Origin of the sequence: Streptomyces sp. NPDC053560 (assembly GCF_044544605.1) — a bacterium.
In the GTDB taxonomy this organism is placed as follows: Bacteria; Actinomycetota; Actinomycetes; order Streptomycetales; family Streptomycetaceae; genus Streptomyces.
Genome location: NZ_JBITXI010000007.1, coordinates 401,665 through 459,335, shown reverse-complemented (window position 1 = coordinate 459,335; position 57,671 = coordinate 401,665). Strand labels below are relative to the sequence as shown.

The following is a 57,671-nucleotide window of genomic DNA, read 5'->3' as shown; positions in this document are numbered from 1 at the left end:
ACCGGCTCCTGGCGCAGCCGCACGGTCTCCCGGTACGCCGTCGAATAGCGCAGCCGCTCGAAGAAGTGCGCCCCGCTCGCGGGGTAGTGCGCGGTGACCGGATGCGGCACCCGGTCCAGGTTGATCCGCTGGATCACCCCGGCCAGGCCGAGACTGTGGTCACCGTGGAAGTGCGTGACGCACAGCCGGTTCAGGTCGTGCGCGGCGACCCCGGCCCGCAGCATCTGGCGCTGCGTTCCCTCACCGGGGTCGAAGAGCAGCCCGGCACCGTCCCAGCGCAGCAGGTAGCCGTTGTGGTTGCGGTGCCGGGTGGGCACCTGGCTGGCGGTGCCGAGGACAACCAGTTCGCGTACGGACAAGGTGCTGATCCGCTCTCGTGGCCGTTATCCGGGGGGCCAGTTGAGGCCACGGCCGCCGAGTACGTGGGCGTGCGCGTGGAAGACGGTCTGGCCGGCGCCGGAGCCGGTGTTGAAGACGATGCGGAAGCCGGTGCCGTCGATCTTCTCCTCGGCCGCGACCTCACCCGCCTCGCGCAGCACGTCGGCGGCGATCTGCGGCTCGGCGGCGGCCAGCGACGCGGCGTCCGGGTGGTGCACCTTGGGGATCACCAGGATGTGGGTCGGCGCCTGGGGGTTGATGTCGCGGAAGGCGACGGTCGTCTCGGTCTCTCGGACGATCGTCGCGGGCACGTCGCCCGCCACGATCTTGCAGAACAGGCAGTCGGCCTGCGGTTCTCCCGCCACCGGAGCGCTCCTCACGGGTCGTCGGCTCGTACGACCCGCATCGTACCGACCGGGGGCGGGGAGACCGTCACTACCGTGCCACCCACGTGCCGGAACGGTCCTTCGCACCGTCACCCCGGTCGTCCTTGCCGTCCTTGCCCTCGTCCCACTTGCCTTCGTCCGACTTGCCGTCGTCGCCCTGGTCGTCCTCGTCCCACTTGCCGTCGTCGTTGCCGTCCTTGCCGTTCTCCCACTTACCGCCGTCGTCCTTGCCGCCGTCGTCCTTGCCGTCACCGTTCTTGCCGTCGTCCCACTTGCCGTCGTCGTCGCCCTGGTCGTCGTGGTGCCCGTGGTCGTGGTCGCCGTCGGGGCAGTCGTCGTTGCCGTCGCCGTTCCAGCCGTCGCCGTTCCAGCCGTCGTCGTTCTGGCCGCCGCCCCCGCCGTTGTCGTTCCCGTTGCCGTCCCCGTTGTCGCTGCCGCCACCGCCGCTGTTGCCGCCGCTGTCGCCGGGCTCGCTGCCGCTACCACCGCTGTCGCCGGGCTCGCTGCCGCCACCGCCGCCGCTGTTGCCGTCCTCGCCGCCGCCCCCGCTGTTGCCGTCGCGCGCGGGCCGGGAGGTGGAGCCTTCGTTCGGCCGGTCCGTGCTGCCGGAGGCCGGGGCGTTGCAGTTGCCGATGGTGTTCGTACGGAAGATCACCCGGTCGTCGACCCTGGCGACCATGTCACTGCCCTCCACGCACCGGCCGCTGACCTCCCTCGTCACATTGCCGGTGAGGCTGATCCGCTCGCCCCTGACGGTCTGGCCCTGGCAGCTGACCCGGGCGCGGCCCGTCGCCACGGGGGCGGTGCCGGCCGTCCCCCTGGGTGCCGGTTCGCCGCCGTTGGGCGCCGACGCCGTACAGCTCAGCCAGCTCACGTTGACGCTCTCCCACTCCAGCGCCCGCGTCGCCTGGCGGTCCGTCGTCACCGCTATCGCGGATGTGTTGGAGTAACCGGTGGGCTCGCACGCCGCTGTTCCGACGGCCACCGCACTTGCGGCACCCGCCGCTGCCAACGCCCGTAACCAACGGCCCCGCACGCGTCCCTTCATGCCCCGCAGCGTGCCATCGGGGCCGCGCGGCCCGACAGGCCCGCTCCGGCCAACTCCGCGCGGCGCTGCCCCGACCACGCCGATCATCACTAACCTGGGCCGCGAAGAGTCAAGTTCCGCCACCTACGGGAGCGACCCACCATGGCAACGACGCGCACGGCCAAGACCCACTGGGAAGGCAACCTGATGGAGGGCAAGGGCCAGGTGGCCCTGGACTCCTCCAAGGTCGGTACGTACGACGTGAGCTGGCCGGCCCGCGCCGAGGAGCCGGGCGGAAAGACCAGCCCCGAGGAGCTGATCGCCGCGGCCCACTCCTCCTGCTACTCGATGGCCTTCTCGCACGGCCTGGCGGGCAAGGGCTACACCGTCGAATCGGTCGACACCAAGGCCGATGTCACCTTCCAGCCGGGCGAGGGCATCACCGCCATCGCACTGACCGTGCAGGCAAAGGTCCCCGGCCTGTCCGAGGACGACTTCCAGGCGGCCGCCGAGGACGCCAAGAAGAACTGCCCGGTCAGCCAGGCGCTGGCGGGCGTCAAGAACATCACGCTCAACGCCACGCTGATCTGAGGCCGCGGGGCCGTACGGGCCCCGCTGCGCTCAGTCCCAGCGGCCCGTACGGCCCAGCAGCAGCGCCGTGGCGGCCGTGCCGGCGGTGGAGGTGCGCAGCACGCTCGCGCCGAGCCGGTACGGCTTCGCCCCGGCCGCCGCGAACATTTCCAACTCCTCGGGGGACACCCCGCCCTCGGGCCCGACGACGAGCACGATGCCGCCGTCGGCGGGGAGTTCGGCGCGGGCCAGCGGCTCACTGCCTTCCTCGTGGAGCACGGCGGCGAAGGCGGCACCGCTCAGCAGCTCCGCCACGTCCTTCGTCGAGGCCGCCGCCGCGACCTCCGGGAACGTCAGGCGCCTGGCCTGCTTCCCGGCCTCCCGGGCGGTGTTGCGCCACTTCGTCAGCGACTTGGTGCCCCGCTCGCCCTTCCACTGCGTCACACAACGGGACGCCTGCCACGGCACGATCGCGTCCACGCCGGTCTCGGTCATGGTCTCCACGGCCAGTTCGCCGCGGTCGCCCTTGGGCAGCGCCTGCACGACCGTGATGCGGGGCAGCGGCGCCTCCTCGGTCCGTACGTCCGTCACCGCGACGTCGAGACGGTCCTTGCCCTCGACCGCGGCGACCGTCCCGTACGCGCCCCGTCCCGAGCCGTCGGTCAGCACGATCTCCTCGCCGACGCGCAGCCGCCGTACGGACACCGCGTGGCGTCCCTCGGGGCCGTCCAGGGTGAGGGCAGCGCCCGGCGCGGCGCCGGCCAGCGAGTCGACGAGGAAGACCGGGGCGGTCACGAGGCACTCCCAAGAGGTCCGGATCCGGCGGGGCCGGTGGGGTTCGATACGGCGCGCGCCGCGGCCAGTTCGGCCGCGAGCACCTCCATCAGCTCGGCGGCGGGCAGCCGCCGGGCCAGCCGGTGACCCTGGCCCGCCCACAGGCTCATGGCCTGCGGATCGCCGGCCTTGGCCGCGGCCTTGCGTACCGGGGAGGTGAGGAGGTGGACGGCCGGGTAGGCGGCCGGCGCGTACGGGCCGTGTTCGCGCAGGAAACGGTTGGCCAGCCCGCGGGCCGGGCGCCCGGAGAACGCCCGGGTCAGCTCGGTGCGCGTGTACAGCGGGTCGGTCAGCGCCTGCTTGTGCAGCGGGTGGGCGCCGGACTCGGGGCAGGCCAGGAAGGCCGTACCGAGCTGCGCGGACGCCGCGCCGGCCGCCAGTACGGCGGCGATCTGCGCGCCGCGCATCAGACCGCCCGCCGCGATGATGGGCAGCCGCACCGCCTCACGGACCTCGGCGATCAGCGCCAGCAGGCCGACGCCCGCGCCGGCGCCGTCGCTCTGCGGGTCGTCGCGGTGGGTGCCCTGGTGGCCGCCCGCCTCTATGCCCTGCACGCACACGGCGTCGGCGCCGGCCGCCTGCGCGGCGCGCGCCTCGGCGGCCGTGGTGACGGTCACGACGGTGTACGTGCCCACCCTGGCCAGGGACTCCACGGTCTCGGCGGTGGGGCAGCCGAAGGTGAACGAGACGACCGGCACCGGGTCCTCGCGGAGGATGGCGAGCTTGGCCTCGTACCCGTCGTCGGCGGCGCCCCGGGGGTCGCCGAGCGCGGTCCTGTACCAGTCGGCCTCGCCCGCGAGCTGGTCGCGGTAGACGTCGACGGCCGCGTCTTCGGCGAGCTCCGGATGCGGCATGAAGAGGTTCACGCCGAAGGGCCGGCCGGTCATCCCGCGCAGCCGCTCGATCTCCTGGTACATGCCGTCGGCCGTCTTGTAGCCCGCGGCGAGGAAGCCCAGGCCGCCCGCCCCGTTCACAGCCGCGGCCAGCTCGGGGCACGAGGCGCCGCCGGCCATGGGAGCCTGCACGATCGGGTGAGCGCTCAGCTCGGTCAGCGCGGTGGGCATGCCCATATCGTGTCACGCGTCACGGCCGCCCCCGAATCGGGGGCGGCCGTGCCCCGTACACACCAACGGCTGCTACCGGCCGTTGAACGCATCCTTCAGCCGCGAGAACAAGCCCTGCTGCCCGGGCTGGCTGTGCCTGCCCGGGGGACGACCCCCGAACCCCCGGCCCAATGCCTACCGGCCGTTGAACGCATCCTTCAGCCGCGAGAACAAGCCCTGCTGCCCGGGCTGGAACTGCCCGGTCGGGCGCTCCTCGCCGCGGAGCTTGGCGAGCCGGGTCAGCAGCTCCTCCTGCTCGGCGTCGAGCTTGCCCGGGGTCTGCACCTCGACGTGGACGACCAGGTCGCCGCGGCCGCCGCCGCGCAGGTGCGTGATGCCGCAGCCGTGCAGCGGGATGGACTGGCCGGACTGGGTGCCGGGCCGGATGTCGACGTCGCGTACCCCGTCCAGCGTCTCCAGCGGACACTTCGTGCCCAGCGCCGCCGCGGTCATCGGGATCGTGACCGTGCAGTGCAGGTCGTCGCCGCGCCGCTGGAAGACCGGGTGCGCGACCTCGTGGATCTCGACGTAGAGGTCACCGGCCGGGCCGCCGCCGGGGCCGACCTCGCCCTCGCCCGCGAGCTGGATGCGGGTGCCGTTGTCGACACCGGCCGGGATCTTGACCGTGAGCGTGCGGCGGGACCGGATGCGGCCGTCGCCCGCGCACTCGGGGCACGGGGTCGGTACGACCGTGCCGAACCCCTGGCACTGCGGGCAGGGCCGCGAGGTCATGACCTGGCCCAGGAAGGACCGGGTGACCTGCGAGACCTCGCCACGACCGCGGCACATGTCACAGGTCTGCGCGGAGGTGCCGGGCGCGGCGCCCTCGCCGGAGCAGGTCGTACACACGACCGCCGTGTCGACCTGGATGTCCTTGGTCGTGCCGAACGCGGCCTCGTGCAGCTCCACGTCCAGCCGGATCATGGCGTCCTGGCCGCGGCGGGTGCGCGAGCGCGGCCCGCGCTGCGACGCCGTGCCGAAGAACGCGTCCATGATGTCGGAGAAGTTGCCGAAGCCCGCGCCGAAGCCGGCACCGGCGCCGCCGCCCTGGGAGTTCGGGTCCCCGCCGAGGTCGTAGACCTGCTTCTTCTGCGGGTCCGACAGCACCTCGTAAGCGGCGTTGATCTCCTTGAACCGCTCCTGGGTCTTGGGATCCGGGTTCACATCCGGGTGCAGCTCGCGCGCCAGCCGCCGGAAAGCCTTCTTGATCTGGTCCTGCGAGGCGTCGCGACTGACACCGAGGACCGTGTAGTAGTCCGTGGCCACTTACGACTCCGCGAGGATCTGTCCGACGTAACGTGCCACTGCGCGTACCGCTCCCATCGTTCCGGGGTAGTCCATGCGGGTCGGTCCGACCACGCCGAGTTTGGCGACTGCCTCGTCGCCCGAACCGTAGCCGACGGCGACGACCGATGTGGAAGTGAGGCCCTCGTGAGCGTTCTCGTGCCCGATGCGCACGGTCATGCTCGAGTCCTTGGCCTCTCCCAGCAGCTTGAGGAGCACGACCTGCTCCTCCAGCGCCTCCAGCACCGGCCGGATCGTCAGCGGGAAATCATGACCGAAGCGCGTGAGATTGGCGGTACCGCCGATCATCAGCCGCTCCTCGGTCTCCTCCACCAGAGTCTCCAGCAACACCGACAGCACTGTCGAGACCGTGCCCCGGTCCTCCGTCTCGAAGGACTCGGGCAGGTCCTGCACCAGTTGCGGCACGTCCGTGAACCGGCGTCCCACGACACGGCTGTTGAGCCGCGCCCGCAGGTCCGCCAGGGACGTTTCGCCGAACGGCGCGGGGCAGTCGATCATGCGCTGCTCGACCCGCCCGGTATCGGTGATCAGGACGAGCATGAGCCGCGCGGGCGCCAGCGACAGCAGTTCCACGTGCCGGACGGTGGACCGGGTCAGCGAGGGGTACTGCACCACCGCGACCTGCCGGGTCAGCTGCGCGAGCAGCCGGACCGTACGGGCCACGACGTCGTCGAGGTCCACCGCGCTGTCGAGGAAGCTGTGGATCGCCTTGCGCTCGGGACCCGACAGCGGCTTGACGGCCGCCAGCTTGTCGACGAACAGGCGGTAGCCCTTGTCGGTGGGGATTCGGCCGGCGCTCGTGTGAGGCTGGGCGATGAAGCCCTCGTCCTCCAGCGCGGCCATGTCGTTGCGGACGGTGGCGGGAGAGACGCCGAGCTGGTGGCGCTCCGTGAGCGCCTTGGAGCCGACGGGCTCCTCGGTGCCGACGTAGTCCTGGACGATGGCACGCAGTACTTCGAGTCTGCGTTCGCTGAGCATCGCGCACACCTCCAGTCCCGTGCTCTCGCCGGGCCGTTCGCGGCCCGTCCGTCCGAGGCGGCCCGGCCGGCCGCCCCTGGCACTCGACCTGTCCGAGTGCCAAACCCCGTCCAGTGTACGGCCGGGTAGCACGGCCGGGGCAAGGCCGGGCGACACGGCTCGCGGCCCGGCGGGCCACCGTATCGCGCCGAGGCCGGTCCGTGTCCCCGGGATCGGCCCAGGTCAGCCGGGCGGCCGCGCGCGATTTCCCGGTATACGGGCTAGCGTCGCGGTATGCGCACGACTTGGGAAGAGGCTGGGTGGGAGCGGCTCGCGGACGGCGTCGCGCGGCGCCGGCTGCCGACCTGGGACGCCACCGTCGGCATCGTGGCCGGCACCACCGGCGTTCTCCTGATCGACACCGGGTCCGGGCTGCGCGAGGGCGCCGAGCTGCGCCGCCAGGTGCGCGACGTCCTGGGCCGTGAGGTGACGCACATCGTGCTCACCCATCCGCACTTCGATCACGTGCTGGGCACCGCGGCGTTCGCGGGAGTGACGGTTTTCGGGCCGACCGGACTGGGCGAGCTGCTGCGCCGCGAGCCGGAGGCGCTGGCCGGCGACGCGGTACGGAACGGGGCCGACCCGGAGGCGACGGCGGTGGCCGTGGACACCCTCGTCGTCCCCGATCACCCGATCTGCGGGGAGCGGACCCTCGACCTGGGCGACCGCCGCGTGCTGCTGGCGAACGTCGGACCCGGGCACACCGCGCACGATCTGGCGGTCTGCGTGCGGTGCGGGCCGGGTGAGCCGGAGATCGTCTTCTGCGGCGACCTCGTCGAGGAGTCGGGGGAACCACAGGCCGGGCCGGACGCGCTCCCCGCCTGCTGGCCGGCCGCGCTGGACCGGCTGCTCTCCCTCGGCGGCGAGGACGCGCGGTACGTGCCCGGCCACGGAGCCGTCGTGGATGCCCGCTTCGTCCGCGCCCAGCGCGACGAGCTGGCCCGCCGCTTCGGCGTGTCGCCCGGCTAGCCCACCCGGGGGACGCCCGGCCCGCATATCGTCTGTCGAATGCGCAGCAGAGAATACGGCCCCGACCTGACCCCTCCCTGGAAGAAGCAGCGCCCCGCGCCCGAGGTGCCGGCCGAGCCCGACCTCGTCGTGGAGGAGGTCGCCACGGGTTTCTGCGGGGCCGTCATCCGCTGCGAGAAGACCGCCGAGGGTCCGACCGTCACCCTGGAGGACCGCTTCGGCAAGCACCGGGTCTTCCCGATGACGCCCCGCGGCTTTCTGCTGGAGGGCAAGGTCGTCACTCTCGTACGCCCCTCCGCCGCGTCCGCGCGCCCCCGGGGTCCGCAGCGCACCGCCTCCGGTTCCCTCGCCGTCCCCGGTGCCCGCGCCCGCGTCGCCCGCGCCGGCCGCATCTACGTCGAGGGCCGCCACGACGCGGAGCTGGTGGAACGCGTCTGGGGCGACGACCTGCGCATCGAGGGCGTCGTCGTGGAGTACCTGGAAGGCGTCGACGACCTGCCCTCGATCGTCGGCTCCTTCTCCCCCGGCCCGGACGCCCGGCTCGGCGTCCTCGTCGACCACCTCGTGCCCGGCTCCAAGGAGTCCCGGATCGCCGCCTCGGTCACGGACGCGAACGTCCTGATCGTCGGCCACCCCTACATCGACATCTGGGAAGCCGTGAAGCCCGCCTCCGTCGGTATCCCCGCCTGGCCGTCGGTCCCCCGCGGCCAGGACTGGAAGACGGGCGTGTGCCGGGCACTGGGCTGGCCGGAGAACACGGGCGCCGCCTGGCAGCGCATCCTCGCCTCGGTCCACTCTTACAAGGATCTGGAGCCGGCGCTGCTGGGACGGGTCGAGGAACTGATCGACTTCGTCACGGCACCGGCGGACTGACCCCGACCGGGGTCAGTCGACCAGGTCCCGCACCACCGCGTCCGCCAGCAGCCGGCCGCGCAGGGTCAGGACGGCCCGGCCTGCCTCGTAAGGGGCCGGGTCCAGGAGGCCGTCGGCCAGGGCCTTCTCCGCCGCGGCGAGGCCGTCGGGGCGGAGCAGGGACAGCGGGCACCCGGCCGCCAGCCGCAGTTCCAGGAGGATGCGTTCGACGCGGCGGTCCTCGGCCGACAGGACCTCGCGGCCCGCGCCCGGGGTGCGGCCCTCGGAGAGTGCCTGGGCGTACGCGCCGGGGTGCTTCACGTTCCACCAGCGGACGCCGCCGACGTGGCTGTGCGCGCCGGGGCCCGCGCCCCACCAGTCCGCGCCGGTCCAGTACAGCTCGTTGTGGCGGCAGCGGGCCGGGGCCGAGGTGGCCCAGTTGGAGACCTCGTACCAGGTGAAGCCCGCCGCGCTCAGGGCCTCCTCGGCGATGAGGTAGCGGTCGGCGTGCTCGTCGTCGTCCGTCATCGGGACCTCGCCGCGGCGGATGCGGCGGGCGAGCTGGGTGCCCTCCTCGACGATGAGCGCGTACGCGGACACGTGGTCGGGGCCTGCGCCGACGGCCGCGTCCAGAGTGGCCCGCCAGTCGTCGTCGGACTCGCCGGGCGTGCCGTAGATCAGGTCGAGGTTGACGTGGTCGAAGCCGGCGGCGCGGGCCTCGGCCACGCAGGCCTCGGGGCGGCCCGGGGTGTGCGTGCGGTCGAGGATCTTCAGGACGTGCTGCTTGGCGCTCTGCATGCCGAAGGAGACCCGGTTGAAGCCGCCGGCGCGGAGCTCCGCGAGGTAGCGCGGGTCGACGGACTCCGGGTTCGCCTCGGTGGTGATCTCCGCGTCCGGCGTGAAGCCGAATTCGTCGCGGATGGCGGCGAGCATGCGGGAGAGATCGGCCGCAGGCAGCAGCGTGGGCGTGCCGCCGCCGACGAAGACCGTCTCGACGCGCCGGGGGTCGGCGCCGAGAACCTTGCGGGCCTGCCGGATCTCCTCGATCAGCGTGTCGGCGTAGTTCTCGCGCGAGGCGAGGGCGCCGCCGGAGCCGCGCAGCTCGTTCGCGGTGTAGGTGTTGAAGTCGCAGTATCCGCAGCGGGTCGCGCAGTACGGCACGTGCAGATAGAACCCGAGGGGCCGCTCGCCCGCTCCGGCCAGGGCGGAGGCGGGCAGCGCCCCGTCCTCGGGCAGGGGCTCGCCGTCGGGGAGTGCAGAAGGCATGCCTCCATTGTCCGGTACCCGGCGAGTGCCCTCTCCCCCGTGCCCCTACGGCCGCAGCGCCTGGAGGACCAGCAGCGCCAGGTCGTCGTCGGGCGGGGTCGGCGCGAAGGCGTGCACCCGGCTCCTGAGGTGCTCGGCGACGCCGTCGGCGCCCAGCCCCGCGCACTCCGCGAAGGCGCGCACGAGGCCGTCCTCGTCGTCGAAGAGCCGCCCGGCCGAGCGGCGCTCGGTCACGCCGTCGGTGACGCACAGCAGCGTCTCCCCGGGCGCGAGCTCGAAGGTCTCGGTCTCGTACGCCGTGTCCTCCAGGACGCCGAGCAGCATCTGCGGCTCGGCGACCGCCCGTACCGTGCCGTCCGTGCCGAGGACCAGCGGCAGCGGGTGGCCGGCGCTGGCGATCGTGCAGCGGGCGCCCCCGGCGCCGCCCTCGTGCGGCACGATCTCGCCGTACAGCAGAGACAGGAAACGGGCCTGCTCGCTCTCCTCGCGGTAGCCGGGCCGCATGTCCGCCTCGGGGCCGGCCTCGACCACCGCGGCGGCCACCGCGGCGACGGAGTCGGCGGCCTCCATCGCGACCGTACGGTTCAGCCGGTCCAGCACCTCGCCGACGCCGTATCCCTCGCGGGCCAGCAGCCGCAGCACCGGGCGGGCCAGGCCGGTGACGGCCGCCGCCTCCGGGCCGCTGCCGCAGACGTCGCCGAGCATGAAGCACCAGCGACCGGGCGCCGACTGGAAGAGGTCCCAGAAGTCGCCGCCGGCCCAGGCGCCCTCGCGCGGCTCGTACACCACGGCCGAGGCCACGCCCGGTACGTCGGCGCGCCGCCCCGGCAGCAGCCTGCGCTGCAGCACCCGGCTGATGCGTTCCTGGCGGGTGTAGGCGTCGGCGGTCGCGATGGACCTGGCCACCCGGCCCGACAGGTCCTCGATGAGCGAGACCACCTCGTCGGGGAAGCGCACGATGCCGGCCCGGCCGATCAGCAGCGTGCCGTACTGGCGCACGCCCGAGACCAGCGGGCAGGCCAGGGCCGCGCCGCCGGGGCCGAAGCCGCTGGGCTCGCCGGGCCACGGCCAGGGCCCGGCGCCCGTGGTCTGGCCGTCGACGCCGCGGCCGGTCAGCACCGGCGGGTCCTTCACCAGCAGCTCGCGCAGGCCTTCGATGCGGCTCTCCGTGGCGTGCCAGACGCGGGCCAGGCGGGGCGCGCCGAAGTCGCCGCCGTCGTCCAGCCAGACCGCGCACCAGTCGGCCATCCGCGGCACGATCAGCTGCGCGACCAGCGCGGCCACCTGATCCGCGTCCAGCTGCCCGCTGAGCAGGTCGGAGGCCTCGGCGAGGAAGGACAGCGCGCCGTGGTTGAGCCGTTCGACCTCGCAGCGGCGGAGCGCGGCCCGCTGCGGCCCGGGCGACATCAGGACGGTGGCCTGTCCGCCCGGCGCCGCGCCGTCCGCGTCGAAGGCCTCCACCGGCGGTTCGTACACCGTCTCCGGCGAGTCCGCGGTCACCCGGAACCACACGGTCTTCAGCGTGCGCCGGTAGGTGATGCCCCAGGCGTCGGCCAGCGCGCCGACCAGCTGCAGTCCGCGGCCTGCGCCCTCGGCGGTCACGGCGTCGTGCCGGCCGCGCACCGGGCGGGCCGGATGGTGGTCGGAGACCTCGACGACCACGGCGGTGTGCGGGCCGTCCTCGTCCAGCCGGCAGAGCAGCTCGACGGCGGTCCCGGCGTGCACGACGGCGTTGGTGACCAGCTCGCTCGCGAGCAGTTCGGCCTCGTCGGCGGTGCGCTCGGTGAGGTGCTGCGCGCCGGGCAGCCCGCGGGCGATCCAGTCGGCCAGCGTCGTACGGACCAACTGCCGGGCGGCGCGCGCCGCGATGGGCGAGCCGGGCAGCCCGACGGTGCGGGAGGTCTCGCCTCCGTATGCGCCCTCGGCGCGTTGTCGACCACCCCCGCCGGTGTCGTCGGCGGCCTCGGTGTGCTCCCGGACGGGCAGGGCGTCGGGCCGCGCCGCGGTCCGCCTGCGCACCACGTCGGTTTCCGACGGAGTTGTCGTCCCCATTGAGCACTCCCGAGCAGTTCCGCAATAGCGCCGATTGCGCCATTGCCAGGGTGACAGACTGAGCCCACCCATTCGCACCGAGTTACTGAAGTGGGTCATTATGTCGGTGGATTCCGCAGTGCCCCGCGTTTCGCGGGAGGCAGGAACCGACTGGGTGCGCGCGGCCGACCTCAAACCGCTGCTCTCCGCACTCCTCTCGATGTCCTCAGGTGATTTCCGCGCCCGGCTCCCCGTGGCGCACGACGGCGTCCTCGGCGACCTGCACGGGGCCTTCAACGACATCGTCATCCGCACGCAGCACCACGCCGACGAGCTGATGCGGCTCCGTTCGGAGCTGATCCGCCAGGGGCGGCTGGACGAGCGGATGACGGCCAGCCCGGGCCAGGGCAGGTGGACCTCCTCCGTGCTCGCGGCCAACGACATCATCGACGCGCTGGTGTTCCCCGCGGCCCAGGCGACGAAAGTGCTGAACGCCGTGGCGGGCGGTGATCTGACGCAGCGCGTCGAGCTGCACGACGGCCATCGCAAGCTGCGCGGCGACCGCTGCCAGCTGGGCCGCGCGGTCAATTCCATGGTCGATCAGCTCTCGCTGTTCACCGGCGAAGTCACGCGAGTGGCCCGGGAGTCGGGCAACGAAGGGCGGCTGGGCGGCCGCGCCAAGGTCGCGGGGCTGTCCGGAAGCTGGCGGGACGTCACGGAGGCGGTCAACACCATGGCCGCCCGGCTGACCGCGCAGGTCCGCGACATCGCGGCGGTGACCACGGCGGTGGCGCGCGGGGACCTGACGCGTCAGGTGACGGTCGAGGCGACGGGCGAGCTGCTGGAGCTGAAGCTCACGGTCAACACCATGGTCGATCAGCTCTCCGCGTTCGCCGACGAGGTCACGCGGGTGGCCCGCGAGGTCGGTACGGAGGGCCGGCTGGGCGGCCGGGCCCAGGTGCCCGGCGTCTCCGGGGTCTGGAAGGACCTCACCGACAACGTCAACTTCATGGCCTCCAACCTCACCTCCCAGGTACGCAACATCGCCCAGGTCACCACCGCGGTGGCCAACGGCGATCTCAGCCAGAAGATCACGGTCGACGCGCGCGGGGAGATCCTGGAGCTGAAGGAGACCGTCAACACGATGGTCGACCAGCTCTCCGCCTTCGCCGACGAGGTGACCCGGGTCGCCCGCGAGGTCGGTACGGACGGGCGGCTCGGCGGCCGGGCGCAGGTGCGCGGGGTGTCGGGGATGTGGAAGGACCTCACCGACAGCGTCAACTTCATGGCGGACAACCTCACCACTCAGGTGCGCAACATCGCCCTTGTAGCGACGGCGGTGAAGGAGGGCGACCTCGGCAAGAAGATCACGGTGGAGGCCAAGGGCGAGATCCTGGAGCTGAAGACGACGATCAACACGATGGTCGACCAGCTCTCCGCCTTCGCCGACGAGGTCACCCGGGTCGCCCGCGAGGTCGGTACGGAGGGCAACCTCGGCGGTCAGGCGCAGGTCCGCGGCGCGTCCGGGGTCTGGAAGGACCTCACCGACAACGTCAACTTCATGGCCTCCAACCTCACCTCCCAGGTACGCAACATCGCCCAGGTCACCACCGCGGTCGCGGACGGTGATCTGTCGAAGAAGATCTCGGTGGACGCGCGCGGCGAGATCCTGGAGGTGAAGGAGACCGTCAACGGCATGGTCGACCAGCTGCGCGCCTTCGCCGACGAGGTCACCCGGGTGGCCTTCGAGGTCGGTACGGAGGGCAACCTCGGCGGCCGGGCGCAGGTCCGCGGCGCGTCCGGGGTCTGGAAGGACCTCACCGACAACGTCAACTTCATGGCCTCCAACCTCACCACTCAGGTACGCAACATCGCGCTTGTCGCGACCGCCGTCGCGCAGGGCGATCTGTCGCAGAAGATCGACGTGGACGCGCGCGGCGAGATCCTGGAGCTGAAGACCACGCTCAACACCATGGTCGACACGCTGTCCTCGTTCGCCTCCGAGGTGACCCGGGTGGCCCGCGAGGTCGGCAGCGAGGGCCAGCTGGGCGGCCAGGCCCGGGTCGAGGGCGTCTACGGCACATGGAAGTCCCTCACCACCAGCGTCAACGAGCTGGCGCTGAACCTCACCACGCAGGTCCGGGCGATCTCCGAGGTGACCAGCGCGGTGGCCTCCGGGGACATGACGCGCAACGTCACGGTCGAGGCCCGCGGCGAGGTCGACGAGCTGAAGAACAACATCAACATGATGGTCTCCAACCTCCGCGAGACCACCCGCGCCAAGGACTGGCTGGACGCCAACCTCGCCCGGCTGGCCGGCCTGATGCAGGGCCACCGCGATCTGGTGGAGGTCGCCGATCTGATCCTGCGCGAGCTGACGCCGCTGGTGAACGCGCAGTACGGCGCGTTCTTCCTGGCCAGTGCGGAGACCGACGAGCTGCGCCTGGACTTCATCGCGGGGTACGGCTCGGCGCACGACGCCAGCATCGACACCCCCGGCTCGCACGGCCACGGCCTGGTGCGCCAGGCGGCCATCGAGAAGAAGCGCATCCTGGTGGAGGAGGTGCCCGCCGACTACATCAAGGTCGACTCCGGGCTCGGCGAGGCGGCCCCGACCACCGTCGCGATCATCCCCGTGCTCTTCGAGGACCAGACCCTCGGCGTGATCGAGCTGGCGTCCTTCTCCCGCTTCTCCGACGTCCACCTCGCCTTCTTCGACCAGTTCGTGAACACCATCGGCGTCGCCATCAACACCATCGTCGCCAACTCCCGTACGGAGTCGCTCCTCAGCGAGTCCCAGCGGCTGGCCCGGCAGCTCCAGGAGCGCACGGGCGAGCTGCAGCGCCGCCAGGCCGAGCTGCAGCGCTCCAACGCCGCGCTGGAGGAGAAGGCAGCGCTGCTGGCCAGCTCCTCGCGGTACAAGACCGAGTTCCTGGCGAACATGTCGCACGAGCTGCGCAACCCGCTGAACTCCCTGCTGATCCTCGCCCAGATGCTCATCGACAACGAGCACGGCCATCTCAACCGGCACGAGGTGGAGAGCGCGGCGATGATCCACCGCTCCGGCTCCGAACTCCTCCAGCTGATCAACGACATCCTCGACCTCTCCAAGATCGAAGCCGGCCGGATGGATGTCTTTCCTGCCCGGGTTCCCTTGATCAAGCTGCTCAACTACGTCCACGACACGTTCCGCCCGCTCACCCTGGACCGCGGGCTGGCCTTCGAGGTCTCGGTGACCGAAGCCGTGCCCAAGGAGCTGTACAGCGACGAGAAGCGGATCAAGCAGGTGCTGCGGAACCTCCTCTCCAACGCCCTGAAATTCACCCCCAAGGGCAAGATCGACCTGCGCGTGGACCTGGCGGCCGAGGAGACCGTCACCTTCACCGTCACCGACACCGGCATCGGCATCGCGCCCGAGAAGCTGCCGGTCATCTTCGAGGCGTTCCAGCAGGCGGACGGCACGACCAACCGGAAGTACGGCGGTACGGGCCTCGGCCTGTCCATCAGCAGGGAGATCGCGGGCCTGCTGGGCGGCGCCCTGACGGCCGCGAGCGAGCCCGGCGCCGGTTCCGTCTTCGTCTTCCGCATCCCCGTCAGGTGCCGGGGCACCGCGGAGGCCGTCGAGCAGCCGGGCGCCCTCGCTCGGGAGGTCACCGGGGAAGCGACCGCCGACGACGCTCCGGAGCTTCCCCAGCCGTTGCTCCCCCGCCCCGCACCCAGCGGGTCCCCGGAGGAGAGCTCCTGGCCCGCCGTGTCCAATGTGGAGCAGTGGGCCAAGGGCGCCACCGGCGAGCTGCTGTCGGGCGCGCAGGCGCTGGTCGTCGACGACGACATCCGGAACGCCTTCGCGCTGACGAACGTCCTCAGCCGGGTCGGCATGCGGGTGGTCTACGCCGAGCACGGCCGGGAGGCCATCGAGATGCTCGGCAAGAACCCCGGCATCGACTTCGTCCTGATGGACATCATGATGCCGGAAATGGACGGCTATGAGACAATTCGCGCCATCCGGCGCACGCCCCGGTACGCCGACCTCCCGGTCGTCGTCCTGACGGCCAAGGCAATGCCGGGCGACCGCGAGAAATCCCTGGAGACAGGCGCCAACGACTATCTCCCCAAGCCCCTCGACGTGGACCGGCTGCTGAACGTCGCCGTCGATCTGCTCTCCAAGTACCGCTCGCCCGCGCCGTCCTCCGACGGCGGGGCACCCGCGGGCCGCGAAGACGGCGCGGCTCCGCCACAAGCGGCCGACGGGGACGACGAACACCAGAGTCCGTAGGAGCACACCAGCCAGAAGGCCAGTCATGACCCACGTCACCAGCATCCGCAGCGACGACCGGGCGGGGATCCTCCTCGTCGACGACATGGAAGAGAACCTCGCCGCCCTCGAAGCCGTACTGCGCTCACTCGGCGAACCGCTCGTTCGCGCACGGTCCGGCGAGGAAGCGATGAAAGCGCTGCTCAGGCAGGAGTTCGCGGTGGTCCTGCTGGACATCTTGATGCCCGGCATGGACGGCTTCGAGACCGCGGCCAACATCAAGCGGCTCGACCAGGCGAAGCACATCCCGATCATCTTCCTGACCGGAACCGACGCCGACTCCGGCTTCGCCTTCCGCGGCTACTCCACGGGAGCGGCCGACTACCTCACCAAGCCCTTCGACCCGTGGGTACTGCGCGCCAAGGTGAAGGTCTTCCTCGAACTGCACCAGAAGAGCCGCCAGCTGCGCAGGCTGCGGCAGCAGGACCGGGACCGCATCGAGGAACTGGCCGACCGCATCGCCGTGATGGAGGAAGCGCTGGCGGCCGGCGACCAGCTCGAAGCGGGCGAACTGCGCGCGCGGATGGCCGCACTGGAGGAGACGGTACGGGCACTGCGCCACGGACGCCCGTGACACCTGCCGTACCCACCGGACGCGCCGGGGCCCGGCCATCACACGTGGCGGGCCCGGCGCGCGGCGCTGCTCAGGACTCGCGGGCTCCCGCGTACATGTCGTCCAGCAGGTCCTTGAAGGTCCGCTCGACGACCGGGCGCTTGACCTTGAGGCTGGGCGTGACCTCGCCGTGCTCGATGTCCAGGTCGCGCGGCAGGATGCGGAACTTACGGATCTGCTGCCAGCGCTGGAGTCCCTCGTTGACCCGCTCGACGTATCCGTCGATCAGCTCGCGGACCTGCTCGGTGGCGACCACCGCGGCGTAGTCCTTGCCCGAAAGGCCGTGCTCCTTGGCCCAGGTGAGGATGGTCGGCTCGTCCAGGGCGATCAGCGCCGTGCAGAAGTTCCGGTTGGCGCCGTGCACGAGGACGTTGGAGACGAACGGACAGACCGCCTTGAACTGGCCCTCGACCTCGGCGGGCGCGATGTACTTGCCGCCGGAGGTCTTGATCAGGTCCTTCTTGCGGTCGGTGATCCGCAGGTAGCCGTCGGCGGACAGCTCACCGATGTCGCCGGTGTGGAACCAGCCGTCGGACTCCAGCACCTCGGCCGTCTTCTCCGGCAGCCCGTGGTAGCCCTGCATGATGCCGGGGCCGCGCAGCAGGATCTCGCCGTCCTCGGCGATCCGGACCTCCGTACCGGGCAGCGGCTTGCCGACCGTGCCGGTGCGATACGCCTCGCCGGGGTTCACGAAGCTGGCGGCGCTGGACTCGGTCAGGCCGTAGCCCTCCAGGATGTGGATGCCGGCGCCGGCGAAGAAGTAACCGATCTCGGGCGCGAGCGCCGCCGAGCCGGAGACCGCGGCGCGCAGCCGCCCGCCGAACGCCTCGCGCAGCTTGGCGTACACCAGCTTGTCGGCGACCTGGTGCTTGGCGCCGAGCGCGAAGGGCACCGAGGCGGTGCCGGTCCGCCGGAAGTTGTCCTGCGAGACCTTGGCGTACTCGCGGGCGACCTCGGCCGCCCACTGGAAGATCTTGTACTTGGCCCCGCCGCCCTCGCGGGCCTTGGCGGCCACGCCGTTGTAGACCTTCTCGAAGATCCGCGGCACGGCGGCCATGTACGTCGGCCGGACGACCGGCAGATTCTCAATGATCTTGTCGACCCGGCCGTCCACCGCGATGACATGACCCTGGGCGATCTGGCCGGCGGTGAGCACCTTGCCGAAGACGTGCGCCAGCGGCAGCCAGAGGTACTGCACGTCCTCCTCGTTGACCAGGCCGGTCGCCTGGATCGCGCGGGCCATGTACGACCAGCAGTCGTGCGGCAGCCGGACACCCTTGGGGCGGCCCGTCGTACCGGAGGTGTAGATCAGCGTGGCCAGCTGGTCGGCGCGGAGCGCTGCGACCCGCTCCTTCACACAGCTGGGGTTCTTCTCCAGGTACGCGGCGCCGCGCTTCTCCAGCTCGGCGAGCGAGAGCACCCAGCCCTCGGGGTCGCCCTCGGCCGATACGGCGGCCGCCTCGTCGATGACGATGACGTGCGCGAGGTCCGGCAGGTCGGCGCGGCACTCACGGGCCTTGGCCAGCTGCGCGGCGTCCTCGGCGATCATGATGCGGCTGCCGGAGTCGGCGAGGATGTACGCCGTCTCGTCCGCGTTGGTGCTGGGGTACACGGTCGTGGTGGCCGCGCCCGAGCAGAGCACCCCGAGGTCGGCCAGTATCCACTCCACCCGCGTGCTGGAGGCCAGCGCGACCCGCTCCTCGGGGGCCACTCCGAGCTCGATGAGGCCGGCCGCGGTGGCGTACACCCGCTGTGCGGCCTGGGCCCAGGTGAGCGACTTCCAGTCGTCCGGGCCCTGGCCCGAGGCCGGGGGCACCGGATAGCGGTAGGCCTCGCCTTCGGGGGTGGCCGCAACCCGCTCCAGGAAGAGCGTCGCCACGGAAGGTGGCCGGTTCTCGATCAACGACTGGCTGTCCGTCACGTGTTCCTCCGGGGCCCGCTTCATTGCTGGTGACTCGCGAGTAACCTTCGAGCAGGATCAGACTAGAGTGCGTGGCGCCCCCATGTAAGGGCCTGCCTCACACTCGTTCACCTTGTGACCGATCGGTGCGCGCCGACCTGCGCCGCACCCCCGCACGACGGTCCCTCAGAGCCGTCTTCCCCCGCCCGGCGGCGCCCGAACCCGCCCGCGGCCACCCGAGGGTGAACGCGCGGACACTCACCGTAGGTGACCGGCCGCATCCTTTTCGACACTTTTCCCGAATCGGACCGGAGAGATCTTCCGGCGGACCGGCGCGCACCGCGTGACCGGCGGCGGGACCGGAAAGCGAAGGGCGCCCGCCCCGACCGGGAACGGACGCCCTGCACCGCTCAGCGGTGTCCCGCCGATGCGCGGCGGTCACCCTGTGGCGTTACTTCTTGCCCTTGGAGTCACCATCGGAGTCCGAGGAGAGCACCGAGATGAAGGCTTCCTGCGGAACCTCCACACTTCCCACCATCTTCATCCGCTTCTTGCCCTCCTTCTGCTTCTCCAGCAGCTTCCGCTTACGGGAGATGTCACCGCCGTAGCACTTGGCGAGGACGTCCTTGCGGATGGCGCGGATGGTCTCGCGGGCGATGACCCGGCTGCCGATGGCGGCCTGCACCGGCACCTCGAAGGCCTGCCGCGGGATCAGTTCGCGCAGCTTGGAGACCAGCCGGACGCCGTACGCGTACGCCTTGTCCTTGTGGCAGATCGCGGAGAAGGCGTCGACCTGGTCGCCCATCAGCAGGATGTCGACCTTGACCAGGTCGGCGACCTGGTCGCCGGTGGGCTCGTAATCCAGCGACGCGTAACCGCGGGTCTTGGACTTCAGCTGGTCGAAGAAGTCGAAGACGACCTCGGCGAGGGGCAGGGTGTAGCGGATCTCGACCCGGTCCTCGGAGAGGTAGTCCATGCCGAGCAGGTTGCCGCGGCGGTTCTGGCACAGCTCCATGACGGCACCGATGAAGTCGCTCGGGGTCAGGATCGTGGCCCGGACGACCGGCTCCTGCACCTCCGCGATCTTGCCGCTGGGGAACTCGCTGGGGTTGGTCACCTCGTGCTCGGTGCCGTCCTCCATGGTCACGCCGTAGACCACGTTCGGCGCGGTCGCGATGAGCTCCAGCCCGAACTCGCGCTCCAGCCGCTCCCGGATGACCTCCAGGTGCAGCAGGCCGAGGAAGCCCACGCGGAAACCGAAGCCCAGCGCGGCCGAGGTCTCCGGCTCGTACACCAGCGCCGCGTCGTTCAGCTGCAGCTTGTCCAGCGCCTCGCGCAGCTCCGGGTAGTCCGAGCCGTCCAGCGGGTACAGCCCGGAGAACACCATCGGCTTCGGGTCCTTGTAGCCCCCGAGCGCCTCCGTCGCACCCTTGTTGAGCTGGGTGATCGTGTCACCCACCTTGGACTGCCGGACGTCCTTCACACCCGTGATCAGGTAACCGACCTCGCCCACCGACAGCCCGTCCGCCGCCGTCATCTCCGGCGAGTTCGTGCCGATCTCCAGCAGCTCGTGCGCGGCGCCGGTGGACATCATCCGGATGCGCTCGCGCTTGCTGAGCGTGCCGTCGACGACCTTTACGTAGGTGACGACACCGCGGTACGCGTCATACACCGAGTCGAAAATCATCGCGCGGGCCGGCGCGTCCTTCACGCCCACCGGCGCGGGCACGTCCCGCACGACCTTGTCCAGCAGCTCGTCCACGCCCACGCCGGTCTTCGCCGAGACCTTCAGGACGTCCTCGGGCTCGCAGCCGACCAGGTTCGCCAGCTCGGCGGCGAACTTCTCCGGCTGCGCCGCCGGCAGGTCGATCTTGTTGAGCACGGGGATGATCTGCAGATCGTGCTCCATCGCCAGATACAGGTTGGCGAGCGTCTGCGCCTCGATCCCCTGAGCGGCGTCGACGAGCAGAATGCACCCCTCGCAGGCCGCGAGCGACCGCGAGACCTCGTACGTGAAGTCGACGTGGCCGGGGGTGTCGATCATGTTGAGGATGTGGGTCTGCCCGTTCTCCTCATCCGTACGAGCCCAGGGCAGCCGGACCGCCTGGGACTTGATCGTGATGCCCCGCTCACGCTCGATGTCCATGCGGTCGAGGTACTGCGCGCGCATCTGCCTCTGCTCCACGACTCCCGTCAGCTGGAGCATCCGGTCGGCAAGCGTCGACTTGCCGTGGTCGATGTGCGCGATGATGCAAAAGTTACGGATGAGAGCCGGGTCGGTACGGCTCGGCTCCGGCACGTTCGTAGGGGTCGCGGGCACGCAGTGGTCCATTCAGAGAACGCGGGTCAGAAAACGCGGTAGGCGGGACTCGGGTATTTCGTCCTCCCTATCGTCCCATGAGCTGCGGCCCCAAACTGATCGGGAGGCGCGGGACCGCCGGGAGGGAGCGGGGCCGGCGCGGCCGCCGCGGGGCCCAGGGTCCGGTTTGGGCGGCCGTTACCCCTGCTGGTAGCCTGGTCCACCGTGTTTCGTGCCCTCTCATGTACGCGACACGCAGAAAGCCCGGAGCCGGACGAGCTGCCGCTCGGCCGCCCGGAATCCAACGAACCTGAAAAGGCTCTTTCGTGGCGAACATCAAGTCCCAGATGAAGCGGATCAAGACCAACGAGAAGGCTCGTCAGCGCAACAAGGCTGTCAAGTCGACTCTGAAGACCGCGATCCGTCGCACCCGTGAGGCCGTGGAGGCCGGTGACCTGCAGAAGGCCACCGCCGCCCAGGCTGAGGCCGGCAAGAAGCTCGACAAGGCCGTCAGCAAGGGTGTCATCCACAAGAACGCCGCCGCCAACAAGAAGTCGGCGCTCGCGAAGAAGGTCGCCTCCATCAAGGCCTGACCTTCCGGTGCTTCAGTGAGGCCTTCCAGGTCTTGCGGCCGCCGACCCGGGTCCTGACCGTACGGTCCTGACCTCCACGGCAGCCACCCTGCTTCACCGCTTTACCGCTTCACCGCCGGTGAGGGCCCAGCGGCCCCTCTCTCCGCTCCTCCCCGGCACCCCGCGCCGCACACGGCCTGCGTTCGCCACGCGGGTGCGGCGCACGAGAACCATCCCGAGAACCCCGTCCGGCCCTTCCCCAGGGCTGGGCGGGGTTTTTGGCGTTGGGGGCGGGAGGTGCAGGAGGGGCGGGAGGTGCAGGAGGGGCGGGAGGTGCAGGAGGGGCGGGAGGTGCAGGAGGCGGGAGGTCAGGGAGGAGTGGGGCGGGGATCTTGGCGTTGCGGGGGGGGGCGGGCAGCCGGAGTGGGGGGTTGGCGTGGCGGGGGGCGGCCAGCCGGAGGGGGGATTTCGGCGTTGCGGGGAGGGGCGGGGCGGCTGGTGTGGGAGCGGGGTTCTCCGGGTTGCGGGGGGGGGCGGCACGGGGGCAGGGGTTTCCGTGTTGCGGAGGTGGCGCGGGGCCGACGACTTCGGGGGGGGGCGGGGTCGCGCCGGGGGAAAGGTCCAGGCCGTGGGCAGGGCAGCGGTGGCCGATTCCTGTCGGCTACCCTGCCGCTCATGTCCAACTCGGGGGAACAGCCCAATCCGTACGCCCAGCAGCCGCCACAGCCTCCCCAGGAGCCGGCGCCTCAGGGACCACCGCCTCCGCCCTCCCACATTCCGCAGCAGCCCCAGGGCCCGCAGTCGCCTCAAGGCCCGCAGTCGCCGCAGTCGACGAACCCCTACGGTCAGCCGCCGCAGCCGAACCCGTACGGCCAGCCGCCGGCCGGCTACGGCTACCCGGCCCCGCACGGCGCCCCGATCATGCCCGGCGGCGTCCCCGCCGGCACGCCCGGGGGCTACGGCAGCGCCCCGGCGGGCGCCCCCACCACCGGCGGCAAGGGAGTACCCGCCTGGCTCTGGGCCATCGGCGGAGCCGTGGTCGCCTCGGCCGTCTGGGCCGGCGTGGTCTTCTCGACCGGCGGCTTCGGCGGAGAGCCCAGCCCCGACCTGCGCGGCTACGCCTACAAGGCGGACCTCTGCGGCTCGACCTCCTGGGCGCCGTTCGAGGACGCGCGCTACAAGATGGAGGACAGCAGCACCTCCACCAGCGCGGGCGAGAACCCCGCGGCCAGCGGCCACCAGGCCCCGGCCCTGGACTCGATGTGGTGCAACGCCGACCTGGTCCCGGAGGACGCGGGCAGCGACGACTACTCCACCAACTTCGTCTACACGAAGGCGTTCCTGCACAAGAAGACCGACCCGGGCCCCGAGTTCGCGGCACAGTACCGGTCGTACGAGCAGCAGGAGTCGTCCACCGACTACAAGGTCACGCCCGTCCAGGGCATCGGCGACGAGGCGTACCTGGTGAGCCGCGCGGAGTCCACCGACAGCAAGAGCACGTACGTCGTGCTCGGCATCCGGGACGGCTGGCTGACGTACGAGACGGCCTGGTCCAGCTACTCCAGCAGCGACAGCGCCGACAGCCCCAGCTCCGACGAGGTCGCCGACATGCTCCGCACCAGCGCCACGGAAACCCTCCAGAAGCTGAAGAGCTGAGGTCCCGCGGCCGGACCGGGCGCGCGGGCGGGGTGCGGCGCACCGGCGCGCGGGCGGGGTGCGGCGCACCGGCGCTCGCCCGGGCGCCCCGTTCGCCGACCAGCGGAGACGGCTGCCCGGCGTGGCCGCCGCCCGAGGGGCAGGGCAGCCCGGTACGGACTGGGTGGCTGCCGGGAACCCCGCCCCCGTCGCTGTCGGCATCCAGGCCCGTCAGGGCCCAGGGTCAGCGGCGGGAGCGGGCCGCTCGGGCAATCGTGACGACCGCCTTCTCCAGCGCGTACTCCGGATCGTCGCCGCCGCCCTTGACTCCCGCGTCGGCCTCGGCGACCGCGCGCAGCGCCACCGCCACGCCGTCCGCCGACCAGCCGCGCATCTGCTGCCGCACTCGGTCGATCTTCCACGGCGGCATGCCCAGCTCCCGCGCGAGATCCCCGGGCCGGGCCCCGCGCGGCGCGGAGGCCAGCTTGCCGATGGCCCGGACGCCCTGCGCCAGCGCGCTGGTGATCATGACGGGCGCGACCCCGGTCGAGACCGCCCAGCGCAACGCCTCCAGCGCCTCGGCCGCGCGCCCCTCGACCGCCCGGTCGGCCACCGTGAAGCTGGAGGCCTCGGCCCGGCCGGTGTAGTACCGCGCGACCACCGCGTCGTCGATCGTGCCCTCGACATCCGCCGCGAGCTGCGCACAGGCCGAGGCCAGTTCCCGCAGGTCACTGCCGATGGCATCCACCAGCGCCTGGCACGCCTCCGGCGTCGCCGACCGCCCCGCCGTACGGAACTCCCCCCGCACGAACGACAGCCGGTCGGCGGGCTTGGTCATCTTCGGACAGGCGACCTCACGCGCCCCGATCTTGCGCGCGGCGTCCAGCAGCCCCTTGCCCTTCGCGCCGCCCGCGTGCAGCAGCACCAGCGTGATCTCCTCGGCCGGCGAACCGAGGTACGCCTTGACGTCCTTGATCGTGTCCGCGGAGAGGTCCTGGGCCTGGCGCACGACCACGACCTTGCGCTCGGCGAAGAGCGACGGGCTGGTCAGCTCGGCCAGCGTGCCCGGCTGCAGCTGGTCGGGGGTGAGGTCGCGCACGTCGGTGTCCGCGTCGGCGGCCCGAGCGGCCGCCACCACCTGCTGCACCGCACGGTCGAGCAGCAGGTCTTCCTGCCCCACGGCGATCGTGACGGGCGCGAGGGGGTCGTCGTTTGCTGTCTTCCTGGCCATCGCCGAACAGCATCCCACGCGCCACCGACACTCCGGCCCGCGACCGCCCCATCACCTCGGCGGTCAGCCTCACCCACCACCTCGACAGTCACGCTCACCCACCACCCCGCCGGGGGCGTTCACCGCTGTCGGACAATGGCGGGGTGAGCGATGTTCGACATGTACTGGTGCTGCCCGACCGGGACGCGGCCGAGGAAGTGGCCGAGGTGCTGACCGAGGAGTACGGCGTGGCCCAGGAGCCGCAGCTCGTACGGGATGCCCTGGCCGGCGAGGACGACGCCGAGGACGCGCAGTGGCTGGTCGTCCTGGAGGACCCCGGCTCCACCTGCGACCCGGCCACCCTGGACACCCTGGCCGCCGAATACGAAGGCTGGCTGGAACCGGAACGCTCCTAGCCGAGCCGTCGCGTCACGGCTGTGGCCGGACCGGGACCGGGGCCGGGACCGACGCCGGACCGGGACCGGGGCCGGGACTGAGGCCGGACTGGGACGGGGGCCGGGACCGAGGCCGGGGCCGGTCTGGCACTGGGACTGAGGCCGGGGCCGGGCCTACCGCGGTATCGGCGGGACCGGTGCGACCGGCGCCCGGTCGAGGGTGATGCCGAAGTGGGTGCGGTAGGCGGCGAGCAGCTCGTCCTCGGGGAGCTCGCGCTCCGTCCGGCTGCCGTCGGGCGCCGTGCTCACGAACGTACGGCCCGAGAGCGTGATCCGCCCGCCGTCGTCGGTGAGCCGCGAGCAGACCAGCGACTGCGTGAAGTGCGACTTCGGCGAGGTGGTCTGCCACCAGCAGCCCGCCTCGAAGTCGCCGAGCGCCCGCGGCCGCAGTTCGAGCCGGTACTGCGGCGCCCCGTCCCTCAGTACGTCAAGATCGCCCGCACCCGGCGCCGCGCACTCGCCCGACGCCACGAACCCGTCCGCCGCCGCAAGCTCGTCCCCCGCCGCGAACGGGTCCACCGCCACGAATCGGAAGACTCCGCCCGGCTCGGCCTGCTCCTCGGCCGTGTCCAGCCGCAGCGGGTAGTGGCTGTGCCGCCCGAACCCGACGTCGGCCAGCATCGGCCCGTCAGCCGTACGGACGCGCACGGCCGCGTGATCGTACGGGATGCCCAGCCGCCCGTCCGGGCCGTACACCCGCCCTGACAGCAGCTCGGCGTCGTACCCCAGCGCGGTCAGCAGCATCGCGAACGCGCCGTTGAGTTCGTAGCAGAAGCCACCCCGGCGGTCCCGAACGATCTTGTCCAGCAACGCTCGCTCGGTGAGCACGACCTCCTCACCGAGATGCACGGAGAGATTCTCGAACGGCACCGTGCGCAGATGCTGGACGTGCAGCCGCCGCAACGCCTCGACATCGGGCACAGCGGGCCGCTCGCCCCCGATCCGCCGCAGATACGCGTCGACGTCCTCAGCACGGAGAGTGCCCCCAGCACGGAGAGTGCCCCCAGCACGGGCGGGGGCGGCCGGAACGGCTCCCGCGTCCGTCTTCGCGTCCATCCTCGCGTCCGTCGCCCCGTTCCTCCCCGCGTTCGCCTCCGTACCCATCAGCTGTCCGTCCTCTCCAGGGCGAACCAGCGGCGGGCCCGGTCGGCCGCCGCGTCCGGGGCCGCGGCGAGGATGTCGGCGAGGGTCTGCGCCGCCAGCTCCCGGCGCCAGGCCAGCTCGGCCCGGCGCATGGCCGTGGCGATGCCGCACGGCTGCCGGAAGTCGCGCCCCGACAGCTCGGCACCCGCCCCCTGCTGCCGGATCTCCGCGCACCGGAACGCCTCGTCCGGCCCCTCGACCGCCGCCACCACATCCATGAGCGTGATCGCCTCCGGCGGCCGGGCGAGCCGGAAGCCGCCCCGCGCGCCCGGCGTCGAGCTGAGGATCCCGGCCCGTACGAGCGACTGGAGGCGCTTGTTCAAGTACGCGGCCGGCAGATCGAAGAAGGCGGCCAGCCTCGCCGTGGACACGGGCCGGTCGTCACCGAGCCAGGCCAGCGTCACGCAGCAGTGCAGCCCCCACTCGACGCCCTCACTCATCCTCATATTCTGGAGTTTACATATCCGGGTTCTCCTCCGGATCCCGCTCCGGGCGCCCCCGGCCCCGCCGGACGGCGGCTGAACCTCTGGTGAAGCCTTGCCGAAGCGTGCGCTCTCGCGACACCGCCTCCCTACAGGAGCCCCGCCCAGGACCCCCGCCGGGGTCCGGGGCGGGTGCTGCACCATTCGGAGTCGGGCGTGGTGTCGTCGTACGACTGCACCGACAAGGACCGGGACGAGCGGGCCCGCGTGACGCGCTGCGAGGTGAACAGCACGACGGGGCTGCTCGACACGGTGGACCGGGTGGCGGGCGCGATCGGTTACGCCGAGACCTACGCGGCGGCCAAGCGGCCGCACCTCATCGCCATCCGGCTGGACGGGCACGAGCCCGACATCGAGTGGGGACAGCAGCATGAATACCCCTTCTGGACCGTGGAGTTCCTCTACACCTACGGGCATCCGGCGGACGGCTCGCTCGCAGCGAAGTTCCTGACCTACCTGAACTCCGACACGGGCAAGAACGTCATGCGGATGTACAAACACGTGCCCTGCGCCGACGGCCGGAGCCTGTCGGCCTCCGTATGCCGTCCCTGACGCCCGTCGGGCCGCGCATCGATCGCGGCGGCACCGGACGTCGGCGTACCGGATACCGGCGTCTGCCGTTGCTGGTCACGCCGGCGAGGCCGGTGGTGGCGCTGCCCGTCACGGCGATCGCGCCGTCGGTGTCCGTACGCAGCACCCTGGCGCCCTGTGAGCGGAGCGCGGCGAGCGTACTGGGGGCGGGATGCCCGTACGTGTTCCCGGCGCCCGCGCTGATCACGGCGAGCCGCGGCGCCAACGCCCCCATGAGCGCGGGGTCCTGGTAGGCGGAACCGTGGTGGGCGACCTTGAGCACGTCGACCGCCCGGAGGCCGGGGTGCGCCGCCAGCAGCGCCTGCTGTGCCGGTGGTTCGAGGTCACCGAGCAGGAGAACGGTCAGCCCGGCAGTACGCACGAGGAGCGTGACGCTGGCGTTGTTGGGCCCCTCGGGCATGAAGCCGGTGGGCGGCGGGGTGGGTGGGCCGTCGGCCTGCTCAGCCGGCGTCGAGGTCGGGTCAGGGACCGGGGACGCCGCATCTGGAGCCGGGAACGCGCCCGGGGTCCAGGTCGGGGGCGGAGGCGGAGGCCAGAGGACTTCCCAGGTCACGGGGCCCGTCCGGCGCCGCTCCCCCGGCACGGCCGGGAGCATCGGTACGCCATGGGCGGCTGCCGCCTTCCGTACGAACGCCGCCTGGTCCGGCAGGTCCTCCCGGGTGGTGGTCTCCAGCGCGCCCACGCTGCGTCCGCGGAGCGCCCCGGTGAGGCCGTCGACATGGTCGGCGTGGAAGTGGGTGAGGACGAGCAGCGGGATCCGGCGTACGTCCAGCTTCTGGAGGCAGCGGTCCATGGCGCGGGGGTCGGGGCCGGTGTCCACGACCAGCGCGCTGCCGGGCCCGGTGGCGAGCACCAGTCCGTCCCCCTGGCCGACGTCGCACACGGCCAGCAGCCAGCCGGGCGGCGGCCAGCCCGTGACGATCCGGCTCAGCGGTGCGGGCCGGACGACGAGGACGACCAGCAGCAGGGCGCAGGCGACGCACAGCCCGCGGCGCCGCAGCAGGGTCCGGGCAACCGGTACCAGGACGACGGTGGCAGCGGCCAGCAGGAAGCCCCCGGCCCAGCCGCCCGGCCAGCCGAATTCGGCGCCGGGCAGCGCGGCTCCCGTACGGGCGATGACCGCGATCCACTCGGCAGGCCACCCCGCGCACCAGGCGAGCGCGGTGGCGAGCGGCGGCAGGACGGGCGCGACGGCCAGTGCCGCGAACCCGAGCACGGTCGCGGGCGCCACAGCCACCTCGGCGAGCAGGTTGCAGGGCACGGCAACCAGCCCGACGCGGGCGGCGAGCACGGCGATGACCGGCGCGCACACGGCCTGCGCAGCGGCGGCCGCGGCGATCACCTCGGCGAGGCGGGGCGGAAAGCGCCGCCGTTGGAGGGCGGCGCTCCAGCGGGGCGCGAGGGTGAGCAGGGCGCCGGTGGCCAGTACGGAGAGCAGGAAGCCGTAACTCCGGGCCAGCCAGGGGTCGTAGAGGACGAGCAGCAGGACGGCGGCGGCGAGCGCGGGGAGCAGCGTCCGGCGGCGTCCTGAGCCGATGGCGAGGAGGGTGATCAGGCCGCACGCGGCGGCGCGCAGCACGCTGGGGTCCGGCCGGCACACGACGACGAAGGCGAGCGCCACCGCGCCGCCGATCACCGCCGTGGTGCGCAGCGAGAGGCCCAGCCGGGGCGCGATACCGCGGCGTTCGGCGCGTACGGCGAGGTGCGGCGGGCCGATGAGCAGGGCCAGCACGATGGTGAGGTTGCTGCCGGAGACGGCGAGCAGATGCGTCAGGTCGGTGGCCCGGAAGGCGTCGTCCAACTCCGGTGTCACACGGGAGGTGTCTCCCACGACGAGCCCCGGGAGCAGCGCGCGGGCATCGGGACGCAGGTCCTCGGAGGCGTGGCGCAGTCCTGCCCGAAGGGAGCCGGCGAACCGTTGCAGGGGTGTGGGGCCGCCGATGCGCCGCGGCGGTGGTGCGTCGGCGGCCACCCGCAGCACGGCGGCCGTACGGTCGCCGGGCGGCAGCGGCGGCGCGAACCGGGCCTCGACCCGGATACGCGTGGAAGGCAACAGCGCTCGCCAGGCGCCGGAGCCGGCCGCCGTACCCCGGCCGCCCTCCCGCCCCTGCCCTTCCTGCCGGCCCTCCTCGCCCTGCCGGCCTTGCCGCTGCGGGACGACGACGAGGACAGGGGTGCGGGCGATGGTCACCGCGCCGTCCGGTGCGGTGACGCGCCGCACCTCGGCGTCGAACACGACAGCGGGCGGCATCCGTTGAGCCCCGCGTACTCGCTGCCGGGCGAGGTGCGGGTCCTCGGCCACCTCCAGCTCGACGGTGGCTTGCGCGTACTCATGGGCGAGCCGGGGCACCGGGCCGCGACGCAGATCGGCCCCCTGGAGTGCCGCCGAGGCCGCGCCGGCCACCGCGCAGAGCAGTACAGCGGCCACCGCGACCAGCGTCCCCGCACGACGGCGTACGGCCCGCGAGAGCACGAGACCGGCCAGGACCAGGGCGCCGGCGCCCGTCAGGACAAGCAGGTGGACAGGCGCGTCCAGGGCCAGCGCCGCGGCCCCCCAGGCGGCGAGCGCGGGCGCGACCAGCCGCAGGTCCGCGGGCCCTTCGCCCGGCGACACCACCGACCGCTGGGCCTCCGGCCCGGCCTCCCCGGTCGGCTCGACCGGCCCGACCGGCGCAGCCGACACGGCCGTTGAGAAGTCGGCCCGCCCCGGTGAGGAGTCCGCCTGCCCCGGTGAGGTCGGACCGTACGCGGAGGCCGGGGCGCGAGGGATGGTCATGGCTGCACCAGGGGGCGCAGGTCGGCGAAGCGGCGGTCGCCGATGCCATTGACCTCCTGCAGTTGGTCGATGGAGGTGAAGCCGCCGTGCTGGGTGCGGAAGTCGATGATGTGCTGGGCGAGTACGGGGCCGACGCCTGGGAGGGTGTCGAGTTGCTCAGCGGTCGCGGAGTTCAGGCTGACCGGTCCGGCCGGGGCCGTGCCCGCTCCGGCAGAGCCGCCCGGCACACTTGAACCGCCCGCCGCGCCCGAAGCCGCCGGAGCACCTGCAGAACCGGCGGCACCGGCAGCGGGCTGCCCGCCCGGTCCCGGCGGGGCGGCGACCCGCGCCCCGACGATGATCTGTTCGCCGTCCACCAGGAGGCGGGCGCGGTTCAGCGCGCGAGTGCTCGTCCCGGGGAGCACACCGCCCGCGGCACGCAGCGCGTCGGCGACCCGGGCGCCCTGCGGAAGGCGGTGGATGCCGGGTCGGCGCACCTTGCCGGCGATGTCCACGACGATGCGGCGGGCCGGGGCGGCGGTCGGTACGCCGGCCGCGCTCACGGCGCTGCTCGGGGCGGGTACGGAGGCGTGCTGGGCGGCCGGCGCCCGTACGGCCTGGGGTCGGGCGGTCCAGAAGTGATGGACGGCGAAGGCCACGGCGATCAGGAGCACGACGGCGAGCGCGCCGAGCGCCTTCGGGTCCGTGCCGCAGCGCAGTTGCACCCATAACGGCAGGCGCTCCTGCAGCGCGATCCGCCAGCTGGATGGCGCCGATGTCCCGCACACCGCCGAAGCCGGCGGGACGAAACCGGGTGAAGAGGCAAAGGGCGCGGATGACGAGGACAAGAGACCGGATGGCGGTGGTGGGTCCGGCGGGCGGGCCGGTGGACGGTCCCCCGCACTGTTCGAGGGACGGTCCGATCGACGCTGCGGACGCTCGGAGTCGGGAGCGGGAACATGGGCCGAGGAAGAAGATCGCGAAGTCATGCCGACGACGCTAGAGACATTCCGCCGATCGCGTCGATCACCGTCGAATTCCGTGGATAACCCGGGAGTTGTGGATAACTCGGCCCCCCGATCGAGGGAATCGCGCCGACCGCGAGGACCGACCACCAGAGCCGACCACGGGACCCGCCACCGGGACCAGCCACCAGCGCCGTCTACCGCGGCGAGAGCACGACCCCGAGCAGCCCCGGTCCCGTGTGCGCGCCGATCACCGCGCCGACCTCGCTGACGTGCAGGTCGGCCAGGCCCGGTACGCGGGCGCGGAGGCGGTCGGCCAGGGCGTCGGCGCGCTCGGTCGCCGCGAGGTGGTGCACCGCGACATCGACCGGATCCGTACCCGCCCTTTCCGCCGCGATCTCCTCCAGACGTGCGATGGCCTTGGAGGCGGTGCGGACCTTCTCCAGCAGCTCGATGCGCCCGTCGGTCAGCTGGAGCAGGGGCTTGACCGCGAGCGCGGAGCCCAGCAGGGCCTGGGCGGCACCGATACGGCCGCCGCGGCGCAGGTACTCCAGGGTGTCGACGTAGAAGTACGCGGAGGTGCCTTCGGCGCGCTTCTCGGCCGCGGCGACCGCCTCGTCGATGTCTCCGCCGGCCTGTGCGACCTCGGCGGCGGCCAGAGCGCAGAAGCCCAGTGCCATGGCGACCATGCCGGTGTCCACGACGCGTACCGGGACCGGCGCCTCCTTGGCGGCCAGTACCGCCGCGTCGTACGTGCCGGAGAACTCCGAGGAGAGGTGGAGGGAGACGATGCCGCTCGCGCCGGCGGCCGCGACCTCGCGGTACGTTTCGGCGAACGATTCGGGCGCCGGGCGGGAGGTGGTGACGTATTTTCGCTTCTGCAGCGCGTGCGCGACCGACTTGGCCGAGATCTCCGTTCCCTCTTCCAGAGCCTCGTCGCCGAGGACGACGGTCAGCGGCACTGCCGTGATGCCGTGGCGCTCCAGCGCCGCCCGCGGCAGGTAGGCCGTTGAATCGGTGACGATCGCGACATGGCGGGACATGACTGGGAGGTTATCCGGGGATCCCGGAGCCCGACAGTGCGGGCCCTCTTTCAAGATCCTCTCCCATTCCCGAGCGATGCGCCACAGCCAATCTTGACGGTGCGACCGTCAGCCCGTGCTCTACGGTGCCGCGTCAGCCCGTGCTCTCCGGACGGGCCGTCTTCTGCCAGGGGTACGGGGCCTGTACGCGCGGATCGGGGGCATTGAGGGCCCGCGGGCTCTCCTCGGCCCGGCCCTCGGACGTGGCGGGCTGCTCGGGCGGCGGCCACGCGGCGAGCGGATCCTGCGCGGCGCCCGCGCCCCGGTCGTGCGTGGTCTCGCCGGCACCGGGCGCGGGCGTCCAGTGCCGCAGTGCGCCGGCCTCCATGTCGATCTGCCCCGTCAGCGCGCTCAGGTCGTCGTCGGCGAACCGGCGGGCCCGGTCCTGGGCCGCCCAGCGCAGCGAATCCGCGGCGTGCGTGCAGCGCTCCACGCGGTCGCGCAGTTCGGGGAGGCATTCGGCGATGCGCGCCCGGTCCGGCTCGCGCTCCAGTCGCTTCAGTTCGTCGTCCAGCTCATGGCCGTGCGCACTGAGCCGCCCGAAGAGATTCAGCGCTTCCTGCAGCGACTGGTCCTCGGCGGACGCCGTACGCAGCGCCTCCTGGGTGGCGCGCATCGACGTGCGCAGGGAGTGCCGCAGCTCCGCCAGCTGCCCGGCGGGGCCGGTCTGGGTGTACCGGCGGGCGCGCAGCGTGGTGTCCTCGACGGTGCGGCGGGCCTGCGCGACCGTACGGTCCACCCCGCGCTTGGCCGCCGAGACGGCCTTGACCGTCACGAAGACCCCTGCCGCGACGAACAGCACGAAGAGCAGGGCGAGGATCACGAGCACGGTGGTCATGGGCTTCCCTCACGTGGGCTCGGCCGCCGGGCGGACGGCTTCCTTCTCCCACCGTAAACGGGCCCGGCAGGTCAAGGGTTCCCCAAGAACCCCCAACCTGCCCCTAGTGGTCTTCCCCGGGGCGCGCCCGCCGGACGGGCGCGCCCCGGGCCGGATCATGCCGGAACGATGTTGACCAGCTTCGGCGCCCGGACGATCACCTTGCGGATGCCGGCACCGCCCAGCGCCGTCACGACCGCGGGCTCGGCCAGCGCCGCCGCCTCCAGGTCCGCGTCCGAGATGGCCGGCGAGACCTCCAGGCGGGCCTTGACCTTGCCCTTGATCTGCACGACGCAGGTCACGGTCTCGTCCACGACGTACGCCGGGTCGGCGACCGGGAAGTCCGCGTGCACCACGGAGTCGGTGTGGCCCAGCTTGCGCCACAGCTCCTCACCGATGTGCGGGGCCAGCGGCGCGACCAGCAGGACCAGCTGCTCGGCGACGCTGCGCGGGACGCTGCCGCCGGCCTTCGTCAGGTGGTTGTTCAGCTCCGTGATCTTGGCGATCGCGGTGTTGAAACGCAGGCCGGCCATGTCCTGGCTGACGCCGTCGATGGCCTTGTGCAGGGCACGCAGGGTGTCCTCGTCCGGCTCGGTGTCCGAGACGGTGACCTCGCCGGTGGCCTCGTCCACGATGTTGCGCCACAGGCGCTGCAGCAGGCGGTACTGGCCGACGACGGCGCGGGTGTCCCACGGGCGGGAGACATCCAGCGGGCCCATCGCCATCTCGTACAGCCGCAGCGTGTCAGCGCCGTACTCCTGGCAGATCTCGTCCGGAGTGACGGCGTTCTTCAGGGACTTGCCCATCTTGCCCAGGACGCGGCTGACCTTCTCGCCCTGGTAGTAGTACGCGCCGTCGCGCTCCTCGACCTCGGCCGCCGGGACGGCGATGCCGCGCTTGTCCCGGTACACGAAGGCCTGGATCATGCCCTGGTTGTACAGCTTGTGGAACGGCTCGGCCGAGGAGATGTGCCCCAGGTCGAACAGCACCTTGGACCAGAAGCGCGCGTACAGCAGGTGCAGCACGGCGTGCTCGGCGCCGCCCACGTACAGGTCGACGCCGCCGTGCGGCTGGCCCTCGCGCGGGCCCATCCAGTACTGCTCGATGGCCGGGTCGACCAGCTTCTGGTCGTTGTTCGGGTCCAGGTAGCGCAGCTCGTACCAGCAGGAGCCGGCCCAGTTGGGCATGGTGTTGGTCTCGCGGCGGTAGCGCCGCACGCCCCGGCCGTCGCCCAGGTCCAGGTCGACGTTGACCCACCCTTCGTTCCGGGACAGCGGGGTCTCCGGGGAGGTGTTGGCGTCGTCCGGGTCGAAGGTGCGCGGGGAGTAGTCCTCGACCTCGGGCAGCTCCAGCGGCAGCATCGACTCGGGCAGCGCGTGCGCCACGCCGTCCTCGTCGTACACGATCGGGAAGGGCTCGCCCCAGTAGCGCTGCCGGCTGAACAGCCAGTCGCGCAGCCGGAAGTTCACGGTTCCCTCGCCGATGCCCTGCCCGGCCAGCCACTCGGTGATCTTCGCCTTGGCCTCGGTGACCGACAGACCGTCCAGGGAGACGGCTTCGGACGCCGAGTTGACGATCTTCGCCTCGTACGAGGAGAACGCGTCGTCCCAAGTGGCCGGGTCCGTGCCGCGGTCGTCCGAGGGCTCGACCACGCAGCGCATGGGCAGTTCGAAGGCGCGCGCGAAGGCGAAGTCGCGGCTGTCGTGCGCCGGGACCGCCATGATCGCGCCGGTGCCGTAGCCCATCAGGACGTAGTCGGCGATGAAGACCGGGACCTGCTCGCCGCTGACCGGGTTGGTCGCGTACGCGCCGGTGAAGACGCCGGTCTTGTCCTTGGCCTCGGCCTGGCGCTCGACGTCGGACTTCGAGGCGGCCTGCTTGCGGTAGGCCGCGACGGCCTCGGCCGGGGTGGCGTAGCCGCCGGTCCACACGTCGTGCGTGCCCTCGGGCCAGGCGTCCGGGACGATCGAGTCCTCTCCGGAGACCAGCTCGTGCTCCGGGGCCAGCACCATGTAGGTCGCGCCGAACAGCGTGTCCTGGCGCGTGGTGAAGACGGTGATGCGCCGGCCGCCCACGGGGAAGTCGACCCGCGCGCCCTCGGAGCGGCCGATCCAGTTGCGCTGCTGCAGCTTGATCGCGTCGGGCCAGTCCAGCCCGTCCAGGTCGTCCAGCAGGCGGTCCGCGTAGGCCGTGATGCGCATGTTCCACTGGCGCAGCTTGGCCTTGAAGACGGGGAAGTTCCCGCGCTCGGAGCGGCCGTCGGCGGTGACCTCCTCGTTGGCCAGCACGGTGCCCAGGCCGGGGCACCAGTTGACCGGCGCGTCGGAGGCGTACGCCAGCCGGTACTCGCCCAGGATGTTGGCGCGCTCGATGGCCGCCAGGTCGGCCCACGCGCGGCCGTCCGGGGTCTCCCGCTCCCCCGCCTCGAACTGGGCGACCAGCTCGTCGATCGGGCGCGCCTTGCCGGCCTCGGCGTCGTACCAGGAGTTGAAGATCTGCAGGAAGATCCACTGGGTCCACTTGTAGTACGCCGGGTCGATCGTCTCGACCGAACGGCGCTGGTCGTGGCCCAGGCCCAGGCGGCGCAGCTGCGCCTTCATGTTGACGATGTTGGCCTCGGTGGAGACCCGCGGGTGGGTGCCCGTCTGGACGGCGTACTGCTCGGCGGGCAGGCCGAAGGCGTCGAAGCCCAGGGTGTGCAGGACGTTGTGGCCCGTCATGCGCTGGTGGCGGGCGTAGACGTCCGTGGCGATGTAGCCCAGGGGGTGGCCGACGTGCAGGCCCGCACCCGAGGGGTACGGGAACATGTCCATGATGAACTTCTTCGGCCTTGCCGCCAGCTCCGGGTCGCCGGCCAGGTCACCGCTGGGGTTCGGCGCCTCGTAGGTGCCGTTCGCGTCCCAGAAGTCCTGCCAGCGTGCCTCGATGTCCGCGGCCAGCGCGGCCGTATAGCGGTGCGGGGCCGCCGCCTCGGCGGCCGTGGTCGTCTCGCTCATCGTCCTCAAAGCTCCATCGATCGTCTCTGCCTGCGGAAACGCACCCCTTGCGGGCACCTTCTTGCCGGTCGGCGCCGGAAACAAAAAGGCCCCTCGCACAGGAGGGGACGCCGCGCCGATTCCGACTCGGACCTCGCAGTCTCCGGTCCGGTCGGTACTGATCAGCGCGGCCCGCTAAGCAGAAGGCGTACGGCACGCATGGCGTCAGGGTACCGCAGGGCGCCAGGGGCCCGCGCCGAGGATTCCCTCGCACGGGCCCCCGTCCCACATGCCGGACCGGACAGCGGCCCGGCACACGGGGCCTCAGGGCCGGTAGGAGGCCACGTAGCCCCTGCCCGGCGTGCCGACGCCCGTGACGTCGTCGTAGCCGACGACGGCGTGCAACGAGCTGTCCTTGCCCAGGCTGCGCAGCGAGGTGGTCGTGCACGCAGTGGCGGCCACTCGCACGCGCTGCGTCACTCTTTCGATGATCTGTTCACGCCAGGGACATGGAATGGCCAAGAAGCGTCCAAGGACGGACAAGAAATGACCACGGGGCGCCTATCAACTGTCCTGCATTGACAGTGGCGTTCACGTGGGACGAGGAACGGCCGAGCGGGTGTGCGGGGCGCGAACGGACCGACGTTAGCAGCGGGTCGCGCCGTACGGGCGGGATACGGCAAGCCGCCGCTACGCCCGCGCGACGGCCCCTAGCTTGCCGGGCATGCCACTCTTATCGGGCCGGGCGGCGCGCCGAGCGGCCCGCCCCCGCCGTCCCCGCCTCCCCCGCGCACACCTCCCCCAGCGCCTCCGGAAGCCGCGTCCCGCGCTCACCCTCGGGGCCGGTGCCCTGCTGGCCCTCCCGCTCCTCGCCGCCGCACCCGCCTTCCAGGCGTTCTTCGACCAGACCGCAGGGGTGCTCACGCTCGTTTCTCTGACCTCCGCCGTCGTCTGGGGCCTGCTCTCGACCGGCCGTACCGTCCTGGCGCCGCGCACCAGACTCCTCGCGCAGGGCATCCACCGGGCGCTCGCCACCGCCTCGCTCGGCTTCCTGGTGCTGCACATCGCCGTCAAGGTGGCCGAGGCGCACGCCCGCTTCCTGGACGCGTTCCTGCCCTTCGCCTCCGTGGTGCTCGCCGGGCCCGTCGCACCCGGCACCGCACCGCTCATCGGGTTCGGCACGCTGGCCGGGCTGCTCATGGTGCTGGCCGCCGCGACCGGCGCGCTGCGCAGTGCGTTCGCCGGGCGCGGGCGGACCTCCGGGCGCTGGCGGGCCCTGCACACCAGCGCGTACGCCGCGTGGTGCCTGGCCCTCGTGCACGGACTCAAGTCCGGCCGCGCGCCCGCCGGCTGGGTCACGACGGGGTACGTGCTGTGTCTCACCGCGGTCCTGGGCGCGCTGCTGGCCCGCCTGCTGTGCACCCCGTGCGCGCGCTTCCCGTACCTCACGTTGCGCCGGGACCTGCCCTTCTCCTTGCCGCTGCGCTCCCGGAAGCCGGGCAGGCGACGGACCGGACGCAGGGCGGCGGGCCGTACGCAGACGCACTCCGCCCCCGAGGCGCACACTGCCTCCCAGAAGGTGGCCGCGGCGGGCTTCGAGCACGGCGCGAGCGACGTCCCCGTAAGCGCGGCGCAAGCGGCCCCCTCGTGGGCCCCGGCCGACGCTTCGTGGGCCCCGGCCGACGCTTCGTGGGCCCTGGCCGACGCCCCCACACAGAGGCTGCCGTACGTCTCCGCACCGTACGCGCCGTACGACGACGGCCTCCCGGACAGCGACTTCGCCCCGGGCGAGGTGCACACGGAGCGCCTCCCGTACGCCGGCCTCGGAGCCGCGTCCCACGGCTCCGAGTGGGCCGGGCCGCCCACCCTCGTGCAGCCGGTGGTCACCGAGGGTGCTGCCGTTCCGCACGCGCCGAACGGCCGGACCACGTGACCGTCGCCACGCTGGCCCCGTATGCGGCCGGCGGGCCGCTGCCCGACGTGCCCGGCGTGCAGGTGCTGGGGCTGCCACGATTGTTCGCCGGGTTCGACGACACGGAGCGGCTGAACCGCAAGCAGCACCTGCTCCTCCACGGCTCGCCGCCCGTACTGACCTGGGACCAGCTGGCCGCCGTCGCCGACGCCGTGGCGCTGCGCGGCCGGGGCGGCGCCGGGTTCCCGCTCGCGCGGAAGCTGACGGCGGTCGCCGAGGCAGCGGCCCGCCGCGGGGTACGTCCCGTCGTCGTGGTCAACGGCTGCGAGGGCGAGCCCGCCTGCCGCAAGGACACCGTGCTGCTGTGCCGCGCGCCGCACCTCGTCCTGGACGGTGCGCTGCTGGCCGCCACAGCGCTCGGCGCCCGCCTGGTCGTCGTCGGCGTGACGAAGGCGACCGCCGAGAACTCCGTACGGGAAGCCCTCGCGGAACGCGGACTGGCGCGCAAGCGGCGCGGGCGTGCGCTGCGCGCGCAGGTCGTGCGCTCGCCCGAGCGCCTGGTCTCCGGAGAGGCATCCGCGCTGATCAGGGCCGCCGAAGGCGGGCCACCCCTGCCCCCGGGCCGTCGGGCGCGGGCCGCCGAGTCCGGGCTCGGCGGTGCCCCGACGCTGCTGTCCAACGCCGAGACCTTCGCCCAACTCGCCGTCGCAGCGCGCCTCGGCCCCGACCGCTACGCCGACACCGGTCTGCCCGGCGAGCCGGGCACGATCCTGCTCACGGTCTCCGGCGCCGTCCCCACGCCCATGGTGGTCGAGGCCCCCAGCGGCGTGCCGCTGCCGTACGTCCTGCAGGCCTGCGGAGCGGAGCCGGCACCCCCCGGCGTGCTGATCGGCGGGTACCACGGGGCCTGGCTGGACCCCGCCACGGCGTACGGGACGCCGCTCTCCCGGGAGGCGCTCGCGGCGCGCGGCGGCGCGCTGGGCGCGGGCGCGGTACTGCCGCTGTCCGCGCGGACCTGCCCGCTCGGCGAGGCACTGCGGATCGCGCGGTGGCTGGCGGCGGAGTCGGCGGGGCAGTGCGGGCCGTGCCGGCTGGGCCTGCCCTCCCTGGCCGACGTTCTCGCGGAAGCGCTGGGCGGCGGCGGACAGCCGGCCCTGGAGGCGGTGCGGGCGGCGGCGCGCGGCGTACGGGGGCGGGGCGCCTGCAAACACCCCGACGGCTCGGCCCGGTTCGTCCTGTCGGCGCTCGCCGCCTTCCCCGACGATCTCGCCGCGCACGTCCTGGGCAACGGCTGCGGCCGGCCCACCGCCGAGCTGCTCCCGCTGCCGCCCGAGGAGGCCGACGGTGCGGCGAACGGCGCGGGAGAGGGGTCCGGGGCCCTGGAGGCCGCCGGGGAACGGCTGGCGGTGGACTGGACGCTGTGCGAGGGGCACGGGCTGTGCGCCGGTCTGCTCCCCGAGGCCGTACGGCTCGACCGGGACGGCTTCCCCGTACTCTCCGACGACGTGCTCCCAGGAGCGCTGCGGGCCCGCGCCCAGCGCGCCGTACGCCGCTGCCCGGCCCTGGCGCTCCGCCTGGAGAAGCCGTGACCGCCGACAGCGGCGGCACCGGGGGTGACGCGCGGCACACTCCGGCCGACAGGAGACAGAAGGCCAGGGGGGCAGGGGGCAGGGACTCGCGATTACGGCCGGGCCAGCACCGGCGGGCGGGCGGGCGGGCGGGCGGGCGGGCACTGCGTACCGGGAAATCCCGCGCACACGCCAGAGCGGGCCGTCCTCTTCGGACGGCCCGCTCTGATCACTGTGGAGCTAAGGAGAATTGAACTCCTGACCTCCTGCATGCCATGCAGGCGCTCTACCAACTGAGCTATAGCCCCGTGTTCTGTTGTGGTCTTCGCGGGGTTTCCCTCGCGGCGACATCGACTACATTACACGGCTGCCCCGGGCCTTTGCCAAATCGCTTTCCCGGACCCTTTCCGGCGCCGCTCCGCCGGGCCCCCTGAGGGCCGACGCGGGCGCTCGCGCGGCACCCGGCGAGGCGGTCGGCGGAGGTACTGTCGATCGTCAGTGCTCGAAAGAAACCGGGGGCCTGGAACGTGACCGCGCCGAAGCTCGACCAGTCCGCCGGACTCCGCGGTCCGTCCTCTCCCACGGGCGCGCACCGCCGCGTCCTGGCGGCCGCCCTGGCCTGCGCGCTCTCCTTCACGGTCTTCTGGATCGTCCAGCGGCTGGCCGGCGTGACCATGCTGGACCTGATGGTCTACCGCGCCGAGGGCTGGACCGCCCGCACCGGCGGCGACCTCTACGACATGCTCGCCACCTCCGCGCGGCTGCCCAACACCTATCCCCCCTTCGCCGCCCTGCTCTTCATGCCGCTGACCGTCCTCGGCGTACCGGAGATGCGCACGCTCGCCACCCTCGGCAACCTCCTGCTCCTGGTCGCCGTGGTGCACCTCACCCTGCGGCTGACCGGCCTGCCCTCGGCCGCCCCCGGGTCCCGCGCCCCGCGCACCCGGCAGGCCGCCCTGACGCTCGCGCTCTCCGCGCTGCTGGTGTGGTGCGAGCCCGTGTGGACCACGCTGCGCTACGGGCAGATCAACCTCCTCCTCGCCGTGCTCGTGCTCTGGGACGTCACCCGCCGGGACACCAGCCGCTGGGCAGGCATCGGCATCGGCATCGCGGCCGGGATCAAGCTCACGCCGGCCCTCTTCGCCGTATGGCTCGCGCTGGCCGGACTGCTGCGCGCCCGTCAGCTCCGTCGCCCCGGCCAGGGGCTGCGCGGCACCTGGAACCCCTGGCTGCGTCAGGCATGCGTTGCGGTCCTGGCCTTCCTCGGCACCGTCCTCCTCTCCGCCCTGGCTCTCCCCCGCGACTCGGCCCGCTTCTGGACCGAGATCGTCTTCGCCTCCGACCGGCCGGGCGATGTGGAGATCACCGCGAACCAGTCGCTGCGCGGCGTCCTCGCCCGGCTGCTGCACACCCCCGACACCGGCCTGTGGTGGCCGGCCGCGGCGGCCGTGGCGGCGATCGCGGGGCTGACGCTCGCGACCACCGCCCTGCTGCGGGGACAACGCGCCTGGGCGACCGTGGTCTGCGCGACCACCGCGCTGCTGGTCAGTCCGGTCTCCTGGTCGCACCACTGGGTGTGGGCCGTACCGATGCTGATCCTGCTCGGCACCGAGGCCGTGCGCCGCGGCGGCCGGGCCACCCGGGCGGGCCGCCGGCTCTGGGCCGCGACCGGAGTGCTCGGGCTGCTCTTCGCCTCCTTCGCTCTGTGGTGGGTGCCGCACCGGCCCCACTCCCACGCGGAACTGCACCAGAACGGCGGCCAGATGCTGCTCTCGGGCGTCTACCCGATCGCGGGTGTCGCGCTACTGCTGCTGACCGCCGTCCTCCTGCGCCGGACCGGCGCGCCCCGGTTCAGTGACCCCCGTGGTCGTGGCCCCCGCCCGGCTGGTGGTGATGGAACGCCAGCACCTCCGGAGGCATCACCACGAACGGGCGCATCATCCCCATGTCCTCGTGTTCCAGCAGATGGCAGTGGTACATGAAGCGGCCCTTGGCGCCGTGGAAGCGGCCGATCACGTTCACCATCTGGCCCGGAGGCACCTGTATGACGTCCTTCCAGCCCTGATCGCCCGGGGCCACCGGGACCTGGCCCCCGTACTCCAGTGGGCTGCGAGTGCCTCCCAGCGCGTTGTCGTACGGGCTGTCCGGCACCGCCGGATAGCGGTGGCGGCCGAGCACCTGGAAGTCGACCAGATGGATGTGCATCGGGTGCGTACCGGCGCCGCCCAGGTTCAGGAAGCTCCACTGCTCCCAGTCGTCGTACCGGACCATGAACCCGAGGGCGTCGTCGAACATGCGCGCGCCGCGCTGGTACGTACGCGTCGTGCCGTCGGGCCCCTTGATCTGGATGATTCCCTCGGACGGGATGGTCACGTGGCCGGGGTCGACCTCGTGCATCTCCCACATCTCCGGGTGGCCGTTGCCGATCGGGCCCGGCGGGGTGAGGGCTATCAGGCGGTGTTCGTGCTTCGGCGCGTTGTCATGGGTGATCCGCTCGAAGGTCGGCGAGATCACGGCGGGCAGCACGAAGGAATCGGTCACCTTCTTCGAACCGACCCGGAACTGCATCACCTGGGGGTACTTCACGCCCGGCGCGGCGTTGACCAGCCGCAGCCGCCGGCCGCGCAGCCGACCGAAGTCGATCAGCAGGTCCATCCGCTCGGCGGAGGCCACCGACAGCGTCCCGTCCACCGGCAGCGGGCGCGGCAGCAGCCCGCCGTCCGAACCGATCTGGTGCACCGCGCCGGTGACCGGACGGCCCGTCTCCTCATCGATCAGCTGGAGGGTGTACGTCCGGGCGTTGGAGGCGTTGAGCAGCCGGAAGCGGTACCAGCGCGCGTCGACGTCCAGGTGGGGCCAGATCGTGCCGTTCACGAGCGTGTAGGGGCCCGAGAACGGGATGGTGATGTTCTTCCCCTGGTTGTCCTTGCCGACGATCAGGGTCTTGTGGAGCAGTCTGCCGGTCAGCCGGCCCTCCTCGTCCGTGTCGAGGTTGCGGTCCTGGATGACCAGCGGGATCTCGCGCTCGCCGGACGGGAGGTGCAGCGCGTCCTCCTCGTCGTCCCGCAGGAGGTACATGCCGGCCAGTCCGGAGAAGACGTTCCAGCGGGTGATGTCCATGGCGTGGTCGTGGTACCACCAGGTCGTCGCCCGGTGGTCGTTCGGATACTCGGAGAGCTGGGCGTCTCCGGGCGATACGGCGTTCTCCGACCAGCCGTCGTTGCCGCCGCCGGTCACCGCGCCGTGCAGATGCGTGACGACCCAGGGCGGGAGTTCGGCCACGCCGGGCACCGGGGCGGTCCCGCCGCGCCCCGGCTCGTCCAGCGGCGCGGGCACCTCCGGCGTCGCCGCCACCTCCACGGCGGTCACCGGGAAGGCGCCCGTGAGGCGGTTCGTCCAGGACACCCGGAGCCGCCGGCCGCGGCGGATGTCGATGGTCGGGCCCGGGTAATGCCCCTCGTACGCCCACACCTTGGTGGGCGGGAGCTGGGAATGCAGCCGCACCCAGCTGGTCTTCTGCTCGATGGTGATGCCGCGCAGGGCTTCCGCGCGGCCCGGCTTGATGACGGGCGGCACGCGCAATGCGTCGACGAATGGCGTGAGTCCCGCCGCCGTCGCCCGTCCGTCGTCCCGCTCCGCGATGGTCCCCGTCTGCGGTGCGGCCCCCACAACTGTGTCGGTCACTTGCGACCCCCGTCGCTTCCCCCCTGCCGCCGGCCGTTTCGCGGCGGCAGTTCTGATTCCTACAACGCCTCACGGTACGGCCGGAGTTCCACCCGCAACGTGAATTTTCCGGCCAATCGTCTTCAGTAGGCACATAGAGGAGCGGACCGGTCCGGTCCGTGGCGTCAAAGCTGAAAATAGCTCAGGGCGCTTGTTATGCGCCGAAGTTGTGGAGAAACGGTCATGCAGGGGTGACGGGGGCGCCGCGAGCGCGGTGGTGCGCCGGGAAAGAGGGCTCGGGCGACAGGGCCACGGGAGCCGAACTCGCGCGTGTACCTCAGGCGGTGGCGAAGGAGTAGAACCGCTTAAGCGTGCAGTGCTCGTCGAGCAGGCGGCCGTAGATGGGCTCGCCGTCCAGCTCACGGTAGGTCTCGATGGGGTCGCCCTTGATGACCAGTGCCCGGGCGCATTCCTCGCACCAGTACTGGAAGTCGGGGTTCGGCGGCTCCATGTCACGCACGATGGGCGTACCGCTGGCGCACCAGTCGCACTTCCGGCTGTGTGCCCCCATCAGTCAGCTCCAGCTGTGGCCGCAGGCCGTACAGACGAACGAGATCCCACCGTTGTCGCCCAGCATCTGCGCCACGTGCGGCGAGCCGCAGGAAGGGCATTGCAGCGCGGAGGTGGCAACGCCGAGCAGGTCACGGACCTCCTCGATGATGCTCGTGGGCATCGCGTTCTCTCCTCCCCTGCCGGCGCCGTCCGATTCTGCCACGGACCGCCGACCAGGTCAGGCCCGCAGCCTCGCCGGTTCGGACGTGCTTCCCGCTGTCGCCACGCAGTTACGCACAAGCCATTGCGCGGGCGCTCACCACGGCGCGCACGGCGAGGAACGCGCCCTCAAAGCCCGGAAACAGCAGTGATCCCGCCTCCTGGCGAGGCGGAGAATCGCTCTCCGTCTCCGCCAGAGGGCGGGATCATCCGGGTTGTGGAGCTAAGGAGAATTGAACTCCTGACCTCCTGCATGCCATGCAGGCGCTCTACCAACTGAGCTATAGCCCCGGGTCTTGTTCCGCTCCTCCGGGGTTTTCCCCGGCGGCGCCGCGAACAAGAAGAACTTTAGCCTGCGACCTGCCCAGATGTGAAATCCGGGTCCGGCCGGCCGCTGGACGGCCTCCGGAGAGCCGCCGCCGACCGGTCCGCCGGGCGTCAGTCGTCGTCGCCCAGCACCGGCTCGGGAAGGGTGCCGGCGTTGTGCTCCAGCAGGCGCCAGCCGCGCGCCCCCTCGCCCAGGACGGACCAGCAGCAGTTCGACAGGCCGCCCAGGCCCTCCCAGTGATGCGGCTCCAGGCCCAGCAGCCGGCCGATCGTCGTACGGATCGTGCCGCCGTGGCTCACCACGACCAGAGTGCCGTCGTCGGGCAGCTTGTCCGCCGCCAGCCGCACGAGCGGCGCCGCGCGGTCCGCGACCTCGGTCTCCAGCTCGCCGCCGCCACGGCGCACCGGCTCGCCGCGCTTCCAGGCGGCGTACTGCTCGCCGTACGCGGCCATGATCTCTTCGTGCGTCAGGCCCTGCCAGGCGCCCGCGTACGTCTCACGCAGCGCTTCGTCGTGCGTCACGTCCAGCCGCGTGACCTCCGACAGCTCGGCGGCCGTGCGTCGCGCCCGCTTGAGGTCGGAAGCGATGATCGCGTCCGGCTTCAGCGCGGCGAGCAGCCGAGCGGCACGGCGCGCCTGCTCGACGCCCGCCTCGGTGAGCTCGATGTCCGTGGTGCCCTGGAAGCGCCGCTCCAGGTTCCATGCCGTCTGGCCGTGCCGCCACAGGACGATCTTGCGGCCACGGCCCCCCTTCGTGCCGTTCAGCGCAGCTCTCCGTCCTGCTCGGCGGCGGTCTCCTCGGCGTGCTCCGCAGCCTTGCCGCGGGTCGCCTTGGCGTCCTCCGGAAGCTCCAGCTCGGGGCAGTCCTTCCACAGCCGCTCCAGGGCGTAGAACACACGCTCCTCGCTGTGCTGGACGTGGATGACGATGTCCACGTAGTCCAGGAGCACCCAGCGGGCCTCGCGGTCGCCCTCGCGGCGCACCGGCTTGGCGCCCAGGTCCTTGTTCAGCCGCTCCTCGATCTCGTCGACGATCGACTTGACCTGGCGGTCGTTGGGCGCCGAAGCCAGCAGGAAGGCGTCGGTGATCGAGAGGACGTCGCTGACGTCGTACGCGATGATGTCGTGCGCGAGCTTGTCGGCGGCCGCCTGCGCGGCGGCGTTGATGAGCTCGATGGAGCGGTCCGTGGCGGTCACAAGCCAAACTTCCGGGTCGGTGGCGTTGCTGCCCGGCCCCGTCCGCGGGAAGGCCCGCCGACCGCAGCCGAGTCAGCGGTCAAGTACCCCTCAAGGGTCTCACGGACCGCTGACACCCCGGCGGGCTTGTGGACAAGCACCCATCGCTGCTGGTCAGGCCGTGAAGGGGAGAAGCCCGGCGGGCGCGGGGGCCGCCGTCGTGGCCGACCCCCGCCCCGCGTCGCTCACCCCTTGTAGTCGCTCCCCAGCAGCACCGTGATGTCGGCGTTCGAGGCGACCTTGCCCTTCTTCACCGCACCCGCCGACAGGCCCAGCGTCTTCGCGACCTCCTCGGCGCGCGGCTTGTACGCCTCTTCCGCGTACGTCACCCGGGACGCCGACAGGGAGCCCGCTGCGGTGCCGCCGTCCACGAAGGAGTACCCGCCGTTGACCAGCGCGGCCTGTGCCTGTCCGACCGCCTTCTGACTGCCCGAGGCGTTCCGGACGCCGACCCTGGCGGTCGCGCTCGGATCGGTCTTCTTCACCTTGCCGCCCAGGACGTCCTTGACCACGTCGGAGGCGGTCGCCGCGCTGAGCGTGCCGTCCTGCTGCACGGGCAGCACCGTCGTCCGGTACGCGCCGGTCTTGGCGAGCTCGGCGCGCTGCGCGAGGGAGCTGCCGAGCTGGCCCACGGTGAGCGGCGGGTCCAGTACCTGCATGAGGGCCTTCACCGTGGCGGTCGCACCGTCCGCGTCGCTGGACATCCGCTTCAGGGTGGCCTGCATCACCTGCCCGAAGCGCGCCAGCTGCTTTGTCTGCAGCTCGCCCGGGCCCCGGTAGGTGGCGTACGCGACGGCCGCCTGGCCGTTCATGACGCGACCCTTCCCCGCCTTGACCAGCGGGTCGTCGCCCTTCTTGGCGCCGGGCACGGTGGCGTCGGCGTCCACGGTGATGCCGCCGACCGTCTCGACGAGGTTCTCCAGGTACGGCGTGTCCAGCCGCCAGCTCGCCTTGATGTCGGCGCCCAGCAGCGTGTTCAGGGAGTCGCGCGTCGGCTCGGTGCCGGCGTCCTGCACGGACTTGCCGAGGGTGGTGGCCTGGCCGTCGTCCCCGGTGATGGCGAGGCTGTTGGGGAGCAGGACGGTCGTGCCCTTGTGCGTGGTCTCGTTCTCGACGAGCAGCGCCGTCGAGCTCTCGTCGCTGCCGGTCTGCCGGAGGTGGACCAGCAGCACGTCACGCTTCTGGCCCGCGGCGGCGGCCGCGTCCCCGGTGGCGGCGCCGCCCAGGCCCGGAAGCTTGCCGGCCCACCACAGGTAGCCGACGCCGCCCGCGGCCAGCAGGACGAGGACGACGGTCAGCGCGATGATGCGGCTGCGGCCGCGGCGCTTGGCCTCCTCGCGCCGCTCGGTGCGGCTCTCGGTGAACTTCAGCCAGTCGATGACGTCTTCGGAGTCTTCGTCCTGCTCCTCGATGAACGAGAACTGCTCGGTGCGGTACTCCTCGCCGGACGGGCGGTCCGCGCCGTCGGCGCCGCCGACGCCGCCCGGCCGGGCCTGCATCGGGCCCGGAGGAGCCGCGTCGTGCGCGGACCGGCCACCGGACGGGGCCTGCGCCTCGTACGGCGCCTGTGCTCCGTACGGGGCCTGCGGCTCGTACGAGGGCTGCGCTTCATGGGGCTGCGACTGGACGTACTCCTGTTGCCCGTACTGCGGCTGCTGCGGGACCCAGCTCTGCTGCTGGGTCTGCTGCGCCTGCTGTACGGGCTGCTGGTAGCCGCCGTACGGGTCGTAGCCCTGGCCGTGCCCCTGGTCGTAGCCGCCCTGGCCGTAGCCCTGGTCGCGGCCGTCGTACGGCTGCTCGTAACCCTGGCCCTGCTGATGCCCGTACGGCGTGCCGTAGGGGTCGTACTGGTTCGGCGTCTCCTGGTACACCGGCTGCCCATAGGCGTCGTAGGCGTACCCGGGCCCGTTCTGCTGGTCCTGGCCCCCTTCGTAGGGGTCCTGGGCGTACGGGTCCCGTGGCGCGTACGGATCCTGTCGGTCGTTCACCGGTGCCCTCTTTCCGTCGGCCCCGTCGGCGGTCGTCGTCAGCGGTCGTCGTCGCGGTCGTCCCGGTAGAGACGGCGCTTGTCGATGTAGCGCACCACGCCGTCCGGCACCAGGTACCAGACCGGCTCACCCTGGGCGACGCGCGCCCTGCAGTCGGTCGAGGAGATGGCCAGGGCCGGCACCTCGACCAGGGAGACCCCGCCCTCGGGCAGGCCGGGGTCGGCCAGTACGTGGCCGGGCCTGGTCACCCCGATGAAGTGCGCGAGCGAGAACAGCTCCTCCGCGTCCCGCCAGGTCAGGATCTGGCCGAGCGCGTCGGCGCCGGTGATGAAGAAGAGATCCGCGTCCGTGTGCTCGGTGCGCAGATCCCTGAGGGTGTCGATCGTGTACGTCTTGCCGCCGCGGTCGATGTCGATGCGGCTGACGGAGAACTGGGGGTTGGACGCGGTCGCGATGACCGTCATCAAATACCGGTCCTCGGCCGGGGACACCGCCTTGTGGCTCTTCTGCCACGGCTGTCCCGTCGGTACGAAGATGACCTCATCGAGGTGGAACTGGCTGGCCACCTCGCTGGCGGCGACCAGGTGACCATGGTGGATCGGGTCGAAAGTCCCGCCCATCACTCCGAGCCGCCGCTTCACGGGCCCTGTCTGCTCTCCCATGCGTGCAGACCCTACTGGGCGCCGCTCGCCGAGGGATACGGGTCCCTGCCTCAGCGGTCCCGGTTGAAGCGCGTGGTGATCCACAGCAGGAGCAGCAGCGCGACGAGGGCGCCGCCACCGGTGATCAGTGGGTTGAGGCTGTTGTGGTTGCCGCCGTGCTCGCCGCCCTCGGCGAGGGCGACCAGGACGGAGTGTGCGGTGGTGTGCAGGCTCATCGTCGGCAGAACCAATCCGGGCTGATGCGGGCAGGGACTTCGCTCACATCGTAAGCGCGGGCCGGTCCGGGCCTCACGCCGACTCCGCCGGAACGGCCCACGAGGGGACCTTTCCGGTGGTTTCCGCCCTCATCAGCCGCCCTCGTCGGAGGCTTTACCCGGCGCAACGGGCGGATCGCCCGGCGCCTCGAACGGCTCGCCCGACGCCTCGGGCACGCCTCACTCCTGGTCGCCGCCGTAGCCGCGCAGCAGGAACCAGGCCAGGAAGACCGCGCCGAGCACGCCGACGATGATCACGGAACGCAGGATCCAGCCCGGTCCGTCGGCGTTGGAGGTCTGTGCGGCGAGCAGCACGCTCGGGTCCACCATGAGGGGTCGCGCTCCTTTGGGGGCTGTGCGGGCTCGTGCGCGGCACGGACCCGGGCCGGTCGGCCGGCCGTCCTCCGCCGCGGCGCGCACGCGTGGCGGCCCCCGGGCATCCGCACGCACGGGCCGTCCCTTGCGGGCATCTGCGGCGATTCGTTCCTCCGCCAGCGTACGCCGGGCATCCAAAGCGCTGTCAGTGGCGTCCTCTACTCTGAAATCACGCAGTCGAATTCAGGGGGAGGCCCCAATGACGGATGGCCCGAACGGCAGCGAACGTGTACCGAGCAGGGACCGCAGGCGGTTCCCGGGGATCTCTTCCCGGGCGTACGAGCACCCCGCGGACCGGTCCGCTCTGGTGGCCCTGCGCAAGCTGAGCGGGTTCGACACCGTCTTCAAGGCACTCAGCGGCCTGCTGCCCGAGCGCAGCCTGCGGCTGATGTATCTCTCGGATTCGGTGCGGGTCAGCGACCAGCAGTTCGTGCACCTCAACGACATGCTGCGGGACGCCTGTTACATCCTGGACCTGGAGAAGGTCCCGCCGATGTACGTCAATCAGGACCCGCAGCCCAACGCCATGTGCATCGGCCTGGACGAGCCGGTGATCGTGCTGACCACGGGGCTCGTCGAGCTGCTCGACGAGGAGGAGATGCGCGCGGTCGTCGGCCACGAGGTCGGGCACGCGCTGTCCGGGCACGCGGTGTACCGGACGATACTGCTGTTCCTGACGAACCTGGCCCTGAAGGTCGCGTGGATCCCGCTGGGCAATGTGGCGATCATGGCGATAGTGACCGGGCTGCGCGAGTGGTTCCGCAAGTCCGAGCTGTCGGCGGACCGGGCGGGCCTGCTGGTCGGCCAGGACCTCCAGGCCTCGATGCGCGGCTTGATGAAGCTCGCGGGCGGCAACCACCTCCACGAGATGAACGTCGACTCCTTCCTCGCCCAGGCGGAGGAGTACGAGCGCGGCGGCGACCTGCGCGACTCCGTGCTGAAGATCCTGAACGTGCTGCCGCGCAGCCACCCCTTCACGACCGTGCGCGCCGCCGAGCTCAAGAAGTGGGCCGCGTCGCGGGACCACCAGCGCATCATGGACGGCCACTACCCGCGCCGCGACGAGGACAAGGACACCTCGGTGTCCGACTCCTTCAAGGAGTCCGCGACGCACTACGCCGACTCGGTGCGCAACAGCAAGGACCCGCTGATGGGGCTGGTGCGGGACATCGCGGGCGGCGCGGGCGACCTGGGCGGCAAGCTGCGGGACACGGTGTTCGGCAGCGGCCGGAGCGGGGGCTCTGGCCGGCAGGGGACCGACGGTCCTGACGCCCCGTCCGACGGCAAGTAGGGCGGCAAGGAGGCCGGGAGCCGGACGCCGGAAGGTTCAAGCCCGGAAGGCTCCGAGCTGCTCCCCAGAGCCTCCGAGCGGCTCGGGATGCCCCGGGGCCGCCCGGCCACCGCCCCGGTCCGGCCCCGCCAGTTCAGCGGGCTGGGTTCAGCGGGCTGGGTTCGGCCGACGGGGCCATGACGCCGCAGAGCGAGGCGTTGGTGCTGCCGTGGGCGTAGGGGTCGGTGCCCTGGGGGCGGCCGTTCCCGGCCCGTTCGCCCGCGAGCAGCGGCCGCAGCGCGCTCTCCGGGCCGGAGTTGCAGGACATCGGACCCGCCTGGAGGTAGCTCGACTGGACCTCCAGGCGGCGGTCGCGCAGGTCGTCGCGGTCGAAGCGGAAGTGCAGCTCGCGGCGGACGGTGAAGAGTGACGCGCCGTCGGCCCGCCGCTGCGCGAGAGCGTGTGCCGTGCCGTCACCCGGCTTCGTACTTCCCGCGGGCCGCGCGTCGGCGGCCGGTGCCGCCCTTCCCGAACCGGACGGCGCCGTCGCCGTGCCCGAGGCGGCCGGTGCGGTGTTCCCCGGCCCTCCGGTGCCGGCCCGGTCGCCGGCCGGCCGTACCGCGTAGACGAAGGTGTAGTCGGCGGTGACCTCCAGGGCGTTGCCGCCCGCCGCCGGCTCGGCCGCGAGGGTGCCCTCGACCCGTACGCGCGGATCGGCGAGCCGGACCCGTGAAGGATCGAGGCGCACCAGCCAGCCGGTCGCGGCGTGCCGCCCGTCGTCGGACGGCCGCTCCAGGCTCCGGTCGAACTGGTCGAGCTGCGAGGTCTCCAGCAGCAGCCGCACGCCCCGCGCGGGCCCGCCGGCCAGCGTGTCCGGGTCCAGCGAGGACCGTACGACGTACTCCTTCGCGGTGGTCAGCGCGGTCATGACCTGGTTCTCGGAGAACTCGCCGGTGCGCCGCACCACGGGAAGGTTCACGCCCTCGGCACCGGTCCGGAAGCCTGCCGCCGGACTGCGCTCGTACAGGTCACCGGGGCGCCCGCCGGGCACCGTGCCCACGGGCGCGAGCGGAATGACCGTGCTGCGCAGCGGCGGTGCGGGGCTGGGGTTCGGCGCGCGGTACGGATGGCGGATGCCCATGTAGATGGCGGTACCGAAGGCCAGCGCTATCAGCAGGACGAGGATCAGCGCCTGCCGGGAACCGCCGAAACGCGACCAGGCATGGCGGCTGCGCACCGCGTGTGCGTGGTCCACCATCCGCTCCTGGGCGGAGAACTCCTGCAAGCGCGCAGCGCGTACGAACGATTCGTCGAACACGACGGATCGGTACTCGTCCTCCCCTCCGCCCGGGGCTCCCTCTGGGGTCCCTTCGGGAGGGTCGCCTGGCCCGGTCATACAACAAGAGTAGGTCGGCGGCGGCCGAGGTAAACGCCCAGGTGCGCGCCAACTTCCCCGTGCAGGTCAGGCAGGGCGCGCGGACGGCGCGAAAGGGAGCGGCCGGTCAGGGCACGCGCGGCACGGCGGACGCCGACGGCGGGCCGGAGTCGGCGGAGGCCGAGGGCAGTACGACGGGCGGGGCCGGGCCGCCGCGTTCGGCGCTGGAAGCGGGCGCCTGGCCGATGTGCGCCGTGGGCGGTCTGCCGTCGACGCCGGTGGTCGCGGGCGGCGGGGCCGGGGTCTGGGTGCGGCCGGAAGCGCCGCGGTACACGGCCGTGAAGGCGAGGACGACCATGCCGATGCCCATCAGGACGGCGAGCGCCCAGGCGATGGGGCGGTGCCAGCGGGCCGTACCGCGGTACGGCCGAAGAGCGCCGCCGTACGGGCCGTAGGGGCTGTAGGGGAGGAATTCCCCGCTCCGCTGCCCGTCCGGCGCTCCTGCGGGCCCTCCAGGGCTTTCTCGGCCCTCCTGGCCGCCGGGCGGGTCACCGGCCGGAAGCGGGCGCCCCCGGCCGGCCTCGGTCTCGGCGCGGGCCTGCGCGGCGGCGACCATCCGCTCGACCGCGGTCGGCTCGTGAATGAGGGCGGACCGGACGAACTCCTCGTCGAAGACCACGGCGGCGAACTCGTCACCCTCGTCCCCGCGGGACGAGCGCGCGTCCGCCTCTCCATGGCTCCCGTGATGGTGCTCGTCGGGCTCGCCGCCGTCCGGGAACGGCCCGGCCCCCACGTCGTCCGGCACCCGTCCAGATTAGCCGCGGACGGTCAATTTGGGCAGGGAGAAAGGGAATTCACCTCGATCAGGGAGATCGGGGCGGAAACCGGCCGGGAAACGGGCCGGAACGGGGGCCGCCGAACGCGGCGTGCCGCGCTGCTGGTGCCCCCGCCCACTACTAGCGCGGGCACCCCTGAGGAGCACCGGCCTTCCCGAAGAGGCGTCAGTCCCGTACGTGGCCGTCGCCGGTGACGATGTACTTGGTCGAGGTCAGCTCCGGCAGGCCCATCGGGCCGCGGGCGTGCAGCTTCTGCGTGGAGATGCCGATCTCCGCGCCGAACCCGAACTGGCTGCCGTCGGTGAAGCGGGTCGAGGCGTTGACCGCGACCGTCGTGGAGTCCACCAGCTGGGTGAAGCGGCGGGCCGCTGCCTGCGAGGCGGTGACGATCGCCTCCGTGTGGCCGGAGGACCAGCGCCGGATGTGCGCGACGGCGGCGTCCAGGTCGGGCACCACGGCGGCGGCGATGTCGTACGAGAGGTACTCCGTGGCCCAGTCCTCGTCGGTGGCCGGCGCGACCATCCCGGGACCTGCCTTCTGCCAGGTCTCGTCGCCGTGCACCATCACGCCCGCCTCCGTGAGCGCGGCCAGCGCGCGCGGCAGGAAGGCGTCCGCGATGCCGGCGTGCACGAGGACGGTCTCGGCGGCGTTGCAGACACTGGGGCGCTGCGCCTTGCTGTTGATGAGGATCTTGAGCGCCGTCTCGATGTCGGCGTCCTTGTCGACGTACACGTGGCAGTTGCCGGTGCCGGTCTCGATGACCGGGACGGTGGACTCCTCCACGACCGTACGGATGAGCGAGGCGCCGCCGCGCGGGATCAGCACGTCGACGAGGCCGCGGGCGCGCATCAGCTCCTTCACCGACTCCCGGCTCTGGCCCGGCACCAGCTGGACGGCGTCGGCGGGCAGCCCGGTCGACTCCACGGCGTCGCGCAGGACGGCCACGAGGGCGGTGTTCGAGGAGTACGCGGAGGACGAGCCGCGCAGCAGGACGGCGTTGCCGGACTTCAGGCAGAGCGCGGCGGCGTCCACCGTGACGTTCGGGCGGGCCTCGTAGATGATGCCGACGACGCCGAGCGGGACGCGGACCTGGCGCAGGTCCAGGCCGTTCGGGAGGGTCGAGCCGCGGACGACCTCGCCGACCGGGTCGGGCAGCGCGACGACGTGCCGCACGTCGGCGGCGATGGCGGCGATCCGCTCCGGGGTGAGCGTGAGCCGGTCCACGATGGCGTCGCTGGTGCCGGCGGCGCGCGCCTTGGTGATGTCCTCCTCGTTGGCGGCGACGATCTCCTCGGTCCTGGCCACCAGCGCGTCGGCGACGGCCAGCAGCGCGCCGTCCCGTGCCGTGCGCGGCAGCGGGGCGAGCACGGCGGCCGCCTCCCTGGCGCGGCGGGCGGTGTCGAGGACGGGCGAGGACTGGGCGGCGTCGGATGCGCTGGTCATGGCCCGCAGCCTAACCGGGGCGCGGGCCCCGGCCATGCCGTATTTCACACTGCGGGACGCCCCGGTCGGCACTCCGGGACGCCCTCGCGAGCGCCCCACAGAGGCACAGCGCATGCACCGCCACAGGCGCAGCGCATGCACCACCACAGGCGCAGCGCATGCACCGCCGGAGGAGCAGCGCGTACGCCGCACGCAGGCGCTGCGTACCCGCCCGCCTACGTGCGCGCCTAGGGGTGACCGTTCTCACCACGGGCGATGCGCTCTGCTTCATTACGGGTGGCCCCCGCTGCTCCAGTACGGGGTGCACTCCCGCCGCTTCAGTACGGGTGCGCTCCCACCGCTTCAGTACGAGTGCACCCCGCGCCTCAGTACGGATGCACTCCCACCGGCGATGCCGGTGGCGGGCCGTAACCCTCGGCGATGCGTTGGTGGTAGGTCTCGCGGTCGATGACCTCCAGCCCGACGATCTCCCAGGGCGGCAGCTTCGCCGAGGAGCGGTGCTCGCCCCACAGCCGCAGGGCCACCGCCGCCGCGTCGTGCAGGTCCCGGGCCTCCTCCCAGTAGCGGATCTCCGCGTGGTCGTTGGCGTACCTGCTGGTCAGCAGAAAAGGATGGTCGTGGGCAAGCTGCTCCAGAGCCCGCCGGACCTCCTTCAGCGGCGCCTCCGCACCGGAGACGCTGAGGGTGACGTGCCAGAGCCGGGAGGCCTCCCGCTCCCGTGGGAGCGGTGCCTCCTTGAGCCTTCCGCCGGGCTGCGCACGTTCGTCACGCTCCGGCCCGATGGTCTCCTCACCGGTCCGGGTGCTGGTCCCCACGCTGGTCAGCGTCCGCTCCGCCGTCCCTCGGGGCAGCGCCCCTGGGCGCCCTCGTCTCACCGGCGGCCTCCTGTTTGCGTGTCGCTCCGCTCGCGCGTGCGGAGCCGATCGGTGCTGTCTCACATCGGCGTAGCGCGCTCGTACTGCGCCGGAAACGCCGCTCCCCTTCGGCGTCCCCGCAACAAAGTTGACCAGCCCGCGGCCCGTCGCGGGGGCGTTTTCGAGAAGGTCTCCGTTGAAAGGCTGGTCTTTCGGCCGCTCGGGCGGCTCCTTTCCCGTGCTGTTTCCCTCTCGTGACGGCCGTCAGTGGTGCAGTACGACCAAGTCGTCACGGTGCACGACCTCGCGCTCGTACGCGGGGCCCAGCTCGCGTGCGAGGTCGTGGGTGGACCTGCCGATCAGACGGGGGATCTCGCGTGCGTCGAAATTGACGAGCCCGCGTGCGACGGGCTCCCCCGCCGTGTTCCGCAGCTCCACCGGCTCGCCCGCGCTGAAGCTCCCCTCGACCGCCGCGATGCCGGCCGGCAGCAGCGAGGAGTGCCGCTCGACGATCGCCGCCACGGCCCCGTCGTCCAAGGTCAGCGCGCCGCGCGGGGTCGAGGCGTGGGCCAGCCAGAGCAGCCGGTCGGCGGAGCGCCGCCCGGTGCGCAGGAAGTGGGTGCCGGTCGAGCCGCCGGCCAGCGCCTCGGAGGCGTGCACGGCGGAGGTGAGGACGACCGGGATGCCGGCCGCGGCGGCGATCCGGGCCGCCTCGACCTTGGTGACCATGCCGCCGGTGCCGACGCCCGCCTTGCCGGCGCTGCCGATGGAGATGCCCGCCAGGTCCTCGGGCCCGCTGACCTGCGCTATCCGGGACGTACCGGGGGTCGAGGGATCGCCGTCGTACAGACCGTCGACGTCCGAGAGCAGGACCAGCAGGTCGGCCCGGACCAGGTGGGCGACGAGGGCCGCCAGCCGGTCATTGTCGCCGAACCGGATCTCGTCCGTGGCGACCGTGTCGTTCTCGTTGACGATCGGGACGGCACCCATGGCCAGCAGCTGGTCGAGGGTGCGGTAGGCGTTCCGGTAGTGGGTGCGGCGACTGGTGTCGTCGCTGGTCAGCAGAACCTGCCCGACGCGGCGGCCGTAGCGCGCGAAGGAGGCCGTGTACCGGGCGACCAGCAGGCCCTGGCCGACGCTGGCGGCGGCCTGCTGCCGGGCCAGGTCGCGGGGCCGCTTCTCCAGGCCCAGCGGGGCGAGGCCGGCCGCGATCGCACCGGAGGAGACCAGCACTATCTCCCTGTCCTGGTGCTTGGCGAGCACGTCGACGAGCGCGTCCACCCGGTCCGCGTCCAGTCCACCGGCCGCGGTGGTCAGCGACGACGAGCCGACCTTCACCACGATCCGCCGGGCCTCCGTCACGTCCTGCCGTGCGCCTGCCGCCTGCCCTGCGCCTGTCACCATTACCCCTGTCTCGCTGTCCGTCCGTGCCCGCATCCGGGTGCGGTCCCTTACGGCATATGGATGCCGTGCGGTGTACGGACATGAACGCCCGTACGGGCGAAATCTACGGCAGACGGCCCATCGCCCGCCTGCCCATATCGCCTGCCGGACGGCGCGTGAGCAACGCCGCAGAAGCCTGCGATCATGCGTACCGGCAACCTACGCAAGACGGAAAAGGGCCCTCCTTGGTTCCGAGCGAATCGTCCTGATTCGCGGTGATGCGAACCACAGCAGATTGTCACCGGGGCAGGCAAAGTCATACGGTCGGTTGTCGACCTGTCCCGTGCGCCGCCCCCACGGCGCCCCGTGTCCGGGACTCGGCCGCCCCACCGGCCCCCCACCTGACCGACTTGCCGCCAGGAGCCCCGCCCGTGCCTTCCGCCGGATTCGCCAACCGACGAGCCCCCAAGCTCGTGGCCCTGATCGCGATGCTCATCGCGTTCGTGGCCCAGCTCGTCGGTGCCCTGCTGCCCGTCGTACCGCTGTTCATCGCCGCGTCCGTGGTGAACCTCGGCCTCGACCTCTACCTGCAGCACAAGCAGCCCGGGCTGCTCTCCCTGCTGGGAAAGATCCGGCTGGACATCACGGTCCGCCAGCTCATCCGGGACATGCTGATCCTGGTCGGGCTGCTGCACATCCCGGGTATCAACCCGCTCAAGGAGCAGGCTCCCCTCACCATCGGCCTGCTCGTCTTCTACGTGGCGCACTTCGCGTGCCAGGCGGCCGCCGTCATGGTCCGCCGCACCCGTACGCTGCCGTTCCTCACCCGTAACGTCGACGCCTCCGCGCTGCGCCTGACCAAGGCCCCGCCGCGCCTCCTGGCCCGCCAGACCGGCCGCCGCCTGCTGCGTTTCTCCGTGCCGACCACGCTCGGCATGATGGCCACCGCGATCACCCGGGACGCCCTGTGGGGCGGCATCGGCGTGATCGTCTCCCTGATCCTCGCCATCGGCGGCACGATCTACCTCGCCACCTGGCTGCTCCCGAAGAAGCGCGCCGTGAACGAGCAGCGCGCCCTGGAGTGGCTGGACAACTGGCTCGCCGAGTACCAGCCGACCGTCGGCATGTACTTCTCCGGCGGCACCACCTCCGCGTACCAGGCCAACATGTGGCTGAGCACCCTCGCCGAGCTGGACGGCAAGCCGATCATCGTGCTCCGTGAGCGCTTCATGGTGCAGAAGATCGACGCGACCGACATCCCGATCGTCTGCATCCCCAAGGTCGCCAACCTGATGCGCCTGGAGCACTCGGCCCTGAAGGTGCTGCTGCACCCGGCGAACTCCGGCAAGACCTCGCAGATCCTGCGCATCCCCTCCATCAAGCACGCCTTCATCAACCACGGCGAGAGCGACAAGCTCTCCTCCTGCAACCCCTACGCCAAGGCGTACGACGAGGTGTGGGTGGCCGGTCCCGCCGCGCGCGACCGCTACCAGCTCGCCGACATCGGCGTGGAGGACAAGGACGTCGTCGAGGTCGGCCGCCCGCAGCTGGCGCCGATCAAGGCGTACGAGGGCGCGCCCAAGGGCGAGTACACCACCGTGCTGTACGCCCCCACCTGGGAGGGCTGGGACGGCAACCCCGGCAACACCTCGGTGATCCTGGCCGGCGAGAACATCGTCCGCGAGCTGCTCGCCGACGACAAGGTCCGGCTGATCTACAAGCCGCACCCGATGACCGGCTCGGTCGACCCGCGTGCCGGCGCCGCCAACGCCCGCATCCAGGCGATGATCGCCGAGGCCAACACCAAGCGTTCCGGCGCCCGGCCCGGCCCGGAGGCCGCCGCCGAGCTGGAGGCCCGCGCCGCCGACCTGGCCGCGCTGACCACCTCCGGCTTCCGCCGCAGCGCCGATGAGCTGGAGCGCATGCTCGTCCAGAGCGCCCCCGAGGAGGGCCGCGCCGCCGCCGTCGCGGCCGCGACCACCGCCTGGGAGGAGGCCTACTGGGCGTCCTTCCCGGAGTGGGAGCACCTGATCATCACCACCTCCCGCCCGGCGATCTTCGCCTGCTTCAACCAGGCCGACGTCCTGATCAGCGACGTCTCCAGCGTGGTCTCCGACTACCTGAGCAGCGAGAAGCCGTACGCGGTCG

General features: G+C 72.2%; 47 protein-coding genes, 2 tRNA genes and 1 pseudogene (2 of these 50 only partly in view). 14 read left to right on the top strand and 36 right to left on the bottom strand.

Features of this window, described 5'->3' with window-relative positions; all coding sequences use genetic code 11:
• From ACIGQF_RS19770 to ACIGQF_RS19760, 3 genes are all read right to left on the bottom strand, one after another.
• Positions 1-359 carry the 5' end (the start) of a ribonuclease Z gene (locus ACIGQF_RS19770; RefSeq protein WP_399711650.1) on the bottom strand. Its footprint begins 640 nt before the window's first position, so the window shows 359 of its 999 coding nt (coding positions 1-359); it begins with the start codon at positions 357-359; its stop codon lies off the left edge, out of view.
• A gap of 24 nt (positions 360-383) precedes the next feature.
• Positions 384-743, bottom strand: coding sequence for a histidine triad nucleotide-binding protein (locus ACIGQF_RS19765; protein ID WP_399711648.1), 360 nt, complete (start codon positions 741-743; stop codon positions 384-386).
• 70 nt (positions 744-813) lie between these two features.
• Positions 814-1,749 (bottom strand): hypothetical protein, encoded by a 936-nt coding sequence (locus tag ACIGQF_RS19760; RefSeq protein WP_399711646.1) that lies wholly within the window; start codon positions 1,747-1,749, stop codon positions 814-816.
• A 204-nt stretch (positions 1,750-1,953) separates the two neighbouring features.
• On the opposite strand from ACIGQF_RS19760, the gene ACIGQF_RS19755 reads away from it, so the two are divergent.
• A complete protein-coding gene (locus ACIGQF_RS19755; RefSeq protein ID WP_399711644.1) occupies positions 1,954-2,382 on the top strand; it encodes an OsmC family protein in 429 nt (142 codons plus the stop codon).
• A 30-nt stretch (positions 2,383-2,412) separates the two neighbouring features.
• On the opposite strand, the gene ACIGQF_RS19750 is transcribed toward ACIGQF_RS19755, so the two are convergent.
• The 4 genes from ACIGQF_RS19750 to hrcA form a co-directional block, all read right to left on the bottom strand.
• The gene (locus ACIGQF_RS19750) at positions 2,413-3,156 is read right to left on the bottom strand and encodes a 16S rRNA (uracil(1498)-N(3))-methyltransferase (protein ID WP_399711642.1); all 744 of its coding nucleotides are present in this window, start codon (positions 3,154-3,156) and stop codon (positions 2,413-2,415) included.
• Complete coding sequence (locus ACIGQF_RS19745) at positions 3,153-4,259, bottom strand: nitronate monooxygenase (protein ID WP_399711640.1); 1,107 nt, start codon at positions 4,257-4,259, stop codon at positions 3,153-3,155. The genes ACIGQF_RS19750 and ACIGQF_RS19745 overlap by 4 nt, the downstream gene beginning before the upstream one ends.
• A gap of 174 nt (positions 4,260-4,433) precedes the next feature.
• Complete coding sequence (dnaJ, locus tag ACIGQF_RS19740) at positions 4,434-5,564, bottom strand: molecular chaperone DnaJ (RefSeq protein ID WP_399711638.1); 1,131 nt, start codon at positions 5,562-5,564, stop codon at positions 4,434-4,436.
• Positions 5,565-6,581 carry a heat-inducible transcriptional repressor HrcA gene (hrcA, locus tag ACIGQF_RS19735; protein WP_361557507.1) on the bottom strand — a complete coding sequence of 339 codons (1,017 nt, stop codon included), beginning with the start codon at positions 6,579-6,581 and terminating at the stop codon, positions 5,565-5,567.
• A 273-nt stretch (positions 6,582-6,854) separates the two neighbouring features.
• Here hrcA and ACIGQF_RS19730 point away from each other — a divergent pair, with 273 nt between their 5' ends.
• Together ACIGQF_RS19730 and ACIGQF_RS19725 are read left to right on the top strand one after the other, a co-directional pair.
• Entirely contained in the window at positions 6,855-7,589 is a 735-nt protein-coding gene (locus ACIGQF_RS19730) for an MBL fold metallo-hydrolase (RefSeq protein ID WP_399711635.1), read from the top strand.
• 39 nt (positions 7,590-7,628) lie between these two features.
• Positions 7,629-8,462: a DUF3097 domain-containing protein gene (locus tag ACIGQF_RS19725; RefSeq protein WP_399711633.1), complete on the top strand. Its 834-nt coding sequence runs from the start codon at positions 7,629-7,631 to the stop codon at positions 8,460-8,462.
• 12 nt (positions 8,463-8,474) lie between these two features.
• Here ACIGQF_RS19725 and hemW read toward each other — a convergent pair whose 3' ends face one another.
• Positions 8,475-9,707, bottom strand: coding sequence for a radical SAM family heme chaperone HemW (gene hemW, locus ACIGQF_RS19720; protein WP_399711631.1), 1,233 nt, complete (start codon positions 9,705-9,707; stop codon positions 8,475-8,477).
• 45 nt (positions 9,708-9,752) lie between these two features.
• Positions 9,753-11,759: a SpoIIE family protein phosphatase gene (locus ACIGQF_RS19715; protein WP_399711629.1), complete on the bottom strand. Its 2,007-nt coding sequence runs from the start codon at positions 11,757-11,759 to the stop codon at positions 9,753-9,755.
• 100 nt (positions 11,760-11,859) lie between these two features.
• Between ACIGQF_RS19715 and ACIGQF_RS19710 the strand changes: the two genes are divergently transcribed.
• Both ACIGQF_RS19710 and ACIGQF_RS19705 read left to right on the top strand, forming a co-directional pair.
• On the top strand, positions 11,860-16,014 hold the full coding sequence (locus tag ACIGQF_RS19710; protein WP_399711627.1) for a HAMP domain-containing protein: 4,155 nt from the start codon (positions 11,860-11,862) through the stop codon (positions 16,012-16,014).
• 25 nt (positions 16,015-16,039) lie between these two features.
• Positions 16,040-16,627 (top strand): two-component system response regulator, encoded by a 588-nt coding sequence (locus ACIGQF_RS19705; protein WP_399711625.1) that lies wholly within the window; start codon positions 16,040-16,042, stop codon positions 16,625-16,627.
• Positions 16,628-16,697: 70 nt separating this feature from the next.
• Here ACIGQF_RS19705 and ACIGQF_RS19700 read toward each other — a convergent pair whose 3' ends face one another.
• Positions 16,698-18,611: an AMP-dependent synthetase/ligase gene (locus ACIGQF_RS19700; RefSeq protein WP_399711623.1), complete on the bottom strand. Its 1,914-nt coding sequence runs from the start codon at positions 18,609-18,611 to the stop codon at positions 16,698-16,700.
• 406 nt (positions 18,612-19,017) lie between these two features.
• A complete protein-coding gene (lepA, locus tag ACIGQF_RS19695; RefSeq protein ID WP_399711621.1) occupies positions 19,018-20,886 on the bottom strand; it encodes a translation elongation factor 4 in 1,869 nt (622 codons plus the stop codon).
• A gap of 305 nt (positions 20,887-21,191) precedes the next feature.
• On the opposite strand from lepA, the gene rpsT reads away from it, so the two are divergent.
• Positions 21,192-21,458, top strand: a complete 267-nt coding sequence (rpsT, locus tag ACIGQF_RS19690) for a 30S ribosomal protein S20 (RefSeq protein ID WP_361557529.1) — start codon at positions 21,192-21,194, stop codon at positions 21,456-21,458.
• 654 nt (positions 21,459-22,112) lie between these two features.
• The gene (locus ACIGQF_RS19685) at positions 22,113-23,093 is read left to right on the top strand and encodes a hypothetical protein (RefSeq protein WP_399711619.1); all 981 of its coding nucleotides are present in this window, start codon (positions 22,113-22,115) and stop codon (positions 23,091-23,093) included.
• 223 nt (positions 23,094-23,316) lie between these two features.
• On the opposite strand, the gene holA is transcribed toward ACIGQF_RS19685, so the two are convergent.
• Positions 23,317-24,303: a DNA polymerase III subunit delta gene (holA, locus tag ACIGQF_RS19680; protein ID WP_399711617.1), complete on the bottom strand. Its 987-nt coding sequence runs from the start codon at positions 24,301-24,303 to the stop codon at positions 23,317-23,319.
• Between the two features lie 143 nt (positions 24,304-24,446).
• Between holA and ACIGQF_RS19675 the strand changes: the two genes are divergently transcribed.
• On the top strand, positions 24,447-24,698 hold the full coding sequence (locus tag ACIGQF_RS19675) for a hypothetical protein (protein ID WP_362207583.1): 252 nt from the start codon (positions 24,447-24,449) through the stop codon (positions 24,696-24,698).
• Positions 24,699-24,851: 153 nt separating this feature from the next.
• Here ACIGQF_RS19675 and ACIGQF_RS19670 read toward each other — a convergent pair whose 3' ends face one another.
• Together ACIGQF_RS19670 and ACIGQF_RS19665 are read right to left on the bottom strand one after the other, a co-directional pair.
• Positions 24,852-25,793, bottom strand: a complete 942-nt coding sequence (locus tag ACIGQF_RS19670) for an arylamine N-acetyltransferase (protein ID WP_399711614.1) — start codon at positions 25,791-25,793, stop codon at positions 24,852-24,854.
• A gap of 47 nt (positions 25,794-25,840) precedes the next feature.
• The gene (locus tag ACIGQF_RS19665) at positions 25,841-26,326 is read right to left on the bottom strand and encodes an RrF2 family transcriptional regulator (RefSeq protein WP_399711612.1); all 486 of its coding nucleotides are present in this window, start codon (positions 26,324-26,326) and stop codon (positions 25,841-25,843) included.
• A 168-nt stretch (positions 26,327-26,494) separates the two neighbouring features.
• Here ACIGQF_RS19665 and ACIGQF_RS19660 point away from each other — a divergent pair, with 168 nt between their 5' ends.
• Positions 26,495-26,914 (top strand): hypothetical protein, encoded by a 420-nt coding sequence (locus ACIGQF_RS19660; RefSeq protein WP_399711610.1) that lies wholly within the window; start codon positions 26,495-26,497, stop codon positions 26,912-26,914.
• Here ACIGQF_RS19660 and ACIGQF_RS19655 read toward each other — a convergent pair.
• The 6 genes from ACIGQF_RS19655 to ACIGQF_RS19630 all read right to left on the bottom strand — a co-directional run bounded on the left by ACIGQF_RS19655 (position 26,844) and on the right by ACIGQF_RS19630 (position 36,087).
• Complete coding sequence (locus ACIGQF_RS19655; protein ID WP_399711608.1) at positions 26,844-29,729, bottom strand: ComEC/Rec2 family competence protein; 2,886 nt, start codon at positions 29,727-29,729, stop codon at positions 26,844-26,846. The genes ACIGQF_RS19660 and ACIGQF_RS19655 overlap by 71 nt on opposite strands.
• Positions 29,726-30,496: a helix-hairpin-helix domain-containing protein gene (locus ACIGQF_RS19650; protein ID WP_399711606.1), complete on the bottom strand. Its 771-nt coding sequence runs from the start codon at positions 30,494-30,496 to the stop codon at positions 29,726-29,728. The genes ACIGQF_RS19655 and ACIGQF_RS19650 overlap by 4 nt, the downstream gene beginning before the upstream one ends.
• Before the next feature lie 374 nt (positions 30,497-30,870).
• Positions 30,871-31,716 (bottom strand): DegV family protein, encoded by an 846-nt coding sequence (locus tag ACIGQF_RS19645; RefSeq protein WP_399711604.1) that lies wholly within the window; start codon positions 31,714-31,716, stop codon positions 30,871-30,873.
• Between the two features lie 133 nt (positions 31,717-31,849).
• Positions 31,850-32,593, bottom strand: a complete 744-nt coding sequence (locus tag ACIGQF_RS19640; protein ID WP_399711602.1) for a hypothetical protein — start codon at positions 32,591-32,593, stop codon at positions 31,850-31,852.
• A gap of 155 nt (positions 32,594-32,748) precedes the next feature.
• Complete coding sequence (leuS, locus tag ACIGQF_RS19635) at positions 32,749-35,628, bottom strand: leucine--tRNA ligase (protein WP_399711600.1); 2,880 nt, start codon at positions 35,626-35,628, stop codon at positions 32,749-32,751.
• Between the two features lie 303 nt (positions 35,629-35,931).
• Positions 35,932-36,087 carry a hypothetical protein gene (locus tag ACIGQF_RS19630; RefSeq protein WP_399711688.1) on the bottom strand — a complete coding sequence of 52 codons (156 nt, stop codon included), beginning with the start codon at positions 36,085-36,087 and terminating at the stop codon, positions 35,932-35,934.
• A gap of 244 nt (positions 36,088-36,331) precedes the next feature.
• Between ACIGQF_RS19630 and ACIGQF_RS19625 the strand changes: the two genes are divergently transcribed.
• Complete coding sequence (locus ACIGQF_RS19625) at positions 36,332-37,540, top strand: hypothetical protein (protein ID WP_399711598.1); 1,209 nt, start codon at positions 36,332-36,334, stop codon at positions 37,538-37,540.
• The gene (locus tag ACIGQF_RS19620) at positions 37,537-39,108 is read left to right on the top strand and encodes an NADH-ubiquinone oxidoreductase-F iron-sulfur binding region domain-containing protein (protein WP_399711596.1); all 1,572 of its coding nucleotides are present in this window, start codon (positions 37,537-37,539) and stop codon (positions 39,106-39,108) included. The genes ACIGQF_RS19625 and ACIGQF_RS19620 overlap by 4 nt, the downstream gene beginning before the upstream one ends.
• 214 nt (positions 39,109-39,322) lie before the next feature.
• Here the strand turns inward: ACIGQF_RS19620 and ACIGQF_RS19615 are convergent.
• Positions 39,323-39,395, bottom strand: a tRNA-Ala gene (locus ACIGQF_RS19615).
• A 219-nt stretch (positions 39,396-39,614) separates the two neighbouring features.
• Between ACIGQF_RS19615 and ACIGQF_RS19610 the strand changes: the two genes are divergently transcribed.
• Positions 39,615-41,069, top strand: coding sequence for a glycosyltransferase 87 family protein (locus tag ACIGQF_RS19610; RefSeq protein ID WP_399711594.1), 1,455 nt, complete (start codon positions 39,615-39,617; stop codon positions 41,067-41,069).
• On the opposite strand, the pseudogene phsA reads toward ACIGQF_RS19610, so the two are convergent.
• The 10 genes and pseudogenes from phsA to ACIGQF_RS19560 all read right to left on the bottom strand — a co-directional run.
• Positions 41,035-42,663, bottom strand: a pseudogene (gene phsA, locus ACIGQF_RS19605) (O-aminophenol oxidase PhsA); the annotation flags it as partial. The gene ACIGQF_RS19610 and the pseudogene phsA sit on opposite strands and share 35 nt — an antisense overlap.
• A gap of 424 nt (positions 42,664-43,087) precedes the next feature.
• Entirely contained in the window at positions 43,088-43,321 is a 234-nt protein-coding gene (locus ACIGQF_RS19600) for a hypothetical protein (protein ID WP_361557572.1), read from the bottom strand.
• 3 nt (positions 43,322-43,324) lie between these two features.
• On the bottom strand, positions 43,325-43,483 hold the full coding sequence (locus ACIGQF_RS19595; protein ID WP_103834116.1) for a hypothetical protein: 159 nt from the start codon (positions 43,481-43,483) through the stop codon (positions 43,325-43,327).
• Between the two features lie 256 nt (positions 43,484-43,739).
• Positions 43,740-43,812, bottom strand: a tRNA-Ala gene (locus ACIGQF_RS19590).
• 147 nt (positions 43,813-43,959) lie between these two features.
• Positions 43,960-44,613, bottom strand: coding sequence for a histidine phosphatase family protein (locus ACIGQF_RS19585; RefSeq protein WP_361557772.1), 654 nt, complete (start codon positions 44,611-44,613; stop codon positions 43,960-43,962).
• Positions 44,610-45,044: a ribosome silencing factor gene (gene rsfS / locus ACIGQF_RS19580; RefSeq protein WP_399711591.1), complete on the bottom strand. Its 435-nt coding sequence runs from the start codon at positions 45,042-45,044 to the stop codon at positions 44,610-44,612. The genes ACIGQF_RS19585 and rsfS overlap by 4 nt, the downstream gene beginning before the upstream one ends.
• Positions 45,045-45,268: 224 nt before the next feature.
• Positions 45,269-47,071, bottom strand: coding sequence for a LytR C-terminal domain-containing protein (locus ACIGQF_RS19575; protein WP_399711589.1), 1,803 nt, complete (start codon positions 47,069-47,071; stop codon positions 45,269-45,271).
• Positions 47,072-47,109: 38 nt separating this feature from the next.
• Complete coding sequence (gene nadD, locus ACIGQF_RS19570; protein WP_361557582.1) at positions 47,110-47,733, bottom strand: nicotinate-nucleotide adenylyltransferase; 624 nt, start codon at positions 47,731-47,733, stop codon at positions 47,110-47,112.
• Between the two features lie 50 nt (positions 47,734-47,783).
• Entirely contained in the window at positions 47,784-47,948 is a 165-nt protein-coding gene (locus ACIGQF_RS19565; protein ID WP_361557585.1) for a hypothetical protein, read from the bottom strand.
• 219 nt (positions 47,949-48,167) lie between these two features.
• The gene (locus tag ACIGQF_RS19560) at positions 48,168-48,317 is read right to left on the bottom strand and encodes a hypothetical protein (RefSeq protein ID WP_399711586.1); all 150 of its coding nucleotides are present in this window, start codon (positions 48,315-48,317) and stop codon (positions 48,168-48,170) included.
• Between the two features lie 244 nt (positions 48,318-48,561).
• On the opposite strand from ACIGQF_RS19560, the gene ACIGQF_RS19555 reads away from it, so the two are divergent.
• A complete protein-coding gene (locus ACIGQF_RS19555) occupies positions 48,562-49,653 on the top strand; it encodes a M48 family metallopeptidase (RefSeq protein WP_399711584.1) in 1,092 nt (363 codons plus the stop codon).
• A 133-nt stretch (positions 49,654-49,786) separates the two neighbouring features.
• On the opposite strand, the gene ACIGQF_RS19550 is transcribed toward ACIGQF_RS19555, so the two are convergent.
• From ACIGQF_RS19550 to proB, 5 genes are all read right to left on the bottom strand, one after another.
• On the bottom strand, positions 49,787-51,028 hold the full coding sequence (locus ACIGQF_RS19550; protein WP_399711582.1) for a hypothetical protein: 1,242 nt from the start codon (positions 51,026-51,028) through the stop codon (positions 49,787-49,789).
• A gap of 106 nt (positions 51,029-51,134) precedes the next feature.
• Positions 51,135-51,812, bottom strand: coding sequence for a hypothetical protein (locus tag ACIGQF_RS19545; RefSeq protein ID WP_399711580.1), 678 nt, complete (start codon positions 51,810-51,812; stop codon positions 51,135-51,137).
• Between the two features lie 196 nt (positions 51,813-52,008).
• Complete coding sequence (locus ACIGQF_RS19540; RefSeq protein ID WP_399711578.1) at positions 52,009-53,286, bottom strand: glutamate-5-semialdehyde dehydrogenase; 1,278 nt, start codon at positions 53,284-53,286, stop codon at positions 52,009-52,011.
• A 365-nt stretch (positions 53,287-53,651) separates the two neighbouring features.
• Positions 53,652-54,161: a hypothetical protein gene (locus tag ACIGQF_RS19535; protein ID WP_361557602.1), complete on the bottom strand. Its 510-nt coding sequence runs from the start codon at positions 54,159-54,161 to the stop codon at positions 53,652-53,654.
• Between the two features lie 243 nt (positions 54,162-54,404).
• Complete coding sequence (proB, locus tag ACIGQF_RS19530; protein WP_399711685.1) at positions 54,405-55,502, bottom strand: glutamate 5-kinase; 1,098 nt, start codon at positions 55,500-55,502, stop codon at positions 54,405-54,407.
• A 452-nt stretch (positions 55,503-55,954) separates the two neighbouring features.
• On the opposite strand from proB, the gene ACIGQF_RS19525 reads away from it, so the two are divergent.
• Positions 55,955-57,671: the 5' portion of a hypothetical protein gene (locus ACIGQF_RS19525; protein ID WP_399711575.1), read on the top strand. It continues 473 nt past the right edge of the window; 1,717 of the gene's 2,190 nt are visible here — the first part of the coding sequence; the start codon lies at positions 55,955-55,957; the stop codon falls past the right edge of the window.

Coding starts and splice junctions, on each gene's coding strand:
- ACIGQF_RS19755 (WP_399711644.1), top strand. CDS start 1,954: ATGGCAACGACGCGCACGGCCAAGACCCACTGGGAAGGCAACCTGATG.
- ACIGQF_RS19745 (WP_399711640.1), bottom strand. CDS start 4,259: ATGCCCACCGCGCTGACCGAGCTGAGCGCTCACCCGATCGTGCAGGCT.
- hrcA (WP_361557507.1), bottom strand. CDS start 6,581: ATGCTCAGCGAACGCAGACTCGAAGTACTGCGTGCCATCGTCCAGGAC.
- ACIGQF_RS19730 (WP_399711635.1), top strand. CDS start 6,855: ATGCGCACGACTTGGGAAGAGGCTGGGTGGGAGCGGCTCGCGGACGGC.
- ACIGQF_RS19725 (WP_399711633.1), top strand. CDS start 7,629: ATGCGCAGCAGAGAATACGGCCCCGACCTGACCCCTCCCTGGAAGAAG.
- hemW (WP_399711631.1), bottom strand. CDS start 9,707: ATGCCTTCTGCACTCCCCGACGGCGAGCCCCTGCCCGAGGACGGGGCG.
- ACIGQF_RS19715 (WP_399711629.1), bottom strand. CDS start 11,759: ATGGGGACGACAACTCCGTCGGAAACCGACGTGGTGCGCAGGCGGACC.
- ACIGQF_RS19710 (WP_399711627.1), top strand. CDS start 11,860: ATGTCGGTGGATTCCGCAGTGCCCCGCGTTTCGCGGGAGGCAGGAACC.
- ACIGQF_RS19705 (WP_399711625.1), top strand. CDS start 16,040: ATGACCCACGTCACCAGCATCCGCAGCGACGACCGGGCGGGGATCCTC.
- ACIGQF_RS19700 (WP_399711623.1), bottom strand. CDS start 18,611: ATGAAGCGGGCCCCGGAGGAACACGTGACGGACAGCCAGTCGTTGATC.
- ACIGQF_RS19685 (WP_399711619.1), top strand. CDS start 22,113: ATGTCCAACTCGGGGGAACAGCCCAATCCGTACGCCCAGCAGCCGCCA.
- holA (WP_399711617.1), bottom strand. CDS start 24,303: ATGGCCAGGAAGACAGCAAACGACGACCCCCTCGCGCCCGTCACGATC.
- ACIGQF_RS19670 (WP_399711614.1), bottom strand. CDS start 25,793: ATGGACGCGAAGACGGACGCGGGAGCCGTTCCGGCCGCCCCCGCCCGT.
- ACIGQF_RS19665 (WP_399711612.1), bottom strand. CDS start 26,326: ATGAGGATGAGTGAGGGCGTCGAGTGGGGGCTGCACTGCTGCGTGACG.
- ACIGQF_RS19655 (WP_399711608.1), bottom strand. CDS start 29,729: ATGACCATCCCTCGCGCCCCGGCCTCCGCGTACGGTCCGACCTCACCG.
- ACIGQF_RS19645 (WP_399711604.1), bottom strand. CDS start 31,716: ATGTCCCGCCATGTCGCGATCGTCACCGATTCAACGGCCTACCTGCCG.
- ACIGQF_RS19640 (WP_399711602.1), bottom strand. CDS start 32,593: ATGACCACCGTGCTCGTGATCCTCGCCCTGCTCTTCGTGCTGTTCGTC.
- leuS (WP_399711600.1), bottom strand. CDS start 35,628: ATGAGCGAGACGACCACGGCCGCCGAGGCGGCGGCCCCGCACCGCTAT.
- ACIGQF_RS19625 (WP_399711598.1), top strand. CDS start 36,332: ATGCCACTCTTATCGGGCCGGGCGGCGCGCCGAGCGGCCCGCCCCCGC.
- ACIGQF_RS19600 (WP_361557572.1), bottom strand. CDS start 43,321: ATGGGGGCACACAGCCGGAAGTGCGACTGGTGCGCCAGCGGTACGCCC.
- ACIGQF_RS19595 (WP_103834116.1), bottom strand. CDS start 43,483: ATGCCCACGAGCATCATCGAGGAGGTCCGTGACCTGCTCGGCGTTGCC.
- nadD (WP_361557582.1), bottom strand. CDS start 47,733: ATGGGAGAGCAGACAGGGCCCGTGAAGCGGCGGCTCGGAGTGATGGGC.
- ACIGQF_RS19565 (WP_361557585.1), bottom strand. CDS start 47,948: ATGAGCCTGCACACCACCGCACACTCCGTCCTGGTCGCCCTCGCCGAG.
- ACIGQF_RS19560 (WP_399711586.1), bottom strand. CDS start 48,317: ATGGTGGACCCGAGCGTGCTGCTCGCCGCACAGACCTCCAACGCCGAC.
- ACIGQF_RS19555 (WP_399711584.1), top strand. CDS start 48,562: ATGACGGATGGCCCGAACGGCAGCGAACGTGTACCGAGCAGGGACCGC.
- ACIGQF_RS19550 (WP_399711582.1), bottom strand. CDS start 51,028: ATGACCGGGCCAGGCGACCCTCCCGAAGGGACCCCAGAGGGAGCCCCG.
- ACIGQF_RS19540 (WP_399711578.1), bottom strand. CDS start 53,286: ATGACCAGCGCATCCGACGCCGCCCAGTCCTCGCCCGTCCTCGACACC.